Below are 56,772 nucleotides of genomic sequence, written 5' to 3'. Positions count from 1 at the left end.
CGGCTGGCACGGGGACACAAGCCGCATGTATGGCGTAGGTGAGGTCTCGCGCAAAGCGGAGCGGTTGATAGAAGTCACCTATGATTCCCTGATGCGCGGCATTGCTGCGGTAAAGCCCGGCGCCCGTACCGGGGATATCGGTCACGCCATCCAGAGTTTTGCGGAAGCCGAGCGCTGCAGCGTCGTACGGGATTTTTGCGGCCATGGACTCGGCCGCGTGTTTCACGACATGCCTAATATTCTGCACTATGGGCGCCCGGGAGAGGGAATCATTCTCAGACCTGGAATGTTCTTCACGATTGAACCCATGATCAATCTCGGAAGACCACACGTGAAGATTCTGGCCGACGGGTGGACCGCTGTAACCAGAGATCGATCGCTCTCAGCCCAGTTCGAGCATTCCGTGGGCGTCACCGAGACAGGCTGTGAGATCTTTACACTTTCCCCTAAAGGCCTGCATTGTCCTCCCTATAAAGTCGGATAGATTTCCGGAAACTCATTCGGAGCGCACAGCATGGCCGGGGGGCTGGAGGACGCGCAGGCACCACACTATGTGGGTCATCGCGAACGTTTGCGGGATCGGTTCAGAGACAAGGGCGCAGATAGTCTCGCCGATTATGAACTGTTGGAGCTCGTGCTCTTCCGATTCATGCCGAGACGCGACACCAAACCTGTGGCAAAGGCGTTAATCGAAAAATTCGGGACTTTCGCCGAGGTGCTGGGGGCCCAGCCGGAGCGCTTAATGGAAGTCAAGGGGGTTGGGGAGAGTATTGCCACCGACCTTAAGGTGCTGCAAGCAGTGGCCCTACGCTTCTCCATTGGCGCAGCTGTTCAACGACCAATATTGTCTGCCTGGTCTGCGGTTCTCAAGCATTGCCGGGCCGCGATGGCGTTCGAGGTGGACGAGCAGTTCCGCATCCTGTTTCTTGATAAAAAAAACCGCCTGATTTCGGATGAAGTCCAACAGCGCGGTACCGTTGATCACACACCGGTTTATCCTCGGGAGGTGGTCAAGCGTGCGCTCCAGCTGGGAGCGAGTGGATTGATCCTGGTCCACAACCATCCCTCGGGGGATCCGACGCCGTCACGGGCGGATATCGAGATGACAAGATTCATCGTCGAGGCGGGTCAGAAGCTGGGCCTCGTCGTCCATGATCACATCATTGTGGGGCGTGAGGGGCATGCCAGTTTCAAGGCGCTCGGACTTCTGGCCTAGGTTTTTCCAACAGCTCGGCTTGCGGAAGCGGCAAGGGCCTCCGGCGTATCCAGATCGATTAGAACCGCATCATCCATCTCAATTTCGCAAACTTCGCTCGCATAGCGGCTCATGAGGTGCTTAGCCCCAATATCTCCGCGAAGCTCCTGAATGTCCGAAAAATAATCTGCGCCCCATAGAACCGGGTTCCCCCGCTTGCCTTGCGAAACGCTGACACAAATCGATCGACCGTCCGAGGGGCTGAAGCCTGCTATCAGTCGGTCAAGATGAGAGGCTGTAACGAAGGGCATGTCACCCAAGCAGACCAGCGCGGCATCAACACCGGTCGGCAAAGCCGCGATGCCTGACTTGAGTGAAGATGAAAGCCCCTCAGAAAAGGCCGAGTTCTCAACGAACATTACATCAAGTTCCGCCAATGCGGCTCGAACCCTCTCCGATTGATGCCCGAGAATGACTAGAACTGGTGCGGCCCTGCTCGCAAGGGCCGCTTCCACCACTCGCCGGACCATCACCTTACCGTCGACCGGCTCAAGAAGCTTGTTGGCACCTTCCATCCGGGTTGACCGCCCAGCGGCAAGAACAATACTGGCCACGACAGGAGCCTTTGCGACCTTGCGGCTTTCGCCCTCGCGTGGGGTAGGCCGGGAGGAAATCTCCGCAAGCAGTCCACCGGATCCCATGTCCATGATTTCCTCGGCGCCTACCGGCACCTCCGCCAGGAGTCGTTGCAAAACCCAGTCAAAACCATTCAGCTTAGGCGACCTTGCACAAGTCGGAACACCGATAACTGGTGTGCCGTCAATCTGGCCGAGCATCAAGAGATTGCCCGGGTCCACCGGCATGCCGAGATGAAGGACAGTGCCCCCCGCCGCCACCACTGCACCAGGGACGATATCGCCGCGGTCGACGATGGCGGAAGCACCGAAGATCAGGATGGGTCCACAGCCTTCGTCGCGAAGCTCCTTTATGGCAGTAGCTGTTGGTATGATGCCATGCTCTACTAGACGGGTTGCCTTAAGCGTGGACCCTAGAGCGGACAGGCGATCCTCAATTGACTTCACGCTCTTAGCCACCAGGGACTTCTTTCCCGCTGGCAGTATCGTGACCACAAGTCCGACCGGGTGCTCCATTAAAGGTGCGATCCGAACGACCGGGCCGCCTTCCTTCGCAATGGCAATTGCTCGGTCGAGGATGTGGCGCGGGGTTGCAAAGGGAATAATCTTAACTGTTGCAATCATTTGACGATTTTCGACCAGCTCGTATCCTTTGAGCGTGGCAACCGTCAGACTCTCATGTAATCGGTTGATGCGACGGAGCCGGCCCTCGTCAATCAAAACGAGTCCCGATGTCTCAGCATATAGATTTGCCCGGCCGGTAAAGGGTCTTGCAACTGCAACAGCACTTCCAGGCAGAGCACACGACAAAATTGCCGCCGCCTCGTCCTCTGGAACATCATTCTCTTGTAAGAGCGCCGCAAATACCTGCATCACACCGCTCGTTTTCAGCACGGCGATATCAAGTGACGTCAGCACCCGTCCCTTCTTAAAAACCCCCTCCGCATGCCGTACGGAATGCGCGAGAACTGCACCCTCGGCCTGATCAATGGAGATCTCGCCAAATATCATGTCTGTTGGCGTCCCAAACGAAGCGCCTTCGTAATCTCCGCCATGATCGAGACTGCGATTTCCGGTGCACCGCGGGCTCCAATGTCAAGGCCAATCGGGGCGTGAATGAGATCCAACTGATGATCGGAGAAGTCGGCTGACCTCAAACGATCGAGACGCCCTGCGTGGGTTCTTTTTGAACCCAAAGCCCCAACGTAAAAACAATCACTTCTTAGGCCGGCGATCAGTGCTGGATCGTCAATCTTCGGATCGTGCGTCAGCGCAATCAAAGCAGTACGAGGATCAAAACCAATCTGCGGCAGCACCTCGTCAGGCCATTCAGGCCGTAGATCGACATCGGGAAAGCGCATCTCGGTCGCGAAAGCACCCCGAGGATCGATGACCGTGACGTCGTAACCCAGGGCCTGGGCCATCGGAATCACGCTTTGCGAAATATGCACAGCACCGATGATGATGAGCCTTAGGGGTGGATTGTAGACATTGATAAAAATCTCGGTCTTAGCACCCGCAACCACGCTCGACTTGTCGTAACGGAAGGCATAATCGAGCTCGCCACCCAATGGATGGGTTTCAATCTCACTACGGCCGATCAGCTCCTGGCACCCGGAAGACAGATAGGTGATCAGAGCGACGGCTCGCCTTTGGGAGACAGCGTCAAGTATGCCCGTCAGCGTGGACCTTTCCATCAGGTGTCCTTGAGAGCTTCAATCGAGATCCGGATTCGTCCCCCGCATGCCAACCCAACTTTCCAAGCGGTGTCATCGGTCACGCCGAATTCGAGGATTTTGAAGGATCCATCTTCGATGACCTCTAGCGCCTCGGTAATGACCGCACCCTCGACGCAACCTCCAGAGACCGAGCCAAGAAAGTTTCCCTCGGCATCGACAATCAATTGGCTGCCGACAGGTTGTGGGGCTGAACCCCATGTCTCAATGACGGTGGCCATAGCAATTCTCCGCCCCTCGCCTGCCCAACGGACGGCATCGTTCAAGATTTGAGATCCCGGCATTGTTGTCCTCATGTGCCTCTAAGCCAGCGCCGCGGATCATGCTCTGCTCCCGTCCCGGTGAAAAGCGCCTCGGCCAACTGCTCCAGACTTAGCAGGTTGTGCGCCGGTCGGAACTCATCGACGTAAGGCAACATAGCCCGAATTCCGCTGGCTCGGGCTTCGAAGCGGTCGAAGCGCAGCAGCGGATTGAGCCAGATGATGCGTTTTGCCTGTCGTCTCAGACGCGACATCTCCGTTTCCATCAAACTCGCGTCCTCACGCTCGAGTCCGTCAGTGATGATCAATATATGGGCGCTCTGCCCCAACACGCGTCGAGCCCAATGAAAATTGAACTCGTGCAGCGCAGCACCGATCCGCGTACCACCAGACCAGTCAGCAACTGCCCCGGAAACTCGATCCAGGGCTTCATCCACATCACGTCGTTGCAACTCTTTGGTAATATTGGTGAGCCTTGTGCCGAAAAGGAAGACATGAACCCTGTTGCGGTCAGACATGAGGGCATGCAGGAAATGCAATACTATGCGGCTGTATCCCGACATCGAGCCGGAGATATCGCAGAGGACCACCAGAGGAGGCAGTCGTGTGACACGATCCCGCCAGGCCAGTTGCACAACCTGACCGCCCGAACGCATGGTGTTGCGCATCGTCTTGCGAGGATCCAGCTTGGCTCCCCCGTGACTTTTGGAAAAACGGCGGGTTGGTCGGGATACCCGATTCAGTCGCATCACTGCAATCGCAGCCCGGGCCTGATCTTGCTCCGCGGCTGACATTTGTTCGAAATCCTTACGACGGAGAGTTTCCTGAATGGAGGCCGAGAAACTTGCATCCAGTTCCAACTCGCGGCCATCCTGCCTGGCGGCATACGTGTGGTCTTCATCAAACATAGCATCCGCAAGCCGTCGGGCCGCAGCCTGCCTTTTTTCCGGGGATGCCTTCCGGGCGATTTGCTGCAGCAGCAAAGCCATAAGTTGCTCCTGCATCTTGGGTGCTCGCCAAAAGGCTTGGAATGCTTGATCGAAGACCTCGTGCTGATCGCGCCGGCTGATCAAGACCGCGTTCAGGGCCCAATAGAAGTCCTCGCGATTTCGAAGGCATCCCGCTTCGACAGCCTCCAATGCATCCAGCACTCGTCCTGTCCCGACAGGCAGACCCGCCCGTCGCAGAAGGCGACCGAAATGTACGATGTTCTCCGCCAGTCGACCGGATGAACCAAGTGGATCGGGATCGATCACAGACGAGCCCTTGCAGCAATTTCCGCCTGCACTTCCGCCAGTAGGCGGTGCGCTTCTGAGCCCTCCATGCGGGCGATGTCGTCCTGATATTTCAGCAGAACGCCCAGGGTCTCATTGATCGTGGTGGGATCCAAAGAAATCCGATCGAGCGCGTCGAGAGCGGAGATCCAATCGATCGTCTCAGCAATTCCCGGCCGCTTGAAGAGGTCCTCGGACCTGAGGGCCTGAACGAAGGCTACAACTTCGGCAGACAAGGCTGCCGACGCTCCTGACGCGCGAGCCCGTACAATCTCCAACTCGCGCTCGGCGCTGGGATAGCCGACCCAATGGTAGAGGCAGCGCCGCTTGAGCGCATCGTGAACCTCACGCGTTCGGTTTGAGGTGATGATGACGATCGGAGGGTGTTCCGCTCTGATCGTACCAAGCTCCGGAATGCTGATCTGATAGTCCGACAGGATTTCGAGAAGAAAGGCTTCAAAGGCCTCATCGGTGCGGTCGAGTTCGTCGACGAGCAGCACTGGAGGTGCTCCGGCAGCCAGCTCCAGCGCCTGCAAAAGGGGCCGGCGGATAAGGAAACGTTCAGCAAAGATGTCGGCGCCCAAACGCTCGCGATCGAGGGTGCCCGAGGCCTCAGCCAAGCGGATCTCGATCATCTGCGCAGGATAGTTCCATTCATAGACCGCCGAGGCGATATCGAGCCCCTCATAGCATTGCAAACGGATCAACCTGCGGTTCAGGCTCGCAGCCAGGACCTTGGCAATCTCCGTCTTGCCGACGCCTGCTTCGCCCTCAAGAAACAAAGGGCGCCCCATCTTGAGAGACAGAAAGAGGACCGTCGCCAGAGCACGATCAGCGATGTAACCGTTTTGCTGAAGTAAGGTGAGGGTCTCGTCAACGGATGAGGGAGTTGGAATCATCAGGGCTCTTCGTCAATCTCTTCGCAGCCGACGATAGTTTTGAAAATCCCTGCCTTCTATCCCGGATAGCCGTTTTCCCAGGATGTGGAGACTGCCTCCAACACGAAAATGGGACTTCGCCGATCTCAAGTTGAAGCACACTGCTTGGAGGGAATATACCAAGCAGTGTATGCAACCCATGGGGAGCGCGCGTTAACCGGTTGCGCGTTCGACAGCTCGCCGCGCCATAACACCCACCAAATGCGCCCGGTATTCGGCACTCGCATGAATATCAGAATTCAATCCGTCGGCGGATACGGATACGGCTTGTAAGGCCATGGGTGAAAAGTTGCTGCTCAAGGCATTTTCCATCTCGACAACCCGAAATACAGAGGCTCCCGCACCGGTCACCGCCACGCGAACCGCTCCCGGCGTCTTAGCGACAAAGACGCCAACCATGGCGTAGCGTGAAGCGGGATTGCGGAATTTTACGTACCCTGCCTTTTCGGGAATGGGAAACGAGACTGCTGTAATGATCTCGCCTTCATCGAGAGCCGTCTCGAACATGCCTGTGAAGAACTCCGCGGCTGCGATCTGGCGCGAGTTCGTGTGGATCGTGCCTCCCAATGCCAAACAAGCGGCCGGGTAATCGGCCGCGGGGTCATTATTTGCGACAGAGCCGCCGATTGTCCCGCGATGGCGAACATGGGGATCGCCAATCAAGCTAGCAAGTTCGGCGAGTGCCGGTATTGCTTGCTTAACGTCAGTCGATGTGGCCACGGATTCATGAATGGTTCCTGCCTTAATAATGACGGAGCCTGATGTCACCTCAATGCCGCTGTTTTTCAAACCTCCGAGGTCAATCAGGTCCGACGGCTGGGCCAAACGCTGCTTCAGTGTCGGGATCAGAGTCATGCCGCCAGAGACATACTTGCCGTCGGAAGCCGCCGCCATCAACCGCACTGCCTCCTCCGCAGTCGATGGACGATGATAATCAAATTCGTACATGTGTCCCCTCTCCTATTCGGCGGCCAGACGCTGCGCACGGTCGCGCGCCGCCCGCCACACCGTCTCAGGGGTGGCCGGCATTGGAATATCGCGAATTTGCAAGGCATCGGTTATGGCATTGATCACCGCGGCGGGAGACGCAATCGCTCCAGCTTCGCCACAACCCTTTATCCCAAGCGGGTTAGATGGTGCCCGCGTGATGGTGTAATCAAGCACGAAGTTTGGCAAATCATCGGCTCTGGGCATGCAGTAGTCCATGTATGATCCAGTCAGGAGCTGGCCTGTTTCAAGATCATAGCGACACCCTTCAGTCAGGGCCTGACCTACGCCCTGCGCGATTCCGCCATGAACCTGACCCTCCACTATCATTGGATTTATCAGCTCGCCGAAATCATCGACAGCGACCCAGTTCACGATTTTGGTGATCCCACTCTCAGGATCGATCTCAAGTTCGCAAATATGGCATCCTGCTGGGAAGGTGAAGTTTGAAGGGTCGTAAAACGCGCCTTCCTTAAGGCCCGGTTCGATCTCGCTGGTGGGAAATTTATGAGCGACATAGGCGGCCAGGGCGACCTCCCCGAATGCCATCTTCTTGTCCGTTCCCTTGACAGTGAACGATCCGTCCTTGAACTCGATATCCCCTTCGGACGCCTCCATGACATGAGCCGCCACCTTCCGCGCCTTGGCTTCTACCTTCTCCAGCGCTTTGAAGATTGCCGACATGCCGACTGCACCGGAGCGGGAGCCATAAGTTCCCATCCCGAACTGCACCTTGTCCGTGTCACCATGAACGATCGAGACCTGGTCGATTGGAATTCCTAAACGGTCGGATACCAACTGCGCGAAAGTCGTCTCATGCCCCTGGCCATGGGCGTGGGAGCCAGTCAGAACCTCAACACTTCCGGTGGGATTCACGCGCACTTCCGCCGATTCCCAAAGCCCGACCCCCGCACCCAACGATCCGACTGCTGCCGAAGGCGCGATACCGCAAGCCTCGATGTAGGTTGAGAACCCGATGCCCCGAAGCTTGCCGCAGCTTTCACTTTCCGCCCGGCGTCTTGCAAAGCCTTTATAGTCGATGATCTCGCATGCCTTCTCGAGAGATGCGTGATAATCGCCAGCATCATACATCATGATGACAGGAGTCTGATGGGGAAAGGTGGTGATAAAGTTCCGCCGTCTGAGTTCCGCCGGATCGATGTTCAACTCGCGCGCCGCCGTCTCAACGATGCGTTCGATGACGTAAGTGGCTTCAGGCCTACCTGCACCGCGATAGGCATCCACCGGCGCCGTATTGGTGTAAACGGCGTCCACTTCTGCATAAATCGCCGGTAGGTCATACTGACCGGAGAGCAGCGTGGCGTATAGATAAGTCGGAACGCAGGAGGCGAAGGTCGACAGATAGGCACCGAGATTGGCGGTCGTATGGACTTTGAGAGCGAGAAACTTTCCGTCTTTGGCTAGCGCCAGTTCGGCATGCGTTACGTGATCTCGCCCATGAGCATCAGCCACGAACGCCTCGGACCTGTCACCCGCCCACTTGACTGGACGACCCACTTTCTTTGCGGCCCAGACGCATACCGTCTCTTCCGGATAGATGAATATCTTGCTGCCAAAACCGCCGCCAACGTCAGGGGCGATGACCCGAAGCTTGTGCTCCGGAGCAATGCCGACGAAGGCCGCCAAGACGAGACGGGCCACATGCGGATTTTGGCTCGTCGTATAAAGCGTAAAGCTATCAGACCCAGAGTCATAATCGCCAATGGCCGCACGAACCTCCATCGCGTTCGGGATCAGCCGATTATTGACCAAATCGATCTTCGTGACATGGTCTGCGCGAGAAAAAGCCTGCGCGACGGCCTCAGAATCACCAAGCGACCATTCGTAAACAATATTGTCGGGAGCTACTTCATGCACGGGCGGGGCAGATGAAGTCCGCGCGCCGGCCGTCGAAATTGTGGCTGCGAGCGGCTCATAAGCGATTTCGAGCAGTTCGGCGCCCGCCTGCGCAAGCTCTGGGGTCTCTGCAATGACCACAGCGACACTGTCGCCGACATAGCGCACTTTGCCTTGCGCCAAAGCGGGATGTGGACCCGCCTTCATGGGCGTTCCGTCCTTAGAATGGATCATCCAACCGCAGATCAGGCCACCAATCTTGTCCGCAGCAAGATCGTCCCCTGTCAAGACTCCAACAACGCCAGGTGCTGCCCTAGCCGCGGAAGCATCAATGCTCAGAATGTTTGCATGTGCATGCGGTGAGCGAACAAAGGAGGCATATGTCTGATGCGGAAGATTGATATCGTCAGTATATCTTCCCTTTCCAGTGATGAAACGATGATCCTCCTTGCGAAGGACACGTTTGCCGATGCCGCTCTCATTCATTGGACGTCTCCCCCAGATTGTTTAAGCAGCTGCTTGTGCAGACTTTTTATTTGCGACTGAACTGATGGCTTTCACAATGTTATGGTAGCCTGTGCAGCGACAGATGTTGCCCTCAAGCTCGTGGCGAATGGTCTTCTCGTCCAGCCCATCCGGATGTCGATTGACGATATCGACCGCCGCCATGATCATGCCGGGGGTACAGAAGCCACACTGCAGCCCGTGATGCTCGCGAAATGCCTCCTGCATCGGGTGCAGTACGCCGTTCTGAGCCAAACCCTCGATCGTCTTCACCTCAGCGTCTTGACATTGCAACGCCAGAATAGTGCACGACTTTATCGATTTCCCATCGACATGGACAACGCAGGCGCCGCACTGGCTCGTATCGCAACCCACGTGGGTTCCGGTGAGGCCCAGGTTCACCCGGAGGAAATCAACAAGCAGCGTGCGACCTTCGACCTGTCCAGAGACCGCCTTGCCGTTCACCTTCATCGTTACTTCTGACATTTCTGAGCGACTCCCCTGCCTCGAGTCAAATGAATGACCCACAGGCCCGATCAAGACGGACCCGTTTTCTAGACCCATTCCAGTGTGGCGCCAGTTCTTGGAGCCGGTCAAGGGGCTGACGCAGACCCGCCCATCCGAAAATAGTAGATCATGGCGACAGCGACGAGTACGAGAAGCAGTATGGCAGCCCAGCGGGTGCCCACGGAGCCGCTGGGGGCCACCGGCGGAGTCGTCGGCGCAATGGGGGCTACGGGTGAGGCCATCGCCGGGGGAGCGGAAACCGAATCCGCGTCAAGCCGGGCAGCCGACGGGACGGCGACGTCTATAGGGGAGGCCGGCGCGCGCCCCACCTTCTCAGCGAACTTCAAAAAGAACTCATCTGCCATCTTCTTTGCGGTCTGGTCGACAAGCCGCTGGCCGATCTGCGCCAACTTGCCGCCTACGGTGGCATCCACATCATAACTCAGCAACGTTCCGCCAGCTGCGCCATCAGATAACCTGACTTTGGCGCCTCCCTTGGCGAAACCTGCAGCCCCCCCAGATCCCTCACCCGAGATCGTGTAGCCGTTCGGGGGATCGAGGTCACTCAGCGTAACCCGGCCTTTAAAGCGTGCACTGACCGGCCCCACCTTCATTTTTGCGGTCGCCTCCATCTCCGTGTCGCTGATCTTTTCAATGGTTTCGCAGCCGGGGATACACTCCTTCAAAACAGCCGGATCATTCAACGCAGCCCATACATCCTGACGGGGCGCCGCGAGAGCGTATTCACCTGTCATCTTCATTGCATTCTCTCCCTGCGGCCAAACTGGACGGAAACTTATAGCAGAGTCTCAGAAAGGGTATCGTCAATGATCTCCCTCTGTCCGGTGAGACGATGGCGGAAACCCAAAATGTCGACTAAAGGCCCTGGAAAATTGCGACAGGCCCTGGAATCCACAAGCCATGGCGACATCGGTGACACTTAAGCGGGAATACGAGAGCAAATGCTCCCCATGTTCCAGGCGTAAGCGACGATAAATCCGGTTCGGCGGGGCTCCCAGCCGAACCTGAAAGAGGCGTTCCATCTGGCGAAGGGAGACGCCCCCCATAGCGGCAAGCCGATCTAGAGAAATAGGCTCTTCCGTATGGCGCTCCATCGCCTCAAGGATCAAAATAAGTCGCTGATCACCAACCTGATAACGCACATGAGCCGGCAGCCGTCCGGCTGCAGGGGCCGAAGGCAAGCGAGAGTGAACCAGTTGGTCGGCAACCCTCACGGCGAGCTCACCCCCATGGATGCGCCCGATATAATCCAGCATCATATCGATCGTCGCCGCGCCCCCTGAACAGGTGAGCCGGCCTCGATCAATCTCATACAGTGTTTGAGTGGCATCCACCTCGGGATAGCTCTCCCGGAAACCGGGCAAACTTTCCCAATGACAAGTTGCCCGATGGCCGTCCAGCACACCCGCCTCCCCGAGTAGAAATGGTCCCGTGTCCACCCCTCCCAAATCGATACCCAGCCTCGCCAGACGCCGCACATGAGACACGACGGAGCGCGTATAATTGCGCTCTGGGTGATAGCTTGCACAGAACAGGGCCAGATCTGGTCTGCCGATGTCCGTCAGCTTGGCCTCGGCAGTGACAGGAATTTCGTTCGAAGCAGCGACGGGCGCGCCGTCCGAGGAAACGAAACGCCAGGAGAATACCGGGCCTGCAAATCGGTTCGCGACGCGCAGGGGCTCCAGTGCCCCAAACAAGGCGATCATCGAAAATCTCGGAAACAGCACAAAGGCAATGTCACGCTTCACTTGAACTGGCTTCCTTGATCTCGATCGTCGCCAAAGAACGGTCTTGTCGTAAAGGATCAAGTCAATGACGAAAAACGTCAAGTCGGTCAGAGTTGTTGCGTTATGCTCCGCGCCGGTCTCAAACCCAAAACGACGACTATTGAGGGGAGAAAAAGACGCCTATGTTGACGCCAAAGGTCATCATCACCTGTGCCATCACCGGCGCCGGCGACACGGTCGGCAAGCACCCCGCCATTCCGGTCACACCAGAGCAGATCGCGAATTCCGCTCTCGAAGCGCACCGTGCTGGTGCAGCAATTGTCCACTGTCACGTGAGGGAACCAAAGACCGGCAAGGGCACCCGTAACGTCGATTATTATGCGGAGGTGGTGGAGCGCATCAAAGCCGCCAAGACCGACGTGATCATCAATCTTACTGCCGGCATGGGCGGCGATCTCGTCATCGGAGATGGGATACACCCTATGACGTTTGGCGGCGGCACCGACCTGGTGGGACCGGAGGAGCGCCTGCTCCATGTCAAGGCGCTGCGACCCGAGATCTGCACCCTGGATTGCGGCTCCCTCAACTTCGGGGATGGGCAAGGCATTGTCGTGCAGACCCCAACGCAGCTTCGCGAGCAAGCCCGGCTGATCAAATCCTACGGCGTAAAACCAGAAATGGAGATTTTCGACTCCGGCAATTTGTGGTTTGCCAAGCAACTCGTCGAAGAAGGACTGATCGAGGGCAAGCCGATGTTCCAGTTGTGCCTTGGCATTCCTTGGGGAGCACCGGTTGGTCCGGAAACTGCCACTTATCAGGTCGGGCTCATGCCAAAGGACGCGGTGTTCGCAGGCTTCGGCATCGGTCGTTGGCAAATGCCGATGGTGGCGCAGATGGTGCTTCTTGGAGGGCATGTCCGGGTTGGACTGGAAGATAATCTCTATCTGGACAAGGGAGTCTATGCCTCCAATGGAAGCCTCGTCGAACGAGCGGTCAAGATCATCGAGTTGTTGGGAACAAAGGTGGCAAGTCCCAGCGAGGCACGAGAAATCCTGGGTTTGAAGCAGCCTCTTTGAGCCTGCTGGGCACATGACCGTGACGCTGGGTGACACGGCCCCAATGAAGCATCTCTGGAGGCCTGGCCTCTGTTTTTAGCAGTTCTCCGACGACAAAAGTCTGGATGAAGGCGTTATTTTCATGACTGACCCACACATTAAGGCAGTAGGCATTATTGGATCTGGCGTCATCGGTGCAGGATGGGCAGCACGGCTTCTCGTCCGAGGCATAGATGTCATCGCCACCGACCCTGCCGAGGGTGCGGAAGATCGCATGCGAGGCATGATCGAAACCGCGTGGCCGGCCATGTCGAAACTTCTTCCCGCCGCACCCTCGAAACCCGGGACGCTGAGTTTCACGCGCTCGCTGGAGGAGGTTGCCGCTAATACCGGGTTCATCCAAGAGGCTGCACCTGAGCGCGAGGACCTCAAGATCGGCTTGTTCTCAAAAGTCGACGCCATTGCAGACCCTGATGTCATCATCGCCTCGTCCTCGTCAGGATTTCTCCCTTCGCGCCTCCAATCGGAATGCAAGCGGCATCCGGAACGCGTGGTCATCGGCCATCCCTTTAATCCAGTCTACCTCCTGCCGCTGGTGGAACTCGTTCCCGGCGACAAGACAACCGTTGCCGCCATGAATCGCGCGCAAGCCTATTACGAACGCATCGGCATGCATGTGCTGAGGCTGCAGAAAGAGATCGAAGGATATATTTGCGACCGTCTCCAGGAAGCGTTGTGGCGGGAGGCGTTGCATATCCTCAACAAGGGAGTTGCGACTACGGCCCAGATCGATGATTCGATCATCTATTCGGCCGGCTTGCGCTGGGCCTTCATGGGGTCCTTCCTGACCTATCATCTGGCAGGCGGTCCGGGAGGAATGCGCCATTTCATGGCGCAATTCGATCCGACCATGGACCTTCCCTGGACGGATCTCAAATATCCCGTCTGGAACGACACTCTAAACAGCCGGCTGATTGAAGGGTGCGAAGAGCAAGCGGCGGGGCGTTCCGTTCGGGAACTCGAAGCCATTCGTAATGACGTTCTCGTGGACCTTATGCGCGTGCTTCAGCAGCACAAAATCGGTGCCGGATCGATTCTAGCGCACGAGGAGGCGACGACATATAGGGCCCGGGGGCAGAAGCCCTGGACCAAGGGCGATTCCATCGATGCCCCGCTGAAGCTGTACGAAACAACCGTATCGCCGCAGTGGGTGGATTATAACAATCATATGAGCGAAGCCTATTACCTCACCGCATTCGGTGACGCGACGGATGCATTGTTCCGCTTCATTGGTGATGACGAGGACTATCGCGCATCTGGATTGTCTTTCTATACGGTTGAAACCCACATCAATTACGTCAAGGAAGTTGCCGGCGGCGAGCCTCTTACCTTCACTACGCAACTTCTCGGATTTGACAGAAAGCGGCTCCATTTCTTCCATCAGATGTTTCATGCACGGACGGGAGACCTTCTCTGCACTACAGAGCAAATGCTGTTGCATGTCGATACACATGCTCAGAAAGCTGCCCCTATGCGACAGGAGATCTTCGATACGCTGAACGCTATCTGGGCAGTTCATAAGGACCTGCCGAAACCAAACAATGTGGGCCGTCAAATGAACGTGCCGGAACCGGTGGAATGAGCAATAGCTCCCCGTTACGTGTCATCGTCACCGCGGCTGCACGTGGCATCGGTCGCGTAACCGCCGCCGCTTTTTTGGATCTCGGTGCGCGCGTATGGATTTGCGATGCCGATGAACCCGCCGTTCTGGAATTCGGAAGCACCTATCCGGCCGCCAAGGCTAAGCGATGCGATGTCATAGAAGAATCCGAGGTCCAGCGCTTCGTCGCTGCTGCAGTCGCGGACATGGGCGGAATCGATGTTCTCGTCAATAATGCCGGAATCGCGGGACCGACGGCATTAATCGAGGATGTCCGCTATGATGACTGGCGACGTTGTCTCTCCGTCAACATCGACAGCCAGTTCCTCTTCATCCGCGAGGTGGCGCCGATCATGAAGTTTCAGGGATCCGGCTCCATCATCAACTTTTCATCAACCGCGGGCCTTTACGGCTATGGGCATCGCACTCCCTATGCCGCCGCAAAATGGGCAGTGATCGGTCTCACCAAGTCAGTTGCCATCGAACTTGGGCCCCAGGGCATCCGGGTCAACGCCATTTGTCCCGGCTCTGTTGACGGAGAGCGAATGGACCAGGTCATCGCGTCCCAGGCAAAGGCCACAGGCATGAGCCCAGAAGCCGTTCGCGCTGATTATGCGAGTCAGTCTTCCCTTCGCAGATTTGTCGACCCGCAGGAGATCGCAGACACGGTCCTGTTCCTGGCTTCGCCTCAGGCCTCAATGATTTCGGGTCAGGCGCTCACCGTCGACGGACATACAGAGACGTTCCGCTAGCCACCACGCTAAGAGGATTCGGCGCTGCCATTTCCTTCGAGCACTCCGGTCGTCGCTGGCAACAGATTATGAGGAGAGGCTTATGGACTTCGCTCTAAGCGACGAGCAGAACATGCTCATCCGGACAACCAGGGCATTCGTCGAGCAAGAACTCTACCCCCACGAGGCGGAAGTCGAGCGAACCGGGATTCTCCGCCCCGACCTTGCCGAGCAGATCACCGCCAAAGCCATCGAGGCAGGCCTCTATGCCGCAAACATGCCGGAGGAAGCCGGTGGTGCGGGCCTCGATACGGTCTCCTGGGTTCTCTATGAGAAAGAACTCGGGCGCGCAAACTATGCGCTCCACTGGACCTGCGTCGCTCGTCCATCAAACATCCTCATGGCTTGTACACCCGAACAGCGTGAAAAGTATCTCTTCCCCGTCGTCCGCGGCGAAAAGATCGATTGCCTTGCCATGACTGAGCCGGATGCAGGCTCCGACGTCCGCTCAATGAAGTGCTCGGCCGTGCAGGATGGTGGGGACTGGGTCATCAACGGCACCAAGCATTTCATAAGCCATGCGGACATCGCCGATTTCGTGATCCTCTTCGCCGCCTCAGGCGTAGAGGAGACCGCACGAGGGCCCAAGAAGCTGATCACCGGTTTTCTCGTGGACCGCGGGACAGCAGGCTTTCAGATTCTCGATGGCTACGAAAATGTCTCTCATCGCGGCTACAAGAATTCCATCCTGACCTTCGACAATTGCCGTCTACCGTCGAGCCAGATTCTCGGTGAGGTGCACAAGGGTTTTGACGTCGCAAATACCTGGCTGGGCGCCACACGCCTGCAGGTGGCAGCGACATGTCTTGGCAGGGCCGAGCGAGCCCTGGAGCTCGCATTGCAATGGGCGAGCTCACGGAAACAATTTGGGCAGCAGATCGGAAAGTTTCAGGGCGTGTCTTTCAAGCTCGCCGACATGGCGATGCAGCTCAAAGCGGCCGAGCTGTTGATCCTCAACGCTGCCTGGAAATATGACCAGGGGAGCATGACGGACGAGGACGCTGCCATGGCCAAGCTGTTCGCAACAGAAATGTTAGCCATGGTGACCGATGAAGCTCTGCAGATCCATGGTGGTATGGGCCTGATGTCGGAACTGCCGCTGGAGCGGCTCTGGAGAGACGCGCGGATCGAGCGCATATGGGAAGGCACGTCCGAGATCCAACGGCATATCATTTCCCGCGCCCTCCTCCGCCCGCTCGGCGCCTGAGCCTTTCATGACCCTGAACTCTCACACCACCGCCATTCCGGACCGCTTGCATCGGCTTCTCAACCCTCGTTCCATCGCCTTTATCGGTGGCTCTGAGGCCGAAACTGCGTTGAAGCGAACGCTGGAGCTCGGTTTTCCCGGCCAGGTTTACGCCGTCAATCCGAAACGCGAAATGTTGGCCGGCATCGCATGCGTCCGCACGGTCGACCACCTTCCGCAGGACGTCGATGCTGCCTTTGTCGGCGTGCCTCGCGGGCCCACTATCGAGATTGTCACGGCTTTGCGCTCCAAGGGCTGCGGGGGAGCCGTCGTCTACGCTTCTGGCTTTACCGAGACCGGTAGCGAGGGTGAGGGGCTTCAGGCCGAGTTGCTGAGCGCGGCGGCGGGCATGCCGCTCATGGGCCCCAATTGCTATGGTTTCATCAATGTCCCTGGACGTTGTGCGTTATGGCCCGACATTCACGCACTTTCCCCTTGCACAAAGGGCGTTGCCATCGTCACCCAGAGTGGCAATCTGGCCTGCAACCTGACGTTCCTGCAGCGTGGACTGGCCGTCGCGGGGATCTTCACTCTGGGAAATCAGGCTGACATCAATATCGGCACCATGGTCGATGCATTGGTCGCCGATGACAGGGTGACCGCCATTGGGTTGCATATCGAAGGCCTTTCGGATGTGCCGGGATTTGCTGCAGCAGCTCGTCGGGCGCTTGCCGCCCGCAAGCCGATCGTCGCTCTTAAAACGGGTCGGTCGGAGGCCGGAGCGCGAGTGGCAAAGAGCCATACCGGTTCGCTTGCCGGGGCCGATTCGCTTTATTCGGCATTGTTCAAGCGCTACGGTATTGCCCGAGCCACGAGCCTTACCACTTTCGTGGAGACTTTGAAGTTCCTATGCATCGTCGGCCCCCTGCCCGGCAATCGGCTTGTGTCCATGTCCTGCTCTGGCGGCGAAGCAGCCCTCGTCGCCGATATGGCCGAGGGGTTAGCAATCGAGTTCCCTGCCTTCGGCGAGACGGCTCCCGCCGTCCGCGAGACCTTGAATGCCTATGTCGCCATCGAGAACCCGCTGGATTATCACACCTTCATCTGGGGGAGGAGGGAGCAATTGGAGGCTACCTTCTCGGCCGTTCTCTCAGGACCCTTCGATCTCGGTTTCCTGATCCTCGACACGCCCACCGCGGGCTTGCCTTCTGCCGACTGGTACACGGCCGCCGACGCTCTGGCCCTGGCAGCCGATCGCAACGGCGTCAAAGGGGCCATCGTGGCCAATCTGCAGGAATGCCTTCCGGAGCCTATGCGGGAGCGGATGAGCGCGCGCGGTATCGCCCCCATGGCCGGGCTCGAGGAAGCCCTGGTTGCCTTCGAAGCGGCCGCCTTTATCGGCTGCGCCTGGGCGCGTCCTCTGCCACCTCTCCTGCCAGCAGCACCAACGGTCTCCCTGCGACCGGTCGTCAACTTCACTGAGCGTGAAGCGAAGGATCTTCTCAGCCAGTATGGCATTCCCGTTCCTCGGGGAGAAATCTGCAGCCCCGACGAAGCGGGCGCGGCCGCCGATCGCATTGGCTATCCCGTGGTGCTGAAAGCCTCAGGTGCCGAACTCCTGCACAAATCCGACATGGGCGGCGTGATCCTCGATCTGCGCGACAGGCCCTCTGTCGAGGCTGCGGCGGTGCGCCTCTCCACGCTGTCCAACGAGATTCTCGTCGAGGAGATGGTGAGGCGCGGCGTGGCGGAAATCATCGTGGGCGCCACATCGGATCCACAATTCGGCCAAATCCTGGTCATCGGCGCGGGCGGCGTCCTGACCGAACTGCTGCGCGATACGGCAACGCTGCTGCTGCCAACGACCCGTGAAGAGGTCGAGGAGGCCTTGTCGACATTGAGGGTCGCTAAGCTGATCGACGGGTTTCGGGGAACATCAGGCGACCGAGGCAGGTTGGTCGACGCAATTATCCAGATCGCGGCTTTCTCGACCGCCCATGCGGCGACACTGATCGAGTTGGACGTCAATCCCTTGATCATCCGCGCATCGAGCGAAGGCGTCATCGCTGTCGATGCTCTCCTCCAGATGCATGAGTCGAACTGATGCGGGACTCCGATCGCATCTAACGGAGGGCAACGGGCGCCAAGCTTGACTGCGGATTTAATGCAACCTATGATTGCGATCATATTTCCCAATTTTATCTAGGAACATATTGATGCTCAAATGGTTCAACAAAATTTTTGGGGCAACGTCAGCTCCTCCGACCCTCTTATCCCATGCAGAAATCTCCGCAGTGCAGCAGAACTGGCATAAAATGCCGGTCGAAGTGCGGGACAGCTTTATTAGGATGTACGAAAGTCAGACTAGCCCTGCAGCAGCTTATGAGTTCCTTGCTACCCTGCCTGGGCCGAACGGTAAACTTCCACCATTTATATCTAATATGACAGATGCGCCTTCGAACATGGTGTTTGGGCCGCCGATCCCGCCTAAGCCTCCCGGACTCTTCGCTGAGCTTTACCGAGGCGAAGCGCAAACTTCGCTGCCTCCCTCACCCGGGGTTGCCTCACCTATTCCGGCTGCCGAAAGTCAAGGAACAACCGGTTTCGTAAAGCAAATGGTAACCGCTATTGACGCTCAGCGGCCGTTGAATGCTGCGCAGTCAGCTCACCCGCAGTCCATCTCCGACGCGATACACGTCGATTGAGAATGAATGCTCGAGACCGGCGCCAAAATCATTCTGTTCTGCCGGTAGCGCAACGTACCGGGCGAACTTTTCGGGCAGAGTCGTACGGACACCCGACATTGTGAATCGCACGGAACTTTCGGAGAGTGATTGTTCTCGGTAGTTGGCATAAGTTGTGAGGAGATAGGCAAAGCCTGCAACCAGTCTCAATTTCAGCACCGAGGTTTCACACTTAATGGCCGACGACGCCCTCACCTTCCGCCAGCGGCACATCTCGCGCCCGATGTTGAACTGGGTGCGGGAGATCTTGCCGGCGATGTCGGCAACCGAGCGGGAGGCCCTGGAGGCCGGGACCGTCTGGTGGGATGCGGATCTCCTGCGCGGGAATCCAGATTTCAACAGACTTCTGGACACCGCGGAACACCCGCTTACTGCAGAGGAGCAGGCCTTTCTCGACGGACCGGTCGAAGAGCTGTGCCGTCTGATCGACGATTGGCAAATCTGTTTCGTCGAACGCGACATTCCGGAGCCGATCTGGGAATTCGTCAAGGCGCACAGGTTTCTCGGCATGATCATCCCCAAGGCCTATGGGGGCCTGGGCTTTTCCGCTACCGCCCACTCGGCGGTGGTGGTCAAACTCGCCTCACGTTCGGCATCTGCGGCTGTCGCGGTGATTGTGCCTAACTCGCTGGGGCCGGGAGAACTTCTCGCGCATTACGGCACGGATGCCCAGAAGGACCATTATCTCCCTCGCCTTGCGGATGGGCGAGAGATCCCCGCCTTCGGACTGACCAGCGTCGAGGCCGGCTCCGATGCCGCGTCGATGACCGACACCGGTGTCGTGGGCTATGGCGACTACAAGGGCGAACGTGTGCTTGGCATGCGTCTCAACTGGAGCAAGCGATACATTTCGCTAGGACCGATCTGCACGGTTCTGGGGCTCGCGTTTAAGCTCAGGGACCCAGAGCATCTGCTTGGGGATCAAGTGGACCTGGGGATTACCTTGGCACTGGTTCCGACCGATACACCGGGTGTGGAAATCGGCAGGCGTCACTATCCCGCGATGCAGGCTTTCCCCAACGGACCAAATTGGGGTCGGGACGTCTTCCTCCCTCTTGATGCCATCATTGGCGGGCCCTCCCGAGCAGGGCAAGGCTGGCGCATGCTGACCGCGGCATTGGCGGCCGGTCGTGGGATATCCCTGCCCTCCCTTTCTATCAGCGGCATGAAACTGTGTACGCAAGCGACCGGTGCCTACGCCCGCATTCGCGAGCAATTCAATCTGCCCGTCGCCCGCTTCGAGGGGGTTCAGGAGGCCATCGCCCGGATCGCCGGCGCAACCTACAAGATCGATTCCGGACGACGGCTCACTCTTGCGGCTCTGGATGTCGGACAAAAGCCTTCGGTCATTTCCGGCATTCTGAAGTATCACGCGACGGAAGCGCTGCGCCGCGTGGTCGACGATGCCATGGATGTCCATGGCGGCAAGGGGATCTGCGACGGGCCCAATAACTATCTCGGCAATCTCTATCGGGCCGTTCCCATCGGTATCACGGTTGAAGGGGCCAATATTCTCACACGCTCGCTCATCATCTTTGGTCAAGGATCCATAAGGTGCCATCCGTTCATCCTCAAGGAGATGCAGGCAGCACAGAATCCCGATCGAGAGACCGGCCTCCGCGACTTCGATGAGATCCTGTTTGCTCATTTCGCCTATCTGATGAGAACAATGGCCCGAACGCTTTGCCGAAGCTGGAGTTTCGCGCGATGGGGCCCCAGCCCGGTGCAGGATGCGACCTCACCTTATTTTCGCGGGATCGCTCAGCTCTCAGCAGCCTTGGCTCTCACCGCAGACGCCGCAATGATCACCATGGGTGGTGCCCTGAAGCGCAAGGAGATGATCTCAGCGCGTCTTGGCGACGTGTTGTCGGAACTTTATTTCGCCTCAGCCATCGTCAAGCGGTGGCGCGACGACGGGCGACCGCCCGAGGATCTGCCGCTTGTTCACTATGCAGCCCAGTCCTGCCTGCATGTCGCGGAACAGAGACTGAAGGAGGTGTTCGATAACTTCCCCAATCGCATCGTAGCCTGGAAGCTGCGCTTCGCAACTCGGCCATTCGGCGCGATCCACGCCGCTCCATCAGACAGGCTTGTGCAAGAGGTCGCAGAACTGGTGACACGACCCGGCGCGACACGGGACCGGCTATGCGCAGGCATCTATACTGGCGGACAGGAAACGGAGCTTGGCCGATTGGAGGAAGCGTTGCGTCGGGTCATCGCCGCGGAGCCACTGCGCGCCAAGATGCGCGCCGCCCGAATTCGTAACGCCGAGGATGCATTGACTGCCGGTGTCCTCACGGCTGATGAGGTTGTGGAGCTTCGCGATACTGCAGCACTCGTTCACTCCGTATCGGACGTAGATCACTTCAATCTGGAGGACATCAAAAGTGTAACCACAGGCGTCAGCATCACCCCATCCGGTTCGGACGCTGCATAGGAGAATTCCCATCGCAACCGCTCAACCGCGCCGGGCCGCAGCCTCCGGCGCCTCAGAATCCGCTTCCAGACGTCCAGCTCGGCGCAAAGCCGTATCAGCATCTTCGTCGGGTCGACGGCCTGTCTATATTATCGACGGCGGCAGGACGCCGTTCCTCAAGGCACGAACTGGCCCGGGGCCGTTTACGCCCGTCGATCTCGCGGTGGAGGCGGGCCGGCCGTTACTTGCCCGTCAGAGCTTCGAGCCCGACCAATTCGACGAGGTCATTCTGGGTTGCGTCAATGTCCATCCCGACGAAGTCAATCCGGGTCGCGTCGCCGCTTTACGCCTGGGCTGCGGTATCGGGGTGCCCGGATGGACCGTGCAACGCAACTGCGCCTCCGGCATGCAGTCGATCGACGTCGCTTACAGATACATTGCTGCGGGCGACGGCGACCTTATCCTAGCCGGTGGGACGGAAGCGTTGAGCCACGCGCCGCTGCTCTACCGAGACGACGCGGTGCACTGGTTCGGGGAATTAAACGCCGCGAAAACTCCCGGCGACAAATTCCGAAAGATTATTAAGTTCCGGCCGCAAATGCTTTATCCGTCTATTGGAATCATCCGCGGTCTCACAGATCCGGTTGTGAAGCTCAACATGGGCCAGACCGCCGAGCGGCTGGCTCATCAGTTCGGCATCAGCCGTGAGCAAGCCGATGCGTATGCCCTCCAAAGTCACCTCCGCCTGGCGAAAGCGCATAAAGAAGGATGGCTCAAGGAGCTTCATCCCATGATCGGCCGCAGCGGGCAGATCTATGATCACGACGACGGGGTCCGGGCCGACAATTCACTGGAACAACTTGCCAAGCTTAAACCGGCTTTCGAACGCCCCTTCGGCAAGGTGACGGCCGGCAATTCGTCACAAATCACCGACGGAGGTTCGTGGACCATTCTGGCTTCGGAGACTGCCGTCACACGCTATGGTCTGAAACCCATGGCGAAGATCGTGGACTCAGAATGGTCGGCCCTCGATCCTTCCGTCATGGGGTTGGGGCCTGTGCTTTGCGCCACCGCACTCTGCCATAGGCAGGGGCTCACGCGCGACGATATCGGGGCCTGGGAGCTGAACGAAGCCTTTGCTGCGCAAGTGCTTGCCTGCCTGTCTGCATGGGAGAGCCCCGAATTTTGCCGCAACGTCCTAGGATTGGATGAGCCATTCGGCACGGTTGATCGCGAGATCCTGAATGTTGATGGCGGGGCGATCAGCCTCGGCCATCCCGTTGGGACCAGTGGCAATCGTCTTACCCTACATTTGATTCATGTCATGCAGAGACTGGGTGCGCGACGCGGCATCGCTACCGAATGCATCGGCGGCGGCATGGGCGGTGCCATGCTGCTTGAACTCGTGGAGTGAATGCGATGCGGATGATCGATCCCAAACAGCATGCCAGCCTTATCGCTCTCGCCAATGAGACCCTGACCACGGGATTGCCCGCCGCTGAACAGCCCGGACGATCCTCATACAATCACTGGCGTTGGCATACCGACGTCTCCGGCATAGCCTGGGTTCTCTTCGATAAAGAGAATGCGAGCACTAACACCTTGTCGGCAGAAGTGCTGGCGGAGTTCGACAGCCTTCTCACCGAGGTTGAAGCCTTTAGACCTCGTGCAATGGTGATCCGATCGATGAAAGCCAATGGCTTTGCTGCCGGAGCCGACATCAGCGAGTTCAGAAGTATGATCGAAATCGCGGAGGTGACGGCAACCATCCGGCAAGGGCTTGAGGTGTTCGACCGGTTGTCGAAATTTCCCGCACCCACAATTGCCGTTCTGCACGGACTTTGTCTGGGCGGTGGGCTTGAGCTCGCGCTAGCGTGCCGTATCCGCATTGGCCGTGATGATCTGAAGATCGGGTTCCCAGAGGTGATGCTCGGCCTGCATCCCGGACTTGCCGGCACCTGGCGCACATTGGATGTCGCGACCGATCCCGTCGCGGCGATGACATTCATGCTCACCGGCAGAACTCTCGACGCCCGCCGGGCCAAGCGATTGAACCTCATTGATGTCGTCGTGCCGGAACGCCATGCGGCCGCCGCGGTTAGTTGGGCGGCGGAGGGAAAGCTCACCCTGGAGAGAACCAAGAGCCTTAGGTCGAGAGCGATGACGACAGCGCCCGCGCGTGCGATCATCAGCTCCAAGATGGAGAACGAGACTCGCAAGCGCGTCCGCCGCGAGCATTATCCCGCACCCTATGCCCTCATCGATCTCTGGCGCGAGCATGGGGGGAGCCCTGTGGAGATGCGGCTCGCCGAGACGGAAAGCTTTGCCCGGCTCATTACGGGCCAGACTGCACAGAATCTCACGCGCGTGTTTTTTCTCCGTGAAGCCCTAAAAGCCAACGGCAAGGGTTTGGAACACGGGATCGTCCATGTCCATGTGATCGGCGCTGGGGTGATGGGTGGCGATATCGCCGCCTGGTGTGCCAAGCAAGGGTTTCGAGTCACCTTGCAAGACCGCAATGTCAAACTAATCGGCCCTGCAATCCAGCGCGCTGCAAAGCTATTTGAAGGGCAGCACCGGGGTAGCGACATCAAAGACCGTCTTGATCGACTGATGCCCGATCCGAATGGATTTGGGCTCGCGCGAGCCGATCTCATCATTGAAGCTGTCCCAGAGCGCCTTGACATCAAACATGCTGTTTATGCCGAGGTTCAGGCAAAGATGAAGCCCGGCGCGATCCTGGCAAGCAATACTTCCAGCATATTGCTGGAGGACCTTCGCGCCGGCATGCAGACCCCATCGCATTTCTTGGGCCTCCACTTCTTTAACCCCGTCGCCAAGATGCCGCTGGTCGAAATCGTCACCCACGACCTACTTGATCCGCTTGTGCAAGCCAAGGTCCAAGCATTTACTGTCGCCATCGACAAACTACCGCTGCCGGTGAAGTCCGCTCCAGGTTTTCTCGTGAATAGAACACTCACCCCTTACATGATGGAGGCCTTCCTCGCTTATGGCGAGGGAATCAAACCCGAATTGATTGACGCGGCTGCGGAGGCTTTCGGCATGCCGATGGGCCCGATTGAACTTGCAGACACAGTGGGGCTAGATGTTGCCTTGCACGTGGCGAGGGAACTTCAGACACAGCTCCCTGGACAATCGAGCGAAATTCCGGAGTGGTTCATCAAACTCGTGGAAGACGGAAAGCTGGGGCGCAAAACGGGCCAGGGGATCTACACGTGGACCGAGGGCAAGGCGCAGAAAGCAAAGCTCGAGACGAAACCTGATGCGCATTTGCAGGACCGATTGATCTTGCCGATGATCAATGCAACCGTCGCCTGTCTTAGGGAACGGGTCATCGACAATGAAGACGCAGCCGATGCTGGCGTGATCTTCGGGACGGGTTTCGCACCGTTTCGGGGTGGCCCACTTCATTATGCCCGGAGTCGAGGGCTTGATCGGATTTTTTATACCCTTGAAGAACTCACAGAGCAGTATGGTCCCCGGTTCGCGCCGGATCCGGGCTGGCAAGATTTGCACCGATAGGGCAAAAAATAAGAAAGCGCGACACTGCCGCGCTTCTCCTTCTTTACTTGTGAACGCTCAATCAAGCCGCGGCAGCAGACTCCGTCTCATCACCTACGGGCCCCGAGTCTTTTCCCTTCGCTTCCGGATCACGGTCCACAAACTCGATCACGGCAAGGGGGGCGTTATCGCCATAGCGGAAGCCAGCCTTCAAAACGCGCGTGTATCCGCCCTGACGGCCTTCATAACGTGCACCTAAAGTATCAAAAAGCTTTCCGACCTGGGTGATATCACGAATTTGCGAGATCGCCTGGCGCCGACGATGCAGCCCGCCCTTCTTGGCCAACGTAATCAGCTTCTCGACGATAGGCCGAAGTTCCTTCGCCTTGGGCAAGGTCGTGACGATCTGCTCATGTTTGATAAGAGACGCTGCCATATTCGCAAACATGGCCTTGCGATGGCTTGCAGTCCTGTTGAGCTTGCGCCCGCTTTTACCGTGCCGCATTGCAGCCTCTCCTCAATCCATCACTAGATGCTCTCGCCACTAAGGCGGGCCAACTCAATACTGGTTTTCGTATTTCTTTGCCAATTCTTCGATGTTCTCAGGCGGCCAATTGGTTACCTCCATACCCAAATGGAGACCCATTTGCGCGAGAACTTCCTTGATTTCATTCAAGGATTTCCGGCCGAAGTTAGGCGTACGAAGCATCTCCGCTTCCGTCTTCTGGATCAGATCACCGATATAGACGATGTTATCGTTCTTCAGACAGTTCGCCGAACGCACGGAAAGTTCGAGTTCATCCACTTTCTTCAGAAGGGCCGCGTTGAACGGTAATTCCGAAGCCTGGCGATCCTCTTCCTCTACTCGGCTGGGCTCCTCGAAATTAATAAATATCTGGAGTTGATCCTGAAGAATCCGCGCGCCATAGGCCACTGTATCCTCGGGGGTGATCGACCCGTCAGTCTCAATGGTCATCGTCAGTTTGTCATAGTCGAGGATCTGACCCTCACGCGTGTTCTCGACCCGATAAGAGACTTTCTTCACCGGGCTATAGAGACTATCGACAGGAATAAGGCCGATCGGTGCATCCTCGGGCCGGTTGCGATCAGCCGCGACATACCCCTTGCCGATATTGACTGTGAACTCCATGCGAATTTCTGCGCCCTCATCAAGAGTGCAGATCACATGCTCAGGATTCAACACCTGGATATCAGCCGTCTCCTCAATGTCACCAGCCCTGACGACACCTGGTCCCTGCTTCTTCAGCATCAGACGTTTAGGGCCCTCGACATGCATCTTCAACGCGATTTCTTTGATGTTCAGGACCATGTCCGTCACATCCTCGCGAACACCAGTGATGGAAGAAAACTCATGCAGGACGCCATCGATATGCACCGATGTGATTGCGGCCCCCTGCAGGGACGACAATAGAACACGGCGAAGCGCGTTTCCCAGCGTCAGCCCAAAACCACGTTCGAGAGGCTCGGCAACCAGCGTGGCGACACGCTTGGGATTACGCCCCGGCGTGACCTCGAGCTTGTTCGGCTTGATTAGATCTTGCCAGTTTTTCTGGATCACTTCGAACCCTCGTTCGTAACGTTGCTCGCGCAGGTCAATGCTTTCGACCCTCACGCGATTTTTTAAAACCGACGCGCCGCAAGACGCCGTAGGCGCCACGCTGCATCGACTTGAAACCGATTAGACGCGCCGGCGCTTGGGCGGGCGGCAGCCGTTATGAGCAATCGGGGTCACATCACGGATGGTGGTGATTTGCAAACCGACTGACTGCAATGCCCGCAATGCCGATTCACGTCCCGAGCCTGGACCTTTGACTTCAACTTCTAGCGTCTTCATGCCATGATCCATTGCACGGCGTGCAGCTTCTTCGGCTGCCATCTGGGCTGCGAAGGGTGTCGACTTGCGCGAACCCTTAAACCCCATCTTGCCTGCCGAAGCCCAGGAAATCGTATTTCCCTGCACATCGGTGATCGTGATCATGGTGTTGTTGAAGGTCGCATTCACGTGGGCGACGCCCGATGTGATGTTCTTGCGTTCCTTGCGCTTGACGCGAGTGGTATCTTTGGCCATGGGTCTTGCCCTAATCCTTACTTCTTCTTACCGGCGATCGCCTTGGCCGGACCTTTGCGGGTACGGGCATTCGTATGCGTCCGCTGACCACGGACCGGCAAACCGCGCCGATGACGCAGCCCGCGATAGCAGCCCAGATCCATCAGCCGTTTGATATTCATAGCCACTTCGCGGCGCAGGTCGCCTTCGACCAAATAATCCCGGTCAATGGTTTCGCGGATCTGAAGAACATCGGCGTCCGACAGTTCGTTGACCCGCCGCTCCAGCGGAATGCTCACCTTTTCACAGATCTCACGAGCCTTCCTGTGACCAATGCCGTGAATATAGGTCAGCGCGATTTCGACGCGCTTGTTCGTCGGAATATTGACGCCAGCAATACGGGCCACGTCGCCTTCTCCTACAATCGCCCGAAATAAAGTAACGGGCCTAACCACGCCGCCGAATCGGCCAGCGATAACAGAACGAGGCTGAGCCCTCAGCAAATCCCCATCGGGAACTTCCAGAGGCCAGCCTGATCCAACACTAAAAAGTGCGCGTTATGTAAGACGAGTCTTCGTCTACGTCAACACGCGACTGTCAGTGGAAAACCTCAAGCCGCCTTATTCAATACCAAGTCAATCTGCCGGCTGACCTCATCCACGGGCGCCATGCCATCAACCGTCTTCAATTTACCGCTGTCCCGGTAATACTCTGCCACCGGCGCGGTCTGTTCGGTGTAAACGGATAACCGCTTGCGCAGCGCCTCGACATTGTCATCGGCCCGCGGTCCGCCAACCGTTTCGCTCGCTCGCTTCTCAATCCTGCTGATCAAGATCTGATCGTCGACCCCAAGCTCGATCACTGCGTCCAGCCCAAGACCGTGCTCATCAAGCATCTCATCGAGGGCTTGTGCCTGAGCAACATTACGGGGAAATCCATCAAGTATGAATCCACGCGCACAATCTGGTGCCTGGATTCGCTCGCCAATGATGCCCACTACGATCTCGTCGGGGACCAGATCTCCCCGAGCCATGATCGCCTCGACCTCGCGACCAAGCGCGCTTGCCTCAGCAATGGCTGCCCGGAGCATGTCACCAGTGGACAATTGCTTCAGACCCCTCCGCTCTTCCAAAAGCTTGGCCTGAGTGCCCTTACCCGCCCCGGGCGGACCCAGAAGGATCAGATTCATCGACGCGTCCCCCTGAGCTTCGCCTTTTTAACAAGGCCCTCATACTGATGAGCAAGGAGATGGCTCTGGACCTGAGAGACGGTGTCCATCGTCACGCTGACAACGATCAGCAACGACGTACCTCCGAAATAAAAGGGCAAAGCCCAGTAGGAACGTAGGATCTCGGGCATCATACAGACGAGGGACAGATAGAGAGCGCCAATCAAGGTGATGCGTGTCAGCACATAATCAATGTATTCGGCGGTCCGTTCACCGGGACGGATGCCAGGTATAAAACCTCCATACTTTTTCAGATTGTCCGCAGTATCCTTGGGATTGAAGACAATTGCCGTATAGAAGAATGCGAAGAAGATGATCATGGCCACGTAAAGCACCATGAACAACGGTTGGCCGGGCCCCAGAAGCGCCGTTATGGTCGTCAACCACCCCGGCCCCTGCCCTGCCGAAAAATTAGCCGCTGTAATGGGCAACAGAAGCAGCGAGGACGCAAAGATAGGAGGAATAACTCCCGCTGTATTCAGCTTAAGAGGCAAATGGGAGCTATCCCCCTGGAAAACCTTGTTGCCGACCTGTCGCTTAGGATATTGAACGAGAATACGCCGCTGCGCTCGCTCCATAAACACGATGAACATCACAACGGCGACCGCCATGATGACGATGCCGATAATGAGGTAGGTCGATAAAACACCTTGGCGCCCAAGCTCCAGAGTGCCGGCAATCGCCCTTGGCAGCTCCGCGACAATGCCTGCAAAGATGATCAGTGAAATTCCGTTTCCGATTCCCCGCGCGGTAATCTGCTCGCCAAGCCACATCAGGAAAACAGTCCCGCCCACGAGCGTGATCACCGTCGATACCCGGAAGAACCATCCGGGATCTAGGACGACATTGCCAGAACCCTCCAGCCCCACGGCTATTGCGTAGGCTTGAAAGGTAGCCAAGACCACCGTGCCGTAGCGAGTGTACTGATTCAGCGTTTTGCGGCCCTGCTCGCCTTCCTTCTTCAGCGCCTCAAGATGAGGTGAAACCGACGTCATCAGCTGAACGATGATAGAGGCGGAGATATACGGCATAATATTGAGGGCGAAAATCGCCATCCGCCCGAGAGCGCCACCGGCCATGCCGTTGATCCAGCCCAAAATGCCACTGGAGTTCTGTTGAACCAAACGTCCGAGTTCAATGGGATCCACACCCGGAACAGGAATGTAGGTTCCGAGGCGGTAAACAATCAACGCGCCAAGGGTGAACCATATCCGCTTCTTGAGCTCGGTCGCCTTGCCAAAGGCTGCAAGGTTGATATTTGCCGCAAGCTGCTCTGCTGCTGATGCCATTCTGTTCCTCGAGCGGATCCTGAGTGTCGATCAGATACAAATCATGACCGACGACCCGGCAATCGTCAGGCGATTTCTTCGGTCGCCTTCTGGGCCTTCTGAGCAATTACCGTCACACTGCCCCCGGCCTTTTCAACAGCCTCAAGCGCAGACTTGGTGGCATGGGCCACTTCAATCGAAATATTCGACTTCAACTCTCCGCCGCCAAGCAGACGTAAACCATGCAGCTTGCGCGAGAGGATGCCGGCGTCAAACAGGCTCTGAAGTGTAATAAGTGCGGCCGGATCAATTGCCTTGGCGTCAATCGCTTCCTGGAGCCGGCCGAGATTAATCTCATTGTACGCCTTGGCGTGTATGTTATTGAAGCCCCGCTTCGGCAGACGGCGATAGATCGGCATCTGGCCGCCTTCGAAACCGTTCACGGCGACGCCAGATCTGGCCTTCTGACCTTTGACACCGTGGCCCGAGGTCTTGCCGAGCCCGGAGCCCATGCCGCGGCCGCGACGCTTCGCGGAATGGCGCGCGCCAGGATTGTCCCTCAGTTCGTTCAGTTTCATCGTTCCAGACCTTTTGGCTCAGCGCCGCTTATTCAACCACGCGGACCAAGTGGCTCACCTTCTTGATCATTCCGCGTACTTCAGGCGTGTCGATCAGAGTCGACTGCCGGTGCATTCTTTTGAGACCCAACCCCAGCAAAGTGTCATGCTGGTCTTTTGGCCGACGGGCGGCGCTACCGATCTGCTCGACTGTCACCGTCGCCTTACCGGTATTGTCTTTAGCCTTCGCCATATTCCTATTCCACCATCGCTGATGCATCGCGGCGTCGAGCGACAATGTCACTCACCTTCTTACCGCGGCGCGAGGCGACCTGACGCGGGCTCATTTCATTCTTGAGCGCATCGAATGTCGCGCGAACCATGTTGTAAGGATTGGAGGTCCCAACAGATTTGGCGACAACGTCCTGCACACCCAGGGTTTCAAACACGGCACGCATCGGACCGCCAGCAATGATACCGGTACCAGGAGGGGCTGCGCGGAGCACTACGCGGCCCGCTCCGTGATGACCCAAAACGTCGTGATGAAGAGTCCGGCCTTCCCGCAACGGAACGCGCAGCATCGTCTTCTTCGCTGTCTCCGTTGCCTTACGAATAGCCTCCGGAACTTCTCGCGCTTTGCCATGGCCGAAGCCGACGCGCCCCTTCTGATCTCCAACCACGACGAGAGCAGCGAAGCCGAACCGACGTCCGCCCTTCACGACTTTAGCCACACGGTTGATGTGCACCAGCTTGTCGACGAACTCGCTGTCGCGATCGTCTCGATCCTTGCGGTCTTCCCGCTGATTGTCTCTCGGCGCCATAACGTTCGTCTGCCTTCGATGATCTCGGATTAGAAGTTCAGGCCGCCTTCGCGCGCGGCATCAGCCAACGCCTTCACACGGCCATGATAGAGATACCCTCCGCGGTCGAAAACCACGTCAGAGACCCCTGCACCTTTCGCACGCTCAGCAATCAACTTGCCAATAGCGCTCGCGGCATCAATACCACCGCCAGTCCTTAGTTGACCCTTCAAGTCGGGATCCAGGCTCGAGGCAGCGGCGAGCGTAACACCCTTCTCATCATCGATGATCTGGGCATAGATATTTTTGTGGGAGCGGAAGACGCTCAGGCGCGGGCGGCCATACGCACGCGCCTTCAGCGCCTTGCGCACCCGCGCCGAGCGGCGCTCCTGTTGGGACAATTTGCCAACCATTTACCAAACTCCCGTTACTTCTTCTTACCTTCCTTGCGGAAGACGGTTTCGCCAGCGTATTTAATGCCTTTACCCTTATAGGGCTCCGGCGGCCTATATTCGCGGATCTCCGCGGCAACCTGACCGACACGCTGCTTATCAATGCCGCTGATGATGATCTCCACCGGACGCGGCGTCTCGATCTTAATCCCCTCCGGCACCGGATATTTTACATCGTGGCTATAGCCAAGCTGCAATTGCAGGACATTGCCCTGAAGTGCAGCGCGATAGCCAACGCCGCTGATCTCAAGCGTCTTCTTGAATCCTTCAGAAACGCCTTCCACCATATTCGCAATCAACGTGCGGCTCATACCCCACATCGCCCGGGCTCGCTTGGAGTCGTCACGGGGATCGACGGTGACCGCGCCATCCTCGCCCATCTTCGCAAGGACCTCTTCCACGAGCACCATTGAAAGCTCACCCCTTGGACCTTTCGCGGACAAGGACCGGCCATCAATAGTGAGTGATACGCCCTTCGGTACGGGGACGGGCTTTTTACCGGTCCTGGACATGGCTCTTTTCCTGCTTCACTTCGGCCTTCCGTTATCCGGGATCTCCGGAAGCTGAGGCTGATCAAAACTGTTCGATGATACGCTGAACCGGCTCAGAAGACGGTGCAGAGCACTTCACCCCCGACATTGCGATCGCGTGCGTCAGAATCGGACATGACACCCTGCGAAGTCGAAAGGATCGAGATACCCAAACCGTTATAGACGGTCGGCATTGTCGTCACTGACGCATAAACGCGGCGGCCCGGGGTCGATACGCGCCTGATCTCATGGATAACCGGCTCGCCATCGAAGTATTTCAGCTCGATTTCGAACTCAGCCTTACCCGTTTCGAATTCAACCTCCGCATATCCACGGATGAAGCCTTCTTGCTCCAGCACGTCCAAGACGCGCTTCCGCAACTTAGAAGCCGGCGTTGTAACCTTCGTCTTGCCGCGCAGCTGAGCATTGCGGATGCGGGTCAACATATCGCCGAGCGGATCATTCACACTCATTTCAAGTTTCTCCAGACTTCCCGCTTACCAGCTCGACTTGACCATGCCGGGAATCGCGCCCTTAGAGGCATAATCCCGCAGCGCGATCCGCGACATCTTCAGTTTGCGGTAGAACGCCCGAGGACGCCCCGTAATCTCACATCGGTTCCGAATGCGTGTCGGAGCCGAGTTACGCGGCAACGCCGCCAGCTTAAGCTGTGCAGCAAACCGTTCCTCGATCGGCGTGGACTTATCCTGCACCAAAGCTTTCAGCCGCTGACGCCGAGCTGAAAACTTCTGGGCAAGCTTCCTGCGCCGCTTGTTGGTCTCGATAGCGCTCTTCTTGGCCATTTGGTCCTCTAGATCTTGGCGTCGTTACGCGGCCTGACGCCGAGCGGGCGCCTGGCGAAAGGGAAAGTCAAAAGCCTCGAGCAGAGCGCGAGCTTCGTCATCGGTGCGAGCAGTCGTACAGATGATCACATCAAGACCCCAAACTCGATCAACCTTATCATAGTTAATCTCTGGGAAAATTATGTGTTCCTTAATGCCCAAGGCATAATTGCCGTTGCCGTCAAAACTCGAAGTTGGCAAGCCACGAAAGTCCCGGACCCGAGGGAGAGCGATCGTTAAAAGACGATCGAAAAACTCATACATTCGGGCCCGACGTAGCGTAACCTTGCCTCCAATGGGCATGCCGTCGCGCACCTTGAAAGTCGCGATCGACTTTCGCGCCTTCGTCACCACAGCCTTCTGGCCAGCGATCAAAGCCAAATCCGCAACCGCGGAACGCACGAGCTTCGTATCGGCCACCGCCTCACCGATGCCCATGTTGAGCACGATCTTGTCGAGCTCAGGAACCTGATGGACGTTGCTGTAAGAAAATTTTTCAGTCAGCTTCGCGCGCACCTCGTCCCGATAATGCTGCTGAAGCCGAGGAATGTAGTTATCAACCATCGATTGTTTCCCCCGACCGCCGTGCGACCCGCACTTTGCTGCCATCATTGAGGATCTTAAATCCAACCCGAGTTGCCTTGCCGTCCTTCGGGTCCTCGAGCGCCAGGTTCGAAACGTGGATTGGCAACTCCTTCGAGATGATGCCACCCTCCTGAGTACCAGTCTGCTTCTGGTGACGCTGAACGCGGTTAACGCCGCGCACCAGAGCGCGATTTTCCACCGGTAGCATCTTCAACACCTCGCCGCGCTTACCCTTATCTTTCCCGGCAAGCACAACGACGTTGTCGCCCTTTTTGATTTTCGCGGCCATCAAAGCACCTCCGGCGCGAGCGAAATGATCTTCATGTGATTCTTAGCCCTCAGCTCACGCGGCACCGGACCAAAAATACGTGTGCCGATCGGCTCGCCCTGATTGTTGATCAAAACGGCTGCATTGCCGTCGAACCGGATCACCGAACCGTCCGAGCGATGAATGTCCTTTGCGGTACGTACGACGACCGCCTTCATGACATTGCCCTTCTTCACCCGGCCGCGCGGGATTGCTTCCTTTACGGAAACAACGATCACATCACCCACATGAGCGTACTTGCGATGCGATCCGCCGAGTACCTTGATGCACTGCACCCGGCGCGCGCCGGAATTGTCGGCTACGTCCAGACTGGTTTGCATCTGTATCATGGCACCACCTTCATTCCTGTCAGCCGTTCGTCATACGACGACAAGCATCATTCTTGTCCCGTAGACCCCGACTGGCCCTGGGAAATATTTTCGATCAGCGTCCAAGTCTTCAACTTCGAGACTGGCTTGCATTCCTGAATGCGCACGACGTCTCCGACCTTTGCGGCACGGTTCTCATCATGGGCATGAAACTTCTTTGACCGCCGAACGGTCTTCTTGAACAGGGGGTGCGTAAAGCGACGCTCGACCTGGACCACAATGGTCTGTTCGTTTTTGTCACTGACGACCACGCCCTGCAGGATGCGTTTTGGCATCGTGTTCTCCCGTCCCTCAGCTTGCCGCTGCCGTGACGCGCTGGCGCTGGATCGTCATGATCCGAGCCACCGTGCGCCGGACATCGCGGATGCGTGCCGTGTTCTCAACCTGGCCTACAGCCCTCTGGAAGCGCAGGTTGAACTGCTCCTTCTTCAGCTTCAGCAATTCGTCCTTGAGCTGATCATCGCTCAGGAGCTTTACGTCAGAGGCCTTCATGGCAAGTCGTTCCTATAGGTCAGTCTGCTTACTGCTCGCCGAAGCGCGCAACGAAGCGAGTATTGATCGGCAATTTGGCCGCCGCGAGTCGCAGTGCTTCTTCAGCAGTCTCTCGGTCGACACCATCGATTTCAAACATGATGCGCCCCGGCTTCACTCTTGCCGCCCAGAACTCAGGTGCACCCTTGCCCTTACCCATACGCACCTCAGTCGGCTTCTTTGAGACCGGCACGTCCGGGAAAATCCGGATCCATACGCGTCCCGCCCGCTTCATGTGGCGTGTAATCGCACGACGGGCGGCCTCGATCTGGCGCGCGGTAATGCGCTCCGGTTCGGTCGCCTTCAAGCCAAAGGCGCCGAAATTCAGTTCGGTGCCGCCCTTGGCCTTACCGTGAATCCGCCCTTTGTGCTGCTTGCGGAATTTTGTGCGTTTTGGCTGCAGCATAATCCTAGATCCTCAACTCAATCGTATCAGCTCGCCGGCTCGCGTCGCGGCTCCCGCCGAGGACGATCACGGTCACGATCACGGTCTCCGCCACTGCGGTTGCCGCTTTCCTGGAACTCCAGAACACGTCGCTCCGAAGCAAAAGGGTCATGCTCAAGGATCTCGCCCTTAAAGATCCAAACCTTGATCCCAATAGTGCCGTAGGCCGTGTGCGCAGTCGCAACGCCGAAATCGATATCGGCACGGAGAGTGTGAAGTGGGACCCGTCCCTCACGATACCACTCAGTGCGTGCGATCTCGGCGCCGCCCAGACGCCCACCGCAAGTTATGCGGATACCCTGAGCACCTAAACGCATTGCCGATTGAACTGCTCGCTTCATCGCCCGGCGGAACGCCACACGGCGCTCCAGCTGTTGAGCGATATTTTCCGCGAGAAGCTGACTGTCCATCTCCGGCTTGCGCACCTCGACGATGTTCAGATGAACATCGGACGTTGTGTATTCGCCGATCTTCTTGCGCAGCTTCTCGATGTCAGCACCCTTTTTGCCAATGACAACACCTGGGCGGGCGGTGTGAATAGTCACGCGGCACTTCTTATGAGGGCGCTCGATCACAACTTTGGAAACCCCTGCCTGCTTGAGGGAGGTCTTCAGAAAGTCCTTGATCTTCAGATCTTCATGCAGCAGCCGAGCGTATTCTCCGCGGTCGGCATACCAGCGTGAGTCCCAGGTGCGATTGATACCCAACCGAAAGCCCGTCGGATTGATCTTCTGACCCATTATGCGGCCTCCTCGACCTGACGCACAACGATTGTGAGCTGGCTGAACGGTTTCGTTATCCGGCCAGCACGACCGCGTGCGCGGGGACTGAACCGCTTCATCACCAGCCCCTTGCCCACGAAGGCCTCCGCCACCACCAAACTGTCGACGTCAAGCGAATGGTTGTTTTCGGCATTCGCGATCGCCGATTGCAGCGTCTTCCTGACATCGTCCGAGATTCGCTTACGCGAAAAGGTCAGTTCGGCCAAAGCGCGATCGACCTTCTTGCCCCGGATCATGGAGGCAACATCATTGAGCTTCTGCGGCGACACCCGCAAAGAGCGGAGAACCGCCTTCGCTTCGGTGTCCTTCAGCACCCGCTCTCTCGAACGCTTGCCCATGGTTACTTCCTCTTTGCCTTGCGATCCGCCGCATGGCCGTAGAACGTGCGGGTCGGCGCAAACTCACCGAATTTGTGACCAACCATCTCTTCGGAGACGTTGACCGGTACGTGCTTCTGGCCGTTATGGACTGCGAATGTCTGGCCCACAAACTGGGGCACGATGGTTGAGCGTCGACTCCAAATCTTGATCGCCTGATTACGACCCGAAGACCGAGCCTCCTCGGCCTTCTTCAAGACGGAGCCGTCGATAAACGGACCTTTCCAAACCGAGCGTGCCACGGCTACCTCTACTTCTTAAGATGACGGCTGCGCAGGATAAACTTCTGCGATGCCTTGTTCATACGGGTCCGCTTGCCTTTGGTCGGCTTTCCCCAGGGGGTCACAGGATGACGACCTCCGGAGGTGCGACCTTCGCCACCGCCATGAGGATGATCCACTGGATTCATGGCGACGCCGCGTGTCACCGGGCGCCAGCCCAGCCAACGGCTCCGACCCGCCTTACCAATCGAGGTATTGGCGTGGTCAGGATTTGACACGGCACCCACAGTGGCGAAGCATTCGCTGCGAACAATGCGGGTTTCACCCGAGCGCAGGCGAAGCTGAGCATAGCCCTGATCGCGACCTACCAGCTGGGCGTATGCTCCCGCCGACCGCGCAATCTGCCCGCCCTTGCCTTCCTTCATCTCGACGTTGTGCACGATCGTTCCGACAGGCATGCTGGCCAGCGGCATTGCATTGCCAGGCTTAACATCGACCTTCGCGCCCGAAACGACGGTGTCACCTTCCTTGAGCCGCTGAGGCGCCAGGATATAGGACTGCTCTCCGTCAGCATAGGTCACGAGTGCAATGAACGCGGACCGGTTTGGATCATACTCGATCCGTTCGACGGTTGCGGACACATCAAACTTCCGGCGCTTAAAATCGATGATGCGATAGGTGCGCTTATGTCCGCCGCCACGATGCCAAGCCGTAATTCGACCGTGATTGTTGCGACCACCGGATTTCGACAGACCCTCCGTCAACGCCTTGACAGGCTTGCCCTTCCAGAGGCCGCTTCGGTCGACAAGCACTAAACCGCGCTGGCCCGGTGTCGTCGGCTTATAGGTTTTCAGTGCCATAGCGCTAAGCCTCTATCCTCAGATGCCGGTCGTGACGTCAATGGATTGGCCCTCTTCGAGGGTCACGATCGCTTTCTTCACGTCGCTCTGCCGGCCGGGCATACCCCGAAACCGCTTCACCTTACCTTTGCGGAGCAGCGTATTCACGGCTTTCACCTTGACGCCAAACAGTGTTTCAACCGCGAGCTTAATCTCGGGTTTCGACGCCGTCCGCGCCACGTTGAACATCACTTGATTGTGCTCGGAGACCAATGTCGACTTCTCGGTGATCACCGGGCTAACAATCACATCATAAAGCTTCGGGTTGGTCATTTAAACCGCTCCTCAAGAGCCTCGATCGCGGCCTTGGTCAAAACCAACTGCTTGCAGCGGAGCACGTCATAAACGTTGATGCCTTGGACAGGCAGCACGTCGATCCCATGCACGTTCCGTGCGGCAAGCCCAAAATTCACATCAATCTCTGTGCCACCGATAATCAGCGCATGCTTAAGGCCAAGCTTCTCAAACGAAGCCAATATCGACTTCGTTTTGGCTTCGCCAGAGACGGCCTGGTCGATAACAATTACTTCCTCGGCCCGTGCCTTGGATGACAGCGCATACTTCAGAGCCAAGGCTCGTACTTTCTTCGGCAGATCATGGGCATGATCGCGTGAAACTGGTCCGAAAGCCTTACCACCCCCACGAAAGACACCGACCTTCTTGCTGCCATGCCGCGCGCGGCCTGTGCCCTTCTGCTTGTAGATCTTTGCCGTCGAGTAGGCCACTTCCCCCCGGTCCTTGGCCTTGTGGGTCCCCGCGCGTCGCTTTGCGAGCTGCCAGTTCACCATGCGGTGAAGAATATCTGCACGCGGCTCAAGACCGAAAATATGGTCGGCAAGCTCTACCGATCCTGCGTCCTCGGCATCGAGAGTTTTGACATCAATCTTCATCTCGAACACCTTCAACCTTGTGTCTCAGGCGCCGCTTCAGCAGCAGACGCCGGAGCTTCGGTACCATTCTTCCGGAAAGCACCCGGAAAAGGCACATTCTCTGGAAGCTTCCGCTTCACAGCATCCGAAAGATAGATCCAGCCCCCTTTTGAACCGGGGATCGAGCCCTTGACCATAATGAGACCACGGTCGGTATCGGTCTTGACCACCTGCAAATTCTGCGTGGTAACTTTTTCCGCACCCATGTGCCCGGCCATCTTTTTGTTCTTGAACACCTTGCCCGGGTCTTGACGGTTTCCCGTGGACCCGTGGCTGCGGTGCGAAACCGAGACGCCGTGGGTGGCCCGGAGACCGCCAAAATTGTGGCGCTTCATCACGCCTGCAAAGCCTTTGCCGATGGAGATCCCAGCCGCATCAACGAACTGGCCAGCAACGAAGTGATCTGCCGTGAGCTCGGATCCCACCTCGATGAGGTTGTCGGGAGTCACCCGGAACTCGGCGACCTTCCGTTTCGGCTCGACTTGAACAGCCGCAAAAAAGCCACGCTCAGCTTTCGTTACCCGCTTCACCTTGGCAGTGCCGACACCCAACTGGAGCGCCGTGTAGCCGTCCTTCTCCTCGGTGCGGTGCGCTACAACTTGACAGTTGTCGAGCTTCAAAACCGTCACCGGGATATTTCGGCCATCCTCGGTATAGATGCGGGTCATACCCAGCTTCTGCGCGATGACACCTGACCGCATCGCTTTGGTCCTTTCGCTAAAGAGCGCTTAAAGCTTAATTTCGACGTCAACACCGGCCGCCAGGTCGAGCTTCATCAAAGCGTCGACGGTCTGGGGGGTCGGGTCCACGATGTCCAGAAGCCGCTTATGGGTGCGGATCTCAAACTGCTCTCGGCTTTTCTTGTCCACATGCGGAGAGCGATTGACCGTGAACCGCTCGATTTGTGTCGGCAGCGGGATCGGACCACGAACCTGAGCGCCCGTGCGCTTAGCTGTGTTCACGATCTCACGCGTCGACGTATCGAGAATTCGATGGTCAAACGCTTTGAGCCGGATGCGGATATTCTGCCTTTGCATAGTCCTGGACCCACGAATTCGGTGGCTTGGACGGAACTTCCCGCCAAGCCGCCGACTGGATTAAAATTACTCGACGATGGTGGCGACGACACCGGCGCCGACGGTTCGGCCGCCTTCACGGATGGCGAAGCGCAGCTTCTCTTCCATGGCGATGGGTGTGATCAGTTCCACGTTCATCGACACGTTGTCGCCGGGCATCACCATTTCGACACCTTCGGGAAGCGTCACCACGCCTGTCACGTCCGTCGTGCGGAAATAGAATTGCGGCCGGTAGTTGGTGAAGAACGGCGTATGACGGCCCCCCTCCTCCTTCGTCAAAATATAGGCTTCCGCCGTGAACTTCTTATGCGGCTTCACCGTGCCCGGCTTGCACAGAACCTGGCCCCGCTCCACCATCTCACGGTCCACGCCACGCAGAAGAGCGCCAACATTGTCGCCCGCCTCGCCCTGATCCAGCAGCTTGCGGAACATCTCGACACCCGTCACCGTCGTCTTGCGCGTGTCCTTGATCCCGACGATCTCAACTTCCTCGCCAACCTTCACAACGCCACGCTCAATACGACCCGTCACAACCGTGCCGCGGCCCGAAATCGAGAACACATCTTCAATCGGCATCAGGAACGGCTGGTCCTTCGGACGCTCAGGCTGCGGAATATATTCATCCACCGCCGCCATCAGCTTCAAAATCGAATCACGCCCCATGCCGCCGGGATCGCGATCCTCCAACGCCGCCAGTGCAGAACCCTGCACAATCGGAATGTCGTCGCCCGGGAAATCATACTTCGAAAGAAGCTCCCGAACCTCCATCTCAACCAGCTCAAGAAGCTCAGGATCGTCCACCTGGTCAACCTTGTTCAGATAGACCACCAGCGCCGGAACACCCACCTGCCGCGCAAGAAGAATATGCTCGCGCGTCTGGGGCATCGGGCCATCCGCCGCCGAAACCACCAAAATCGCCCCATCCATCTGCGCCGCACCCGTGATCATGTTCTTCACATAATCCGCATGCCCAGGACAATCCACATGCGCATAGTGACGGTTCGCCGTCTCATACTCCACATGGCTCGTCGAAATCGTGATCCCGCGCGCCTTCTCCTCAGGAGCCTTGTCAATCTGATCATAGGCCGTGAACGTCGCACCGCCCGTCTCGGCCAAAACCTTCGTAATCGCCGCCGTCAAAGACGTCTTGCCATGATCAACATGACCAATCGTCCCTATGTTGCAATGCGGCTTCGACCGATCGAACTTCTGCTTGCCCATCTCAACTCTCCAAGAGAACTGGCGAAAACGCCGTTGTCTCGATGCCCTTTCGGGCCGTTCACTTCTGTCGCTGACCGTTCAGATCAAGCGTATTTCGCAACCACTTCATCAGACACGGCCTTCGGCACGTCCGCATAGTGATCGAATGTCATCGTGTATTGCGCACGTCCCTGGGACATTGACCGCAGGTTGTTCACGTAACCGAACATGTTCGCCAGCGGCACCATGGCCGTAATAACCTGAACCACGCCACGCCCTTCAGATCCCTGGATCTGTCCCCGACGAGAATTCAAATCGCCAATCACGTCGCCCATATAGTCGTCCGGCGTCACCACCTCGACCCGCATAATTGGCTCAAGCAGCTTGGCACCGGCCTTTTGCGCCGCTTCGCGAAATGCAGCTCGGCCGGCGATTTCGAAAGCCATGACGCTTGAGTCCACGTCGTGATAGGCCCCATCGATCAGGCTGGCCTTCAGATCAAGCATCGGAAATCCAGCGAGCACGCCAGTCTCCACAACGCTCTTGATCCCCTTTTCAACGCCGGGAACATACTCTTTCGGAACCGAACCGCCGACGACTTTGCTCTCGAAGGAAAACCCGGCCCCCTGCTCGGCTGGTTCGATGACAATCTTCACGCGCGCAAACTGTCCAGAACCACCGGTCTGTTTTTTGTGCGTGTAGTCGACTTCCGCTTTGCGCGATATCGTCTCGCGATAAGCGACCTGGGGCGCGCCCACCTTCGCCTCAACCTTGAACTCTCGACGCATGCGGTCGACGATGATGTCAAGATGCAGTTCGCCCATACCAGCAATAATGGTTTGGCCAGATTCCTCATCCGTCTTCACCCGGAAGGACGGATCCTCCTGAGCCAGCCGGTTCAAGGCCATGCCCATCTTTTCCTGATCGCTCTTGGTATTCGGCTCGATCGCGATCTCGATGACCGGTTCAGGAAACTCCATACGCTCCAGAATGACCTGATAGTTCGGATCCGAGAGCGTATCGCCGGTGGTGGAATCCTTCAGACCCGCGAGAGCGACAATATCGCCTGCATAGGCCTCCTTGATCTCTTCACGGTGGTTTGCATGCATCTGCAGCATACGGCCAACACGTTCACGCTTTTCTTTGACCGTATTGATCAGTTGAGTGCCGGCCTCAATCTTCCCGGAATAGATCCGGCAGAATGTGAGGGAGCCAACAAACGGATCATTCATGATCTTGAAGGCGAGCAAAGATGTCGGTTCACTATCGACAGCCGTGCGCGTAATCTCACCGCCCGTCTTGACATCGATACCCTTTACAGGGGGAATTTCAATCGGGCTCGGGAGGTAGTCGACAACAGCGTCAAGAAGCGGCTGAACTCCCTTGTTCTTGAACGCCGACCCGCACAAGATCGGAAAGAAGGTCACTTCGCACGTGCCTTTACGGATCAGGCGCTTAAGCGTCGCCTCATCTGGCTCATTCCCCTCCAGATAGGCTTCCAAGACCGATTCATCCAGCTCCACGGCTTGCTCGATCATCTTTTCACGATATTCGAGCGCCTGCGCCTTCATGTCCTCGGGAATCTCAAGATAATCGAATTCCGCTCCAAGGGACTCGTCACGCCAAATGATGGCTTGCATCTTCACGAGGTCGATGCAGCCTTTGAAATCGGTTTCGGCGCCTATCGGCAGCTGGATGACAATGGGTGTTGCGCCAAGTCGCGTCTTTATCATCTCAACTGACTTGTAGAAGTCAGCGCCCGTCTTATCCATCTTGTTGACAAACATCATGCGTGGCACGTGATACTTGTCGGCTTGACGCCACACAGTCTCTGTTTGCGGTTCCACACCCGCATTAGCATCCAGCAAAGCAATGGCACCATCCAACACGCGCAGAGAGCGCTCAACCTCGATCGTAAAATCGACGTGGCCCGGCGTATCAATGATGTTCAGCCGCTTGCCCTTCCAGAAACATGTGGTCGCAGCGGACGTGATCGTGATGCCGCGCTCCTGCTCCTGCTCCATCCAGTCCATGGTGGCTGCACCCTCATGGACTTCACCAATTTTATGGCTCTTTCCCGTATAGAAAAGAACACGCTCGGTGGTCGTCGTCTTACCGGCATCAATGTGCGCCATGATGCCGAAGTTACGATAGTCCTCAATCGGATGGGTGCGTGCCATTGTGGTACTCTCTTTCGGCCGTTACCAGCGATAGTGCGAGAAGGCTCGGTTGGCCTCAGCCATCCGGTGAGTGTCTTCGCGCTTCTTCACTGCTGAACCACGGTTATTTGCGGCATCCAGCAATTCGCCCGATAAACGGTCGACCATTGTATTTTCATTGCGAGCTCGGGCCGCCGAGATGATCCAGCGGATCGCCAATGCCTGACGACGCTCAAAGCGCACCTCGACGGGAACCTGATAGGTAGCACCGCCAACGCGGCGTGAGCGAACCTCAATGGCGGGACTGACGTTTCCCAGCGCCTGATGAAACACGCCGATTGGATCGGTCTTGGCACGCGTCTCGATTTTGTCGAAAGCACCATAGACAATGCCCTCGGCCACCGACTTCTTGCCGTCCCGCATAAGATTATTCATGAACTTGGAGACGATCAGGTCCCCGAACTTCGGATCGGGGTTGATCTCCCGCTTGTCTGCGCCGCGGCGACGTGACATGGCCTAGCTCCTCAAACCTGAGATCATTTCGGCCGCTTCGCGCCGTACTTCGAACGGCGCTGGCGACGGGCGTTGACGCCCTGCGTGTCAAGCACGCCGCGGATGATATGATAGCGTACGCCGGGAAGATCCTTCACGCGGCCGCCACGGATCAGGACCACCGAGTGCTCCTGAAGGTTATGTCCCTCACCGGGAATGTAGGTCACCACTTCATACTGATTGGTGAGTCTGACCTTGGCGACCTTACGTAACGCAGAATTGGGCTTCTTTGGCGTTGTCGTATAGACACGCGTACAGACGCCTCGCTTCTGCGGGCAAGCTTCCATCGCCGGAACTTTGTTCCGCTTTCCGAGCGGCGCCCGGGGCTTGCGGATGAGCTGGTTGATCGTTGGCATTCGCGCTCTTCGTTCGTCCAACTGTTCAAGAGTGACTGACGCCGCATCGGATGATGCGCATCGAGACACGAAAACAAGCGCTGAAACGGAGGGATGATCCGACCGCTAGCGCTCATAAACCAGAGGACCGCGAGAACCTAAGTTCCCGAGGTCGTGTCCCGACTTTTTCGCCGCTTACCTTCACGACAGTGTTTAGGAGAAGGAATCGCCTACGAGCTGTCGTTTGAAAGTGAGCGGAACATACTGATCTGCCTGCCGCGCGTCAACCCCACCCCTACGCTTTCTCTCCTTTACTTTCTCACGAAGCAGCTGGAGAGCCTCGAATGCGTCAACTTAATGGCAACGGAGTTGAGATACCCTTCATGGTTGTGTTTCGAATATCTCCAATAACACCTTTTATCGCGAGGCTGGATCATGTCGGTTCATGGAAAAGTGTGGTGGAACGAGTTGCTAACTTGGGACGCGGAGACCGCTAAGGCGTTCTACAAGGCTATGTTGGGATGGTCCTATCGCGGCTTAACTCTTCCAGACGGAGCCACCTACTGGATCGCCTATCGGGGGGAGTCGCCCGTTTGCGGAATTTATCAGCTTTCGTCGCCCGCCTTCGATGGCACGCCTAATTTCTGGATGACCTGTATCGCAGTAGAGGACATGAAGGCGGCGATCAGGAATATTCAAGCTCTAGGTGGGACGATCGTTCACGGGCCATTCCACAGTGACTATATCGGCGAGATCGCGCTCGTCCAGGATGGCGGCGGTGCGCTGGTAGCGTTCGTTGAACCCAATGGTGATGCGGTGCTTGTTTAAGAGAAGAAAGCGGCCGCCTCATGAGGCGGCCGCTTTTCCGCAGTTTTGCAACTAAATGGTTAGACAGGTTGCTCCTGGGGAGACGAAGCAAAAGCCTCTGCCGCAGGCGTCGAGGAAGAAGACAGTGCTGGGGTCTCTCCCCCCCCCTTCCGACGCTCGTCCAGAATGAGCTGATCGCGCTTATCGGCGACTTGCTTATAGCGAGACAACATCCGTCCCGTCCCAGCCGGTATCAACCGACCCACGATAACATTCTCCTTGAGCCCCTCCAGCGTATCGACCTTGCCGTTCACGGCTGCGTCGGTCAGTACGCGTGTAGTCTCCTGGAAGGAAGCAGCCGAGATAAAGGATCGGGTCTGCAACGAGGCTTTGGTAATCCCGAGCAGCACTGGTTTGCCGGATGCCGGCTTCTTGCCATCGGCAATCAGACGATCGTTTTCCTCGTCGAGTTCAATCCTGTCGACCTGCTCACCGGGAAGCAACAAACTGTCACCACCGTTCTCGATCTCAACTTTCTGCAGCATCTGGCGAACAATGACCTCGATGTGCTTGTCATTGATCATAACGCCCTGCAACCGGTACACCTCCTGGATTTCGTTGATCAAGAAGCTCGCGAGCTCCTCGATCCCCTTGATCGCCAAGATGTCGTGGGGAGCTGGGTTCCCGTCCATCAAGTACTCGCCCTTTTCGATGTGATCGCCCTCCTGGACAGGCAGATGCTTGCCTTTGGGGATCAAGTATTCGATGGGCTCAAGGGTTGAATCGTCAGGTTCGATCCGGATGCGACGTTTGTTCTTGTAGTCGCGTCCGAACTGAACAGTTCCGGAGATCTCGGCAATGATCGCATGATCCTTTGGCCGCCGTGCCTCGAAGAGCTCGGCCACCCTCGGCAAACCGCCGGTGATATCACGAGTCTTGGCACTTTCCGTGGAAATGCGGGCCAGAACATCGCCAGCCTTGACGGTCGCTCCCGGATCAACCGACAGGACCGCGTCGACAGACAGCAGATAACGCGCTTCGCCACCGCGGGCGAGCTTATGCACCTTGCCATCTTTGTCCTTGACCACCATCGCGGGCCGCAAGTCCGCACCGCGAGGCGATGACCGCCAATCCATAACCACGCGGCTGGTGATGCCCGTCGCCTCATCGGCGACCTCCTTCACCGATATGCCATCAACCACGTCCTCGAAATCGACGGTTCCGTCGACCTCGGTCAGGATCGGACGAGTATAGGGATCCCACTCGGCCATACGTACGCCACGCTTTACCTTGTCGCCGTCGTCGACATGCAGACGCGTTCCATAGATCACCTTGTGGGTCGCACGTTCGTTTCCGTTGTCGTCCAGAACGGCAATCGACGTGTTACGACCCATGACTACGAGACGGCCCTGACTGTCGCGGCCCACGTTGCGGTTCTTCAGCTTAATCGTACCGTCATGAGCTGATTCCAGGAACGACTCGTCCAGAACCTGTGCGGTTCCGCCGATATGGAAGGTCCGCATAGTAAGCTGGGTGCCCGGCTCACCAATGGATTGCGCCGCGATTACACCCACTGCTTCGCCCATGTTAACCGGCGTGCCACGGGCGAGATCGCGCCCATAGCATTTCGCACAGACGCCGAAACGCGTATGGCAGGTCAGCACAGAACGAATGCGGATGGTCTGAATGCCGGCCTTCTCGATCGGCTCCAGATGCTCTTCCATGATCTCCTGATTTTTGGGAACAATGACCGTGCCCGTCGCGGGATCAACCACATCCTCAAAAGCCGTCCGGCCCAAGACCCGGGTACCGATAGAGACAACAACTTCACCCGCATCAATTAGCGGGCTCGTTGTTATGCTCTCATCCGTTCCGCAATCCTCTTCAGTGATGATCGAGTCCTGCGCCACATCGACAAGACGACGTGTCAAGTAACCGGAATTGGCCGTCTTGAGGGCCGTATCCGCCAGGCCCTTACGAGCACCGTGCGTCGAGTTGAAGTATTCAAGAACCGAGAGACCTTCCTTGAAGTTGGAGATGATCGGCGTCTCGATGATCTCTCCCGACGGCTTGGCCATAAGCCCGCGCATGCCTGACAACTGTTTCATCTGCGCCGGAGAGCCCCGCGCCCCAGAATGGGCCATCATGTAGATGGAATTGATCGGCTTCTCGCGGTTCGAACCGGGCTCAAATTCAACGGCCGAGATCTTGGCCATCATTTCATCGGCGACTTTGTCTGTGCATTTTGCCCAGGCATCAACCACCTTGTTGTACTTCTCACCCTGCGTAATCAGCCCATCGACATATTGCTGCTCATATTCCTTAACCAGCTGCCGCGTCTCCTCAACGAGCTTTTCCTTGGCCTCAGGGATGACCATGTCGTCCTTGCCGAAGGAAATTCCAGCTTTGAAGGCATTGACGAAGCCGAGGCCCATAATCTGGTCGCAGAAAATGACAGATTCCTTCTGGCCACAATGGCGGTAGACCGCGTCAATCATTCGGCTGATCTCACGCTTGGTGAGGAGCTTGTTACAAAGATCGTAGGAAATACCGATACGCTTAGGCAGAAGCTGGCCGATCTTCATCCGGCCCGGGGTGGTCTCATAGATCTTCGTGAACTCCTTGCCTTCCAGATCGACGCCTGTGTAGCGACACTTGATCTTCGAGTGAAGGGTCACAACCTTGGCTTCGAGGGCGTGATCGATCTCCGACATCCCCCCAAAGATCATCCCCTCGCCCGGCTCGTTCTGTCGCATTAGGGACAGATAATAAAGGCCAAGCACAATATCCTGCGATGGCACGATGATCGGTTGCCCATTCGCCGGATGCAGAACATTGTTCGTGGACATCATCAGCACTCGAGCCTCGAGCTGAGCCTCCAGCGACAGCGGGATATGCACCGCCATCTGATCGCCGTCGAAGTCGGCATTGAAAGCCGCGCAAACAAGCGGGTGCAACTGGATCGCCTTGCCTTCGATAAGTACAGGCTCAAACGCCTGAATGCCCAAGCGGTGGAGAGTTGGCGCCCGGTTCAAGAGGATCGGATGTTCGCGGATGACCTCGTCCAGGATATCCCAGACTTCGGGCTTCTCCTTCTCGACAAGCTTCTTAGCCTGCTTGACGGTCGCCGCCAGGCCCTTTGCATCGAGACGGGAATAGATGAACGGCTTGAACAGTTCGAGCGCCATCTTTTTGGGCAAGCCACACTGATGCAGCTTGAGCTCAGGCCCAACCACGATCACGGAGCGCCCAGAATAGTCGACGCGTTTGCCCAGCAGGTTCTGGCGGAACCGGCCCTGTTTACCCTTGAGCATGTCGGAAAGGGATTTCAGGGGCCGCTTGTTCGCACCGGTCAGCACCCGGCCGCGTCGACCGTTATCGAACAACGCGTCGACCGCTTCTTGAAGCATGCGCTTCTCGTTGCGGATGATGATGTCAGGTGCTTTGAGTTCGATAAGCCGTTTCAACCGGTTATTGCGATTGATGACACGACGATAGAGATCATTCAGATCCGATGTCGCGAACCGGCCGCCATCCAGAGGCACCAGAGGACGCAACTCCGGCGGGATCACGGGGACTACCGTCAGGATCATCCATTCCGGCTTGTTGCCGGACTCCATGAAGGCCTCGACCAGCTTCAGTCGCTTGGCAAGCTTCTTCGGCTTAAGCTCGGAAGTCGACTCGGCGATCTCCTGACGCAGACTGTCTGAGAGCTTATCAAGATCGATTTCGCGGAGGAGCTCTCGAATGGCTTCAGCGCCAATAGACGCGGTGAAGCTGTCCTCACCATACTCATCCTGATAGGCAATGAACTCGTCTTCGGTCAGCAACTGCCGGGGCTTCAGCGGAGTCAAACCTGGCTCGAGCACGATATAGTTCTCGAAGTACAAGACCCGCTCGATCTCTTTCAGCGTCATGTCGAGCAAAAGCGAGATGCGGCTCGGCAAAGACTTTAGAAACCAGATATGGGCGACGGGAGCCGCAAGTTCGATATGGCCCATCCGCTCACGCCGGACACGGCTCAAAGTGACTTCGACACCGCATTTCTCGCAGATAACGCCCTTATACTTCATGCGCTTGTACTTGCCGCACAAACACTCGTAGTCTTTGATCGGGCCAAAAATGCGGGCGCAGAACAGACCGTCGCGCTCCGGCTTGAAAGTCCGGTAGTTGATCGTTTCTGGCTTCTTGATCTCGCCATAGGACCAGGACAGGATCTTCTCGGGAGACGCCACCGAGATTTTGATCGAGTCGAAAGTCTGAGGGGGACTTCCGGTATTGAAAAGGTTCATGACCTCTTGATTCATCGGTCCAGGCTCCTTCGCGCGAGCGGCGCGCATGCAAATGAAAATCTGAAGTCCACAGATGTGGACTTGGTCGCTCCGGGAGTGCGAATTGCAATCTTCCCGGAGCCCATGGTGAGCAGAGTCCCTACTCCTCGGAGTTTGTAAGTTCGACGTTGAGACCCAGCGAGCGCATCTCCTTGACCAGAACGTTGAAGCTCTCCGGAATACCGGCCTCAAAGTTATCGTCACCACGGACGATCGCCTCATAGACCTTTGTGCGGCCCGCAACATCGTCCGACTTCACGGTGAGCATCTCTTGAAGCGTATAGGCGGCACCGTAAGCTTCGAGTGCCCACACCTCCATTTCGCCAAAGCGCTGCCCACCGAACTGGGCCTTGCCACCCAGAGGCTGTTGGGTGACTAGGCTGTAAGGTCCGATCGATCGAGCATGAATCTTGTCGTCGACCAAGTGATGGAGCTTCAAAATATAAATGTACCCCACCGTCACGCGACGATCGAAGGCCTCTCCGGTTCGGCCATCGTAGAGGGTCACCTGCCCCGACGTATCAACTCCCGCTTCGGACAGCATACGAACGATGTCTTCCTCCTTCGCACCATCGAAGACTGGGGTTGCCATTGGCACACCGCCGCGCATGCTGTCGGCAAAGTCTACAAGCTCATGCTCGCTCAACGCGTCGATGCCATCTGACTTGCCATAGATTGCGGTCAATTTGTGCTGCAGAGGTTTTACGTCGTGACTCTCCCGATAGATGTCAACAAGCTCAGCAATCTGTTTGCCGAGTCCAGCGCAAGCCCAGCCCAGATGCGTCTCGAGGATCTGACCGACATTCATCCGGCTCGGCACGCCCAACGGATTGAGCACCATGTCCACATGTGTCCCGTCCTCGGAAAAGGGCATGTCTTCGACTGGAACAATGCGAGAAATCACGCCCTTGTTCCCGTGACGGCCAGCCATTTTGTCGCCAGGTTGTATTTTACGCTTCACTGCGACAAAGACCTTCACCATCTTCATCACACCGGGCGGCAACTCGTCGCCCCGCTGCAACTTCTCTACTTTATCCAAGAAGCGCTGTTCGAGACGCTTCTTGGACTCTTCATACTGCTGTCGCATGGCTTCGAGCTCGCCGAGTGACTTTTCGTCAGCCAGCGCTATTTCCCACCATTTCGAGCGGGGCATCTCGTCGAGCTTGCCACTCTCAATTTTTCCCTCGAGCTTGAAACCGCGAGGGCCACCCGCGGCGTCCTTGCCGAGCAGGAAGTCGGTGAGACGGCCGTAAGTATTCCGATCAAGGATAGCCATTTCGTCATCGCGATCCTTCGCGAGACGCTCGATTTCCTCGCGCTCGATCGCCAGAGCGCGTTCGTCCTTGTCGATGCCATGGCGGTTGAAAACCCGGACCTCAACAATCGTACCCTGAACTCCTGGTGGCACACGTAAAGACGTGTCCCGGACGTCCGAAGCCTTCTCGCCGAAGATTGCCCGAAGCAACTTCTCTTCGGGCGTCATCGGGCTCTCACCCTTTGGCGTGATCTTACCCACCAGGATATCGCCAGGACGGACCTCAGCTCCGATGTAGACGATGCCTGCCTCATCAAGGTTCTTGAGAGCTTCCTCGCCGACATTGGGTATATCGCGCGTGATTTCCTCAGGACCCAGCTTTGTGTCGCGGGCCATCACCTCGAACTCTTCGATATGGATGGAGGTGAAGATGTCGTCTCGAACCATCCGCTCAGAGATCAGGATCGAATCTTCGAAGTTGTAGCCGTTCCAGGGCATAAAGGCGACGAGCACATTTCGACCCAGAGCCAAGTCCCCAAGATCGGTGGACGGCCCATCGGCTATAATATCTCCTGCCTTTACACGATCTCCCACCCGCACCAGCGGACGCTGATTGATGCAGGTGTTTTGGTTGGATCGCTGGAATTTCGACAAGTTGAAAATATCGACGCCCGAACGCGAGGCGTCGGTCTCCTCTGTGGCGCGGATCACGATACGGCGCGAGTCAACTTGGTCCACGATCCCGCTGCGGCGGGCAGAAATCGCCGCACCTGAATCGCGCGCCACGACTTCTTCCATGCCAGTGCCCACCAAAGGCGCATCCGTCTTTATCAACGGAACCGCCTGACGCTGCATGTTGGAGCCCATAAGGGCCCGATTAGCGTCGTCGTTTTCGAGGAATGGAATTAAGGCGGCGGCAACGGACACGAGCTGCTTTGGCGATACGTCGACATAATCCACACGGTCGGGCGTCACCATCGTGACATCACCCGACGCCCGGGCGGTTATGAGCTCTTCCGTCAACAAACCATCGCTCGACAGCTCAACATTGGCCTGACCGATATGGTATTTCCCCTCCTCGATGGCGGAAAGATAGACCACTTCGTCGGTCACATGACTATCAACGACCTTCCGATAGGGGGCTTCAATGAAGCCATACTTGTTCACTCGTGCGAACGTCGCCAGCGAGTTGATCAGACCGATATTGGGGCCTTCCGGCGTTTCGATCGGACAGATACGCCCATAGTGAGTTGGATGCACGTCGCGAACTTCGAAGCCCGCACGCTCACGCGTAAGTCCGCCCGGTCCCAAAGCGGAAAGCCTACGCTTGTGCGTCACCTCTGACAGAGGATTTGTCTGGTCCATGAACTGAGACAGCTGTGACGACCCGAAAAATTCCCGAACCGCTGCTGCGACGGGCTTGGCATTAATCAGGTCGTGCGGCATCACCGTATCGATATCGACCGAACTCATGCGTTCACGGATGGCACGCTCCATCCGCACCAGACCCACACGAAACTGATTCTCCATCAGCTCACCGACCGAACGGACACGTCGATTGCCAAGGTGATCGATATCATCGATTTCACCCTTACCATCACGCAGATCCGTTAACATTTTAACGACTGCGAGGATGTCATCCTTCGTCAATGTCCGCAGCGTGTCAGGGCTGTTCAGGTCAAGGCGCATGTTCAGCTTCACGCGCCCTACGGCCGAAAGATCATACCGCTCAGAATCTGAGAACAGGCCGTGGAACAACGCCTGCGCGGTTTCACGCGTCGGCGGCTCGCCTGGGCGCATCACCCGGTAGATCTCCAGCAGAGCTTGCTCGTAGGATTCGACCTTATCCGCCTTTAAGGTATTGCGAATATAGGCACCCGTGGTGATGTGGTCGATATCCAGGATGCGCAATGCATCATATCCCACCTCGGCCAGCTTCTTCAGCATTGCCTCAGAGATCTCATCTCCTGCCTCGGCGTAGATCTCACCAGTCTCAGGATTGACAAGCTCGTCAGCTACATAGTTCCCGTACAGATCCTCATCGCGAACGAGCAGCTCAGTGAGGCCTTCTTCCGCCAGCTTCCTTGCAAGCCTGGGCGTCACCTTGCGCCCAGCTTCCACCGCAACCTCGCCCGTCGCCGCATTGATCAGATCCCGCTCGGGCTTTGCACCCCGATAACGAGCCGGATCGAACGGCGTCCGCCAGCCGTCATTTGCCCGTGTGTAGGTCACCGTATTGTAGAAATAGTGCAGGATCTCTTCGCCATCGAGACCAAGAGCATAGAAGAGCGTCGTCACCGGGAGCTTGCGGCGCCTGTCGATGCGGACGAAGACAACGTCCTTCGCGTCGAACTCGAAGTCGAGCCACGATCCACGATAGGGGATGATGCGACCCGCAAACAGCAGCTTGCCGCTGGAATGCGTCTTGCCACGATCATGATCAAAAAAGACGCCAGGTGACCGGTGCATCTGTGAAACGATAACACGTTCGGTACCGTTGACCACGAAGGTACCGTTATCGGTCATGAGCGGCATGTCGCCCATGTAGACATCCTGTTCCTTGATGTCTTTGACGGATTTAGCGCCCGTCTCGTCATCCAGCTCAAATACGATCAGACGCAAGGTAACCTTCAGCGGTGCCGCAAAGGTCATTCCTCGCTGCTGGCACTCCTCAACGTCATATTTCGGCAGCTCGAATTCGTAACGGACGAATTCGAGCATCGCCTGGCCTGAGAAATCGCTGATCGGGAAAACCGACTTGAAAACAGTCTGCAGCCCGTTATCCTCACGACCACCCTTTGGTTCTTCAACCTGTAGGAACTGGCGGTAAGACTCTTTCTGAACCTCGATGAGGTTCGGCATCTCCGCGACTTCGTGCATACGACCGAAAAACTTGCGGACCCGCCTGCGACCGGCAAAAGTCTGAGTCATCTTTGCTCCTTCGTGAGAAGCGTCTGTCAACGCTTTAAACGGCTTTCCAGGCAGCCTACAACGGCGGCTGCCTGGAAAACCGTTATCCAACCCATTTCTGACCATCCGCCGGGATGAGGCGAAGCCTCAGCCCCGACGGACAGCTCGACACTATTTAAGCTCGACAGTGGCGCCAGCCTCTTCCAGCTTCTTCTTAAGGTCTTCGCCCTCGGCCTTCGTAACGCCTTCCTTGACGTTCTTAGGCGCGCCTTCGACCAGGTCCTTAGCCTCCTTCAGACCGAGCGCGGTGATTTCGCGAACCACCTTAATCACGTTGATCTTCTTTTCGCCAGCTGCGGTAAGAACAACGTTGAACTCAGTCTGCTCTTCAACAGGAGCGGCAGCGGCACCACCACCGGCAGCAGCAACCGCCACCGGAGCAGCGGCAGAAACGCCCCACTTCTCCTCGAGCATCTTCGACAGCTCGGCAGCTTCAAGAACCGTCAGGCTCGAGAGCTCCTCAACAATCTTCGACAGATCAGTCATTGGTTTCTCTTTCTCTCAATCAGTTCGAACCGGATCACATGCATGGAGGCCGTCAAGCGGCCTCACTCTTGGTGGCATAAGCGTTGAGAACCCGTGCCAGCTGAGCAGCCGGCGCTTGGACCACGCCCGCAATGCGGGTGGCGGGGGTCTGAATCATGCCAACCAGCCTGCCTCTCAACTCGTCGAGAGACGGCAGTTCAGCCAGCGCCTTCACACCATCGGGATCGAGAACCCTCGCTCCCATGGCGCCGCCAAGAATAACGAGTTTTTCGTTTGTCTTGGCATAGGCGATCAACGCTTTCGGCGCCGAAATCGGATCAGGCGAATAAGCCACGGCTGTCGGACCCTTAAAAAGATCCTTTATGCCTTCCGAGTCGGTACCATCAAGAGCAAGCTTCACCAGACGATTCTTGGCGACCTTCAAGGACCCCCCCACCGCAGCCATCTGGCGACGCAGAGTATTCATCTGCGGCACCGTCAAGCCTTGATAGCCAACCACGACAACGACGCCGGTGGTCAGGAACACCTGGTTGAGCGTTGTGATGAGCTCTTGCTTTTCAGCTCTCTCCACTTGCTCTCTCCTCGCGTGCGCTTTTGCCCTGAGATTCAGGGCGTTGCGCTTCCACACTAGCCATCGGCACTAAGGCCACCATGCACGAAGGCAGGTGCCATCTCCAATGGCGCTCACTGCCTGTCCGCAGCCAGATGCTCCGAGGAGCAAAGGACGCGATCTCGAGGTTCGAACCAACTGATGCTAAGGATAACCTCTATTTGGGAGACTATCCGCCATCAATCAACCCACTCCCCGTCTCATGCCGGCTGGACTATTAAGCAAACATTCGCATGCTTGCGCCGGCAGTCTCGGACAGGTCTTCTAGACCGGTTTGGCTGGGTGGATCGCCTTCGATACCCTCTGGCCAAACCAAACGCATAAGCAGACCGGCTGCTTTTGCCGGTCTGCTTATGCGAATCTCGTAATGCGATGACGACCTTTTACGCCGGGTTGCTCACGCTCGCAAGGTCTACCTTCAACCCAGGCCCCATTGTTGAGCTCAAGGACACCTTTTTAAGGTAAGTGCCTTTGGCGCCGGCGGGCTTCGCCTTCACCACGGCATCGACGAAGGCACGGATATTACCGGCTAAAGCATCCTCGGTGAAGCTCGCCTTTCCCACACCGCCGTGAATGATCCCGGCCTTCTCGACCTTGAATTCTACAGCACCACCCTTTGCAGCCTTCACGGCACCCGCCACGTCAGGCGTAACGGTGCCGACCTTCGGGTTCGGCATCATGCCACGCGGGCCGAGGACTTTGCCCAGGCGCCCCACTAAGGGCATCATATCAGGGGTTGCAATACAACGGTCGAAGTCGATGTTTCCTGCCTGCACGCTTTCAACCAAATCTTCAGCGCCAACGACGTCCGCCCCCGCAGCCTTGGCCTGTTCAGCTTTGTCGCCGCGAGCGAACACTGCCACTCGCACGGTGCGGCCAGAACCATTCGGGAGTTGGCAGACGCCACGGACCATCTGGTCCGCATGACGTGGATCGACACCGAGATTGAGTGAAATCTCGATCGTCTCGTCGAACTTCGCCTTCGCCCGTTCCTTCAACATCTTGAGGGCTTCGTCCAAGACATAAGCCTTTTCAGGATTAATGCCCTCGTTGACCTTCGCGATGCGCTTTGCAATCTTGGCCATATGATTACTCCGTCACCGAGAGGCCCATCGACCGGGCAGAACCGGCGATGATTTTCGAAGCTTGGTCAATGTCGCGTGCATTTAGATCTTTGAGCTTCGCCTTGGCGATGTCACGGACCTGATCCATGGTCACCGAGCCGACACTTGCTTTGCCAGGCTCCTTTGATCCCTTGGAAATCTTTGCGGCTTGGCGCAGCAGATAGCTGGCCGGCGGCGTCTTGATCTCAAAGGTGAAGGACTTGTCCTGAAACACGGTTATGACGGTCGGGCATGGCGCCCCCTTATCCAGCTCCTGCGTGGCGGCATTAAATGCCTTGCAGAACTCCATGATATTCAAACCACGCTGACCAAGAGCCGGTCCAATCGGTGGCGAGGGCGTCGCTGATGCTGCAGGTACCTGCAGCTTGATATAACCAGTAATCTTTTTTGCCATTCTATCCTCGTTGCCGGCCCATGCCGGCTCTGGTTTGAGGGTGGTGGTGCGGCTTTAATGGACATTTGCAGGCTGACAAATGTACCGGCCTCCCACCGCTATTCGGACAGGTCAGACCTTCTCCACCTGCCCAAATTCCAGCTCGACCGGCGTCGGTCGGCCGAAAATCGATACGGCTACCTTGAGCCGGGAGCGCTCCTCGTCAACTTCCTCGACAAGGCCATTGAATGAGGCAAAAGGACCATCGGCCACCTTGACCTGCTCGCCGATTTCGAAAGTGATCGACGGCCGTGGACGCTCCACACCCTCCTTTACCTGATAAAGGATGCGTTCGGCCTCGGCATTGGAGATCGGGATCGGCTTGTTGTCTGAACCCAGGAACCCCGTCACCTTCGGCGTATTCTTAATCAGATGGTAGCCCTGATCAGTCATTTCCATCCGAACCAGGACGTAGCCCGGGAAAAAACGTCGTTCACTCGTTACCTTTCGACCGCGCCGGACCTCGACGACCTCCTCGGTCGGCACCATGATCTCGTCGATCAGATGAGCCAGTCCTTGCTGTGCCGCCTGCTCCTTCAGCGACTCAGCCACTTTCTTCTCGAAATTCGAGTAAGTGTGAACGATGTACCAGCGCTTCGCCATTGTCTCTCGTTCCGCCGCTTACGCTCTGATGCCCAAAATGTAGCTCACGGCAAAGCTTAAAGCTTCGTCCACAATCAGGAAGAAAATAGAAGCGAAGACCACCATAATCATCACCATAACGGTCGTAATCATGGTCTCTTTCCGTGACGGCCAGGTCACCTTTGCCATTTCGGCGCGAACCTGCTGCACGAATTGGAATGGGTTCGTCTTCGCCATGCGCTTCTGCCTGTTCCGGACCTTAACCAGACTTCACCGCCTGGCTTTGAATTACCGTAACCCAGGACGGCGACCATCGCCTCTTATATCCCGGTCTTGCCTTTTGGCAGGGGCGGAGGGTCTCGAACCCCCGACCTGCGGTTTTGGAGACCGCCGCTCTACCAACTGAGCTACACCCCTAAAACTTTCCGCCGGCTTCGATACAATCGAAAACCGGCAGCGGCGCCTCCTTAGCACCGGACGCGCCGCCTTACCAGTCCCTATGCGTGTCCAATGTTATACACGCACCATCGAAGCGATCCTACTCGACGATGGTGGCGACGACACCGGCGCCGACGGTTCGGCCGCCTTCACGGATGGCGAAGCGCAGCTTCTCTTCCATGGCGATGG

61 protein-coding genes, 1 tRNA gene and 2 pseudogenes (1 of these 64 only partly in view) are annotated in these 56,772 nt (G+C 57.2%); 12 read left to right on the top strand and 52 right to left on the bottom strand.

What is annotated here, in order from left to right:
- Together map and radC are read left to right on the top strand one after the other, a co-directional pair.
- Positions 1–484, top strand: partial view of a type I methionyl aminopeptidase gene (gene map / locus FKM97_RS24915; RefSeq protein WP_144295179.1) — the 3' portion only. It extends 344 nt beyond the left edge of the window; 484 of the gene's 828 nt are visible here — the last part of the coding sequence; its start codon lies beyond the left edge, outside the window; the stop codon is at positions 482–484.
- Between the two features lie 30 nt (positions 485–514).
- Positions 515–1,216 (top strand): RadC family protein, encoded by a 702-nt coding sequence (gene radC, locus FKM97_RS24910; protein WP_144295168.1) that lies wholly within the window; start codon positions 515–517, stop codon positions 1,214–1,216.
- Here the strand turns inward: radC and FKM97_RS24905 are convergent.
- From FKM97_RS24905 to FKM97_RS24860, 11 genes and pseudogenes are all read right to left on the bottom strand, one after another.
- Positions 1,213–2,841, bottom strand: a complete 1,629-nt coding sequence (locus FKM97_RS24905; RefSeq protein ID WP_144295167.1) for an NTP transferase domain-containing protein — start codon at positions 2,839–2,841, stop codon at positions 1,213–1,215. The two genes, radC and FKM97_RS24905, sit on opposite strands and share 4 nt — an antisense overlap.
- A complete protein-coding gene (locus FKM97_RS24900) occupies positions 2,838–3,527 on the bottom strand; it encodes an XdhC family protein (protein WP_144295166.1) in 690 nt (229 codons plus the stop codon). The genes FKM97_RS24905 and FKM97_RS24900 overlap by 4 nt, the downstream gene beginning before the upstream one ends.
- Positions 3,527–3,850, bottom strand: coding sequence for an XdhC family protein (locus FKM97_RS24895; RefSeq protein WP_428977943.1), 324 nt, complete (start codon positions 3,848–3,850; stop codon positions 3,527–3,529). Before FKM97_RS24895 ends, FKM97_RS24900 begins: the two co-directional genes overlap by 1 nt.
- Positions 3,851–3,858: 8 nt before the next feature.
- Positions 3,859–4,815 carry a vWA domain-containing protein gene (locus FKM97_RS24890; protein ID WP_246105262.1) on the bottom strand — a complete coding sequence of 319 codons (957 nt, stop codon included), beginning with the start codon at positions 4,813–4,815 and terminating at the stop codon, positions 3,859–3,861.
- 30 nt (positions 4,816–4,845) lie between these two features.
- A pseudogene (locus FKM97_RS27325) lies at positions 4,846–5,082 on the bottom strand (VWA domain-containing protein); the annotation flags it as partial.
- Complete coding sequence (locus FKM97_RS24885) at positions 5,079–5,999, bottom strand: AAA family ATPase (RefSeq protein ID WP_144295163.1); 921 nt, start codon at positions 5,997–5,999, stop codon at positions 5,079–5,081. The gene FKM97_RS24885 and the pseudogene FKM97_RS27325, both read right to left, overlap by 4 nt.
- A gap of 192 nt (positions 6,000–6,191) precedes the next feature.
- Positions 6,192–6,986: an FAD binding domain-containing protein gene (locus FKM97_RS24880; RefSeq protein WP_144295162.1), complete on the bottom strand. Its 795-nt coding sequence runs from the start codon at positions 6,984–6,986 to the stop codon at positions 6,192–6,194.
- Positions 6,987–6,998: 12 nt separating this feature from the next.
- On the bottom strand, positions 6,999–9,368 hold the full coding sequence (locus tag FKM97_RS24875; protein WP_144295161.1) for a xanthine dehydrogenase family protein molybdopterin-binding subunit: 2,370 nt from the start codon (positions 9,366–9,368) through the stop codon (positions 6,999–7,001).
- Positions 9,369–9,389: 21 nt separating this feature from the next.
- The gene (locus FKM97_RS24870) at positions 9,390–9,872 is read right to left on the bottom strand and encodes a (2Fe-2S)-binding protein (protein WP_144295160.1); all 483 of its coding nucleotides are present in this window, start codon (positions 9,870–9,872) and stop codon (positions 9,390–9,392) included.
- A gap of 347 nt (positions 9,873–10,219) precedes the next feature.
- Positions 10,220–10,654, bottom strand: a pseudogene (locus tag FKM97_RS27115) (SRPBCC family protein); the annotation flags it as partial.
- Between the two features lie 63 nt (positions 10,655–10,717).
- On the bottom strand, positions 10,718–11,662 hold the full coding sequence (locus tag FKM97_RS24860; protein ID WP_144295158.1) for a GlxA family transcriptional regulator: 945 nt from the start codon (positions 11,660–11,662) through the stop codon (positions 10,718–10,720).
- Positions 11,663–11,823: 161 nt separating this feature from the next.
- Between FKM97_RS24860 and FKM97_RS24855 the strand changes: the two genes are divergently transcribed.
- The 9 genes from FKM97_RS24855 to FKM97_RS24815 all read left to right on the top strand — a co-directional run bounded on the left by FKM97_RS24855 (position 11,824) and on the right by FKM97_RS24815 (position 25,036).
- Entirely contained in the window at positions 11,824–12,717 is an 894-nt protein-coding gene (locus FKM97_RS24855; RefSeq protein ID WP_205015300.1) for a beta-keto acid cleavage family enzyme, read from the top strand.
- A gap of 121 nt (positions 12,718–12,838) precedes the next feature.
- On the top strand, positions 12,839–14,338 hold the full coding sequence (locus FKM97_RS24850) for a 3-hydroxyacyl-CoA dehydrogenase NAD-binding domain-containing protein (protein ID WP_144295157.1): 1,500 nt from the start codon (positions 12,839–12,841) through the stop codon (positions 14,336–14,338).
- Complete coding sequence (locus FKM97_RS24845) at positions 14,335–15,108, top strand: SDR family oxidoreductase (RefSeq protein WP_144295156.1); 774 nt, start codon at positions 14,335–14,337, stop codon at positions 15,106–15,108. The genes FKM97_RS24850 and FKM97_RS24845 overlap by 4 nt, the downstream gene beginning before the upstream one ends.
- Positions 15,109–15,190: 82 nt before the next feature.
- A complete protein-coding gene (locus FKM97_RS24840; protein WP_144295155.1) occupies positions 15,191–16,354 on the top strand; it encodes an acyl-CoA dehydrogenase family protein in 1,164 nt (387 codons plus the stop codon).
- Positions 16,355–16,361: 7 nt separating this feature from the next.
- Positions 16,362–18,437 (top strand): acetate--CoA ligase family protein, encoded by a 2,076-nt coding sequence (locus FKM97_RS24835; protein ID WP_144295154.1) that lies wholly within the window; start codon positions 16,362–16,364, stop codon positions 18,435–18,437.
- Positions 18,438–18,549: 112 nt separating this feature from the next.
- A complete protein-coding gene (locus FKM97_RS24830; RefSeq protein WP_144295153.1) occupies positions 18,550–19,038 on the top strand; it encodes a hypothetical protein in 489 nt (162 codons plus the stop codon).
- A gap of 214 nt (positions 19,039–19,252) precedes the next feature.
- On the top strand, positions 19,253–21,514 hold the full coding sequence (locus FKM97_RS24825; RefSeq protein WP_144295152.1) for an acyl-CoA dehydrogenase: 2,262 nt from the start codon (positions 19,253–19,255) through the stop codon (positions 21,512–21,514).
- A gap of 4 nt (positions 21,515–21,518) precedes the next feature.
- Positions 21,519–22,907: an acetyl-CoA C-acetyltransferase gene (locus FKM97_RS24820; RefSeq protein ID WP_428977945.1), complete on the top strand. Its 1,389-nt coding sequence runs from the start codon at positions 21,519–21,521 to the stop codon at positions 22,905–22,907.
- A 5-nt stretch (positions 22,908–22,912) separates the two neighbouring features.
- Entirely contained in the window at positions 22,913–25,036 is a 2,124-nt protein-coding gene (locus FKM97_RS24815) for a 3-hydroxyacyl-CoA dehydrogenase NAD-binding domain-containing protein (protein ID WP_144295150.1), read from the top strand.
- Between the two features lie 61 nt (positions 25,037–25,097).
- On the opposite strand, the gene rplQ is transcribed toward FKM97_RS24815, so the two are convergent.
- From rplQ to rpsL, 31 genes are all read right to left on the bottom strand, one after another.
- A complete protein-coding gene (gene rplQ / locus FKM97_RS24810) occupies positions 25,098–25,520 on the bottom strand; it encodes a 50S ribosomal protein L17 (protein WP_144295149.1) in 423 nt (140 codons plus the stop codon).
- 54 nt (positions 25,521–25,574) lie between these two features.
- On the bottom strand, positions 25,575–26,594 hold the full coding sequence (locus FKM97_RS24805; RefSeq protein WP_144295177.1) for a DNA-directed RNA polymerase subunit alpha: 1,020 nt from the start codon (positions 26,592–26,594) through the stop codon (positions 25,575–25,577).
- Positions 26,595–26,714: 120 nt separating this feature from the next.
- Complete coding sequence (gene rpsK, locus FKM97_RS24800) at positions 26,715–27,104, bottom strand: 30S ribosomal protein S11 (RefSeq protein ID WP_144295148.1); 390 nt, start codon at positions 27,102–27,104, stop codon at positions 26,715–26,717.
- Between the two features lie 17 nt (positions 27,105–27,121).
- The gene (rpsM, locus tag FKM97_RS24795; RefSeq protein WP_144295147.1) at positions 27,122–27,490 is read right to left on the bottom strand and encodes a 30S ribosomal protein S13; all 369 of its coding nucleotides are present in this window, start codon (positions 27,488–27,490) and stop codon (positions 27,122–27,124) included.
- Between the two features lie 203 nt (positions 27,491–27,693).
- Positions 27,694–28,272 carry an adenylate kinase gene (locus FKM97_RS24790; RefSeq protein WP_144295146.1) on the bottom strand — a complete coding sequence of 193 codons (579 nt, stop codon included), beginning with the start codon at positions 28,270–28,272 and terminating at the stop codon, positions 27,694–27,696.
- A complete protein-coding gene (secY, locus tag FKM97_RS24785; RefSeq protein WP_144295145.1) occupies positions 28,269–29,600 on the bottom strand; it encodes a preprotein translocase subunit SecY in 1,332 nt (443 codons plus the stop codon). Before secY ends, FKM97_RS24790 begins: the two co-directional genes overlap by 4 nt.
- Before the next feature lie 65 nt (positions 29,601–29,665).
- A complete protein-coding gene (rplO, locus tag FKM97_RS24780; RefSeq protein WP_144295144.1) occupies positions 29,666–30,157 on the bottom strand; it encodes a 50S ribosomal protein L15 in 492 nt (163 codons plus the stop codon).
- Between the two features lie 28 nt (positions 30,158–30,185).
- Positions 30,186–30,389 carry a 50S ribosomal protein L30 gene (gene rpmD / locus FKM97_RS24775; protein ID WP_144295143.1) on the bottom strand — a complete coding sequence of 68 codons (204 nt, stop codon included), beginning with the start codon at positions 30,387–30,389 and terminating at the stop codon, positions 30,186–30,188.
- Between the two features lie 4 nt (positions 30,390–30,393).
- The gene (rpsE, locus tag FKM97_RS24770) at positions 30,394–30,957 is read right to left on the bottom strand and encodes a 30S ribosomal protein S5 (protein WP_144295142.1); all 564 of its coding nucleotides are present in this window, start codon (positions 30,955–30,957) and stop codon (positions 30,394–30,396) included.
- 29 nt (positions 30,958–30,986) lie between these two features.
- Entirely contained in the window at positions 30,987–31,349 is a 363-nt protein-coding gene (rplR, locus tag FKM97_RS24765) for a 50S ribosomal protein L18 (protein ID WP_144295141.1), read from the bottom strand.
- 14 nt (positions 31,350–31,363) lie between these two features.
- Positions 31,364–31,900, bottom strand: coding sequence for a 50S ribosomal protein L6 (rplF, locus tag FKM97_RS24760; protein WP_144295140.1), 537 nt, complete (start codon positions 31,898–31,900; stop codon positions 31,364–31,366).
- A gap of 92 nt (positions 31,901–31,992) precedes the next feature.
- A complete protein-coding gene (gene rpsH, locus FKM97_RS24755; RefSeq protein WP_144295139.1) occupies positions 31,993–32,391 on the bottom strand; it encodes a 30S ribosomal protein S8 in 399 nt (132 codons plus the stop codon).
- Between the two features lie 24 nt (positions 32,392–32,415).
- Entirely contained in the window at positions 32,416–32,721 is a 306-nt protein-coding gene (gene rpsN, locus FKM97_RS24750) for a 30S ribosomal protein S14 (protein ID WP_144295138.1), read from the bottom strand.
- 24 nt (positions 32,722–32,745) lie between these two features.
- The gene (rplE, locus tag FKM97_RS24745; RefSeq protein WP_144295176.1) at positions 32,746–33,324 is read right to left on the bottom strand and encodes a 50S ribosomal protein L5; all 579 of its coding nucleotides are present in this window, start codon (positions 33,322–33,324) and stop codon (positions 32,746–32,748) included.
- A complete protein-coding gene (rplX, locus tag FKM97_RS24740; RefSeq protein ID WP_144295137.1) occupies positions 33,317–33,634 on the bottom strand; it encodes a 50S ribosomal protein L24 in 318 nt (105 codons plus the stop codon). Before rplX ends, rplE begins: the two co-directional genes overlap by 8 nt.
- The gene (gene rplN, locus FKM97_RS24735; RefSeq protein WP_144295136.1) at positions 33,634–34,002 is read right to left on the bottom strand and encodes a 50S ribosomal protein L14; all 369 of its coding nucleotides are present in this window, start codon (positions 34,000–34,002) and stop codon (positions 33,634–33,636) included. Before rplN ends, rplX begins: the two co-directional genes overlap by 1 nt.
- A gap of 47 nt (positions 34,003–34,049) precedes the next feature.
- Positions 34,050–34,316 carry a 30S ribosomal protein S17 gene (rpsQ, locus tag FKM97_RS24730; RefSeq protein ID WP_144295135.1) on the bottom strand — a complete coding sequence of 89 codons (267 nt, stop codon included), beginning with the start codon at positions 34,314–34,316 and terminating at the stop codon, positions 34,050–34,052.
- 16 nt (positions 34,317–34,332) lie between these two features.
- Positions 34,333–34,533: a 50S ribosomal protein L29 gene (gene rpmC / locus FKM97_RS24725; protein WP_144295134.1), complete on the bottom strand. Its 201-nt coding sequence runs from the start codon at positions 34,531–34,533 to the stop codon at positions 34,333–34,335.
- Positions 34,534–34,561: 28 nt separating this feature from the next.
- Positions 34,562–34,978, bottom strand: coding sequence for a 50S ribosomal protein L16 (gene rplP / locus FKM97_RS24720; protein ID WP_144295133.1), 417 nt, complete (start codon positions 34,976–34,978; stop codon positions 34,562–34,564).
- A 26-nt stretch (positions 34,979–35,004) separates the two neighbouring features.
- On the bottom strand, positions 35,005–35,757 hold the full coding sequence (gene rpsC, locus FKM97_RS24715) for a 30S ribosomal protein S3 (protein ID WP_144295132.1): 753 nt from the start codon (positions 35,755–35,757) through the stop codon (positions 35,005–35,007).
- Positions 35,757–36,137, bottom strand: a complete 381-nt coding sequence (gene rplV / locus FKM97_RS24710; protein ID WP_144295131.1) for a 50S ribosomal protein L22 — start codon at positions 36,135–36,137, stop codon at positions 35,757–35,759. Before rplV ends, rpsC begins: the two co-directional genes overlap by 1 nt.
- A 2-nt stretch (positions 36,138–36,139) precedes the next feature.
- Positions 36,140–36,418 (bottom strand): 30S ribosomal protein S19, encoded by a 279-nt coding sequence (rpsS, locus tag FKM97_RS24705; protein ID WP_144295130.1) that lies wholly within the window; start codon positions 36,416–36,418, stop codon positions 36,140–36,142.
- Between the two features lie 8 nt (positions 36,419–36,426).
- Complete coding sequence (gene rplB, locus FKM97_RS24700; protein WP_144295129.1) at positions 36,427–37,257, bottom strand: 50S ribosomal protein L2; 831 nt, start codon at positions 37,255–37,257, stop codon at positions 36,427–36,429.
- Positions 37,258–37,275: 18 nt separating this feature from the next.
- Positions 37,276–37,569 carry a 50S ribosomal protein L23 gene (locus FKM97_RS24695; protein WP_144295128.1) on the bottom strand — a complete coding sequence of 98 codons (294 nt, stop codon included), beginning with the start codon at positions 37,567–37,569 and terminating at the stop codon, positions 37,276–37,278.
- Positions 37,566–38,186: a 50S ribosomal protein L4 gene (gene rplD / locus FKM97_RS24690; protein ID WP_144295127.1), complete on the bottom strand. Its 621-nt coding sequence runs from the start codon at positions 38,184–38,186 to the stop codon at positions 37,566–37,568. Before rplD ends, FKM97_RS24695 begins: the two co-directional genes overlap by 4 nt.
- 11 nt (positions 38,187–38,197) lie before the next feature.
- Positions 38,198–38,926: a 50S ribosomal protein L3 gene (rplC, locus tag FKM97_RS24685; protein ID WP_144295126.1), complete on the bottom strand. Its 729-nt coding sequence runs from the start codon at positions 38,924–38,926 to the stop codon at positions 38,198–38,200.
- A gap of 27 nt (positions 38,927–38,953) precedes the next feature.
- A complete protein-coding gene (rpsJ, locus tag FKM97_RS24680) occupies positions 38,954–39,262 on the bottom strand; it encodes a 30S ribosomal protein S10 (RefSeq protein ID WP_144295125.1) in 309 nt (102 codons plus the stop codon).
- A 66-nt stretch (positions 39,263–39,328) separates the two neighbouring features.
- Positions 39,329–40,522, bottom strand: coding sequence for an elongation factor Tu (gene tuf, locus FKM97_RS24675; RefSeq protein WP_144295124.1), 1,194 nt, complete (start codon positions 40,520–40,522; stop codon positions 39,329–39,331).
- 83 nt (positions 40,523–40,605) lie between these two features.
- On the bottom strand, positions 40,606–42,681 hold the full coding sequence (gene fusA / locus FKM97_RS24670; protein ID WP_144295123.1) for an elongation factor G: 2,076 nt from the start codon (positions 42,679–42,681) through the stop codon (positions 40,606–40,608).
- Positions 42,682–42,702: 21 nt separating this feature from the next.
- The gene (rpsG, locus tag FKM97_RS24665; protein ID WP_144295122.1) at positions 42,703–43,173 is read right to left on the bottom strand and encodes a 30S ribosomal protein S7; all 471 of its coding nucleotides are present in this window, start codon (positions 43,171–43,173) and stop codon (positions 42,703–42,705) included.
- Positions 43,174–43,196: 23 nt separating this feature from the next.
- Positions 43,197–43,568: a 30S ribosomal protein S12 gene (gene rpsL, locus FKM97_RS24660; RefSeq protein WP_144295121.1), complete on the bottom strand. Its 372-nt coding sequence runs from the start codon at positions 43,566–43,568 to the stop codon at positions 43,197–43,199.
- Positions 43,569–43,982: 414 nt separating this feature from the next.
- On the opposite strand from rpsL, the gene FKM97_RS24655 reads away from it, so the two are divergent.
- Positions 43,983–44,375, top strand: a complete 393-nt coding sequence (locus tag FKM97_RS24655; protein WP_144295120.1) for a VOC family protein — start codon at positions 43,983–43,985, stop codon at positions 44,373–44,375.
- Between the two features lie 59 nt (positions 44,376–44,434).
- Here FKM97_RS24655 and rpoC read toward each other — a convergent pair whose 3' ends face one another.
- From rpoC to FKM97_RS24605, 10 genes are all read right to left on the bottom strand, one after another.
- A complete protein-coding gene (rpoC, locus tag FKM97_RS24650) occupies positions 44,435–48,661 on the bottom strand; it encodes a DNA-directed RNA polymerase subunit beta' (RefSeq protein ID WP_144295119.1) in 4,227 nt (1,408 codons plus the stop codon).
- A 124-nt stretch (positions 48,662–48,785) separates the two neighbouring features.
- Positions 48,786–52,871 carry a DNA-directed RNA polymerase subunit beta gene (rpoB, locus tag FKM97_RS24645; protein ID WP_144295175.1) on the bottom strand — a complete coding sequence of 1,362 codons (4,086 nt, stop codon included), beginning with the start codon at positions 52,869–52,871 and terminating at the stop codon, positions 48,786–48,788.
- Positions 52,872–53,021: 150 nt separating this feature from the next.
- Positions 53,022–53,396, bottom strand: a complete 375-nt coding sequence (rplL, locus tag FKM97_RS24640; RefSeq protein WP_144295118.1) for a 50S ribosomal protein L7/L12 — start codon at positions 53,394–53,396, stop codon at positions 53,022–53,024.
- 52 nt (positions 53,397–53,448) lie between these two features.
- Positions 53,449–53,967, bottom strand: coding sequence for a 50S ribosomal protein L10 (gene rplJ / locus FKM97_RS24635; protein WP_144295117.1), 519 nt, complete (start codon positions 53,965–53,967; stop codon positions 53,449–53,451).
- 422 nt (positions 53,968–54,389) lie between these two features.
- Positions 54,390–55,091 carry a 50S ribosomal protein L1 gene (gene rplA, locus FKM97_RS24630; protein ID WP_144295116.1) on the bottom strand — a complete coding sequence of 234 codons (702 nt, stop codon included), beginning with the start codon at positions 55,089–55,091 and terminating at the stop codon, positions 54,390–54,392.
- A gap of 4 nt (positions 55,092–55,095) precedes the next feature.
- Entirely contained in the window at positions 55,096–55,524 is a 429-nt protein-coding gene (rplK, locus tag FKM97_RS24625; RefSeq protein ID WP_144295115.1) for a 50S ribosomal protein L11, read from the bottom strand.
- 111 nt (positions 55,525–55,635) lie between these two features.
- Positions 55,636–56,166, bottom strand: a complete 531-nt coding sequence (nusG, locus tag FKM97_RS24620) for a transcription termination/antitermination protein NusG (RefSeq protein ID WP_144295114.1) — start codon at positions 56,164–56,166, stop codon at positions 55,636–55,638.
- An 18-nt stretch (positions 56,167–56,184) separates the two neighbouring features.
- Positions 56,185–56,382 carry a preprotein translocase subunit SecE gene (secE, locus tag FKM97_RS24615; RefSeq protein ID WP_144295113.1) on the bottom strand — a complete coding sequence of 66 codons (198 nt, stop codon included), beginning with the start codon at positions 56,380–56,382 and terminating at the stop codon, positions 56,185–56,187.
- Positions 56,383–56,486: 104 nt separating this feature from the next.
- A tRNA-Trp gene (locus FKM97_RS24610) sits at positions 56,487–56,562 on the bottom strand.
- Between the two features lie 121 nt (positions 56,563–56,683).
- Positions 56,684–56,772 (bottom strand): EF-Tu C-terminal domain-related protein (locus FKM97_RS24605; RefSeq protein WP_144295174.1); only part of this gene is annotated, 89 nt, incomplete at its 5' end.

The organism is Rhodoligotrophos appendicifer (genome assembly GCF_007474605.1).
In the GTDB taxonomy this organism is placed as follows: Bacteria; Pseudomonadota; Alphaproteobacteria; order Rhizobiales; family Im1; genus Rhodoligotrophos; species Rhodoligotrophos appendicifer.
This window is presented reverse-complemented; position numbering and strand designations above follow the sequence as displayed.

Coding starts and splice junctions, on each gene's coding strand:
- radC (WP_144295168.1), top strand. CDS start 515: ATGGCCGGGGGGCTGGAGGACGCGCAGGCACCACACTATGTGGGTCAT.
- FKM97_RS24905 (WP_144295167.1), bottom strand. CDS start 2,841: ATGATATTTGGCGAGATCTCCATTGATCAGGCCGAGGGTGCAGTTCTC.
- FKM97_RS24900 (WP_144295166.1), bottom strand. CDS start 3,527: ATGGAAAGGTCCACGCTGACGGGCATACTTGACGCTGTCTCCCAAAGG.
- FKM97_RS24895 (WP_428977943.1), bottom strand. CDS start 3,850: ATGCCGGGATCTCAAATCTTGAACGATGCCGTCCGTTGGGCAGGCGAG.
- FKM97_RS24890 (WP_246105262.1), bottom strand. CDS start 4,815: ATGGCTTTGCTGCTGCAGCAAATCGCCCGGAAGGCATCCCCGGAAAAA.
- FKM97_RS24885 (WP_144295163.1), bottom strand. CDS start 5,999: ATGATTCCAACTCCCTCATCCGTTGACGAGACCCTCACCTTACTTCAG.
- FKM97_RS24880 (WP_144295162.1), bottom strand. CDS start 6,986: ATGTACGAATTTGATTATCATCGTCCATCGACTGCGGAGGAGGCAGTG.
- FKM97_RS24875 (WP_144295161.1), bottom strand. CDS start 9,368: ATGAATGAGAGCGGCATCGGCAAACGTGTCCTTCGCAAGGAGGATCAT.
- FKM97_RS24870 (WP_144295160.1), bottom strand. CDS start 9,872: ATGTCAGAAGTAACGATGAAGGTGAACGGCAAGGCGGTCTCTGGACAG.
- FKM97_RS24855 (WP_205015300.1), top strand. CDS start 11,824: ATGTTGACGCCAAAGGTCATCATCACCTGTGCCATCACCGGCGCCGGC.
- FKM97_RS24850 (WP_144295157.1), top strand. CDS start 12,839: ATGACTGACCCACACATTAAGGCAGTAGGCATTATTGGATCTGGCGTC.
- FKM97_RS24845 (WP_144295156.1), top strand. CDS start 14,335: ATGAGCAATAGCTCCCCGTTACGTGTCATCGTCACCGCGGCTGCACGT.
- FKM97_RS24840 (WP_144295155.1), top strand. CDS start 15,191: ATGGACTTCGCTCTAAGCGACGAGCAGAACATGCTCATCCGGACAACC.
- FKM97_RS24835 (WP_144295154.1), top strand. CDS start 16,362: ATGACCCTGAACTCTCACACCACCGCCATTCCGGACCGCTTGCATCGG.
- FKM97_RS24830 (WP_144295153.1), top strand. CDS start 18,550: ATGCTCAAATGGTTCAACAAAATTTTTGGGGCAACGTCAGCTCCTCCG.
- FKM97_RS24825 (WP_144295152.1), top strand. CDS start 19,253: ATGGCCGACGACGCCCTCACCTTCCGCCAGCGGCACATCTCGCGCCCG.
- FKM97_RS24815 (WP_144295150.1), top strand. CDS start 22,913: ATGCGGATGATCGATCCCAAACAGCATGCCAGCCTTATCGCTCTCGCC.
- rplQ (WP_144295149.1), bottom strand. CDS start 25,520: ATGCGGCACGGTAAAAGCGGGCGCAAGCTCAACAGGACTGCAAGCCAT.
- rpsK (WP_144295148.1), bottom strand. CDS start 27,104: ATGGCCAAAGATACCACTCGCGTCAAGCGCAAGGAACGCAAGAACATC.
- FKM97_RS24790 (WP_144295146.1), bottom strand. CDS start 28,272: ATGAATCTGATCCTTCTGGGTCCGCCCGGGGCGGGTAAGGGCACTCAG.
- secY (WP_144295145.1), bottom strand. CDS start 29,600: ATGGCATCAGCAGCAGAGCAGCTTGCGGCAAATATCAACCTTGCAGCC.
- rplO (WP_144295144.1), bottom strand. CDS start 30,157: ATGAAACTGAACGAACTGAGGGACAATCCTGGCGCGCGCCATTCCGCG.
- rpmD (WP_144295143.1), bottom strand. CDS start 30,389: ATGGCGAAGGCTAAAGACAATACCGGTAAGGCGACGGTGACAGTCGAG.
- rpsE (WP_144295142.1), bottom strand. CDS start 30,957: ATGGCGCCGAGAGACAATCAGCGGGAAGACCGCAAGGATCGAGACGAT.
- rplR (WP_144295141.1), bottom strand. CDS start 31,349: ATGGTTGGCAAATTGTCCCAACAGGAGCGCCGCTCGGCGCGGGTGCGC.
- rplF (WP_144295140.1), bottom strand. CDS start 31,900: ATGTCCAGGACCGGTAAAAAGCCCGTCCCCGTACCGAAGGGCGTATCA.
- rpsH (WP_144295139.1), bottom strand. CDS start 32,391: ATGAGTGTGAATGATCCGCTCGGCGATATGTTGACCCGCATCCGCAAT.
- rpsN (WP_144295138.1), bottom strand. CDS start 32,721: ATGGCCAAGAAGAGCGCTATCGAGACCAACAAGCGGCGCAGGAAGCTT.
- rplE (WP_144295176.1), bottom strand. CDS start 33,324: ATGGTTGATAACTACATTCCTCGGCTTCAGCAGCATTATCGGGACGAG.
- rplX (WP_144295137.1), bottom strand. CDS start 33,634: ATGGCCGCGAAAATCAAAAAGGGCGACAACGTCGTTGTGCTTGCCGGG.
- rplN (WP_144295136.1), bottom strand. CDS start 34,002: ATGATACAGATGCAAACCAGTCTGGACGTAGCCGACAATTCCGGCGCG.
- rpsQ (WP_144295135.1), bottom strand. CDS start 34,316: ATGCCAAAACGCATCCTGCAGGGCGTGGTCGTCAGTGACAAAAACGAA.
- rpmC (WP_144295134.1), bottom strand. CDS start 34,533: ATGAAGGCCTCTGACGTAAAGCTCCTGAGCGATGATCAGCTCAAGGAC.
- rplP (WP_144295133.1), bottom strand. CDS start 34,978: ATGCTGCAGCCAAAACGCACAAAATTCCGCAAGCAGCACAAAGGGCGG.
- rpsC (WP_144295132.1), bottom strand. CDS start 35,757: ATGGGTCAGAAGATCAATCCGACGGGCTTTCGGTTGGGTATCAATCGC.
- rplV (WP_144295131.1), bottom strand. CDS start 36,137: ATGGGCAAGCGTTCGAGAGAGCGGGTGCTGAAGGACACCGAAGCGAAG.
- rplB (WP_144295129.1), bottom strand. CDS start 37,257: ATGGCACTGAAAACCTATAAGCCGACGACACCGGGCCAGCGCGGTTTA.
- FKM97_RS24695 (WP_144295128.1), bottom strand. CDS start 37,569: ATGACCAACCCGAAGCTTTATGATGTGATTGTTAGCCCGGTGATCACC.
- rplD (WP_144295127.1), bottom strand. CDS start 38,186: ATGAAGATTGATGTCAAAACTCTCGATGCCGAGGACGCAGGATCGGTA.
- rplC (WP_144295126.1), bottom strand. CDS start 38,926: ATGCGGTCAGGTGTCATCGCGCAGAAGCTGGGTATGACCCGCATCTAT.
- rpsJ (WP_144295125.1), bottom strand. CDS start 39,262: ATGCAAAGGCAGAATATCCGCATCCGGCTCAAAGCGTTTGACCATCGA.
- tuf (WP_144295124.1), bottom strand. CDS start 40,522: ATGGGCAAGCAGAAGTTCGATCGGTCGAAGCCGCATTGCAACATAGGG.
- fusA (WP_144295123.1), bottom strand. CDS start 42,681: ATGGCACGCACCCATCCGATTGAGGACTATCGTAACTTCGGCATCATG.
- rpsG (WP_144295122.1), bottom strand. CDS start 43,173: ATGTCACGTCGCCGCGGCGCAGACAAGCGGGAGATCAACCCCGATCCG.
- rpsL (WP_144295121.1), bottom strand. CDS start 43,568: ATGCCAACGATCAACCAGCTCATCCGCAAGCCCCGGGCGCCGCTCGGA.
- FKM97_RS24655 (WP_144295120.1), top strand. CDS start 43,983: ATGTCGGTTCATGGAAAAGTGTGGTGGAACGAGTTGCTAACTTGGGAC.
- rpoC (WP_144295119.1), bottom strand. CDS start 48,661: ATGAATCAAGAGGTCATGAACCTTTTCAATACCGGAAGTCCCCCTCAG.
- rpoB (WP_144295175.1), bottom strand. CDS start 52,871: ATGACTCAGACTTTTGCCGGTCGCAGGCGGGTCCGCAAGTTTTTCGGT.
- rplL (WP_144295118.1), bottom strand. CDS start 53,396: ATGACTGATCTGTCGAAGATTGTTGAGGAGCTCTCGAGCCTGACGGTT.
- rplA (WP_144295116.1), bottom strand. CDS start 55,091: ATGGCCAAGATTGCAAAGCGCATCGCGAAGGTCAACGAGGGCATTAAT.
- rplK (WP_144295115.1), bottom strand. CDS start 55,524: ATGGCAAAAAAGATTACTGGTTATATCAAGCTGCAGGTACCTGCAGCA.
- nusG (WP_144295114.1), bottom strand. CDS start 56,166: ATGGCGAAGCGCTGGTACATCGTTCACACTTACTCGAATTTCGAGAAG.
- secE (WP_144295113.1), bottom strand. CDS start 56,382: ATGGCGAAGACGAACCCATTCCAATTCGTGCAGCAGGTTCGCGCCGAA.